This window comes from Gammaproteobacteria bacterium, from assembly GCA_019911805.1.
Lineage (GTDB): Bacteria > Pseudomonadota > Gammaproteobacteria > Thiohalobacterales > Thiohalobacteraceae > JAHJQQ01.
The window spans coordinates 1-55754 of the sequence record JAIOJV010000116.1; the positions used below are offsets into that span (position 1 = coordinate 1).

The following is a 55754-nucleotide window of genomic DNA, read 5'->3' on the forward strand; positions in this document are numbered from 1 at the left end:
CAGAAACTGTTCCCGCCGAGTCGGCTTGCGGTAGCGTTCAAAGTCACCGGTGGCGAAAGTCTGCTGTCTCATCGATACCTAACCGTTGTGAACCATGCGCGTATTATCGCAGATGTTGGGACTTAATCAGAGTTGCCCTAGTTTCTACCTGTCCTGCTGGAGGGGAAGCTTACGGACTCTACTGCTGACCCTAAGGCGCTATTTGGCTGAGGAGTTTTTTTCTTAGTCGAATATTTACTTTCCCCTACGAGTTTGGCTGCCTCTAATGAGGTTCCGCATTCTATACAAAAATTTCCAGCGCTTAGAATTTTTGCCCCACAATTTGGACAATACATGTTCGCCCCCCCCCTGCAATGAAACTCAGTGCTATAAACAATTCTTGAAAACTAGTATCACAAATCAGATTACTCGCGGTTAACCCACGCTTAGAATATAGGGCATAAAATCATTTCTCCTTAAACCCCGCGTGCAACGCCGACTATAGAGCCATCACTGATTCTGGGAACTCTGGCTCATTGACGATCTCATCCACAACATCGAGCAATTCATTGACCATTTCTTCAGGATTATCGGATTGTGCGACTTCCTGCGCCATATTTGTAATATTGAAGACTATATGCCCACCATCACAGCGTTCATAGAAATTCATAAACAAGGTAGTATCCTCTGCGCCAATTTTGTATCTTTTACACATACTAGTTACATAATCCGCCACATCACCACCATCAAGCAAAGCAATAGCAAGGCCGTAAATAGTCGCCATCTTAATGAGTTTCTTTTTTTCGCTATCTAGAGCCCTAACTCGCTTGCTTAATGATTTCATAGTCAAATGCACAATCTCGTCAAGCTCATTGGTAGAGCTTGAGTCAGTAGAGGCTGGCTCGACGTCATTGTCTTTACTCAACGACTTATTGATGTGGTCATGCAATTCAGTAAGACTTAGCCCATATATCCCTCTATGCGTCACATCGGAAGTGTCAATACCAATACACACTAACCGCCACAATATGTATCCAGGGATCGATACTAGTGAAAAAGGGAAGGCTGTGTGTAGTAAGCCAATAACTAATGCAGCAGGGAATGCCCAGAGCAAATGGAATGCGGGAAATTCCATTTGTGGCAAGAGAACCAAAGATACAACGAATAGTAGTGTAGTGTTAACTGTTCCAGCAGCAACTCCCTCGCGTGTCCTTGTATTAGTTCTTATGCCATACAACCAAATCACTGTTATAAGTATGCCTAGTACATATATTGCTGGCTCAATAGAATCCATGCATCATCCCCTTAGTGTTCTAGATGCGTTCGTTTTCAGACTGCTGTACATGCCGTTTGGTCAGAAGCAAGAGAACACCGGCACCAATGTCGATGAATGCCCAAAACTCTTTTGGCAGGTGAATTATGAGTATCGGGTTAAAAAGAAGCGCGAGCACCCCGAATACCCACGGAAGAGATTGGTTTTTACGTTCGTAACTTATGAGTGCAGCCCACGCGAACACGCCTGTTGCCACGAAGCGTAGTAGCATGTAGTAGCCATATGGCATAGGCGCAGCCCCAATGAATAGCATTGTGACCGCGATGTAGATTACTGCTGCTGGCATTGGCTATGACCTGTTCGATAATTTTTCCAGAACTCCCGCGCCCATTGCTATGACTACGATAACCGCAAATGGGCCGAAGAAAAGACTGCCCGCCTGTAGCCAGGACCAGTGCCAAGCTGTCACAGCACCGAACATACCGATGACAGTGCCTACAAGCGGCATATACGCAATAAAGAAAGCCAATGGGGCTGCAATTATCCAGTGAAGGCCGATCCAATCTTCAAGGCCAGTCATGACAGCAGCGAACTGGAAAAGACCAAGAATCATGTATGCGATGAAGACGATCACTTGCATTGCGTTATCCTTTGATGAACACCTAACATCCTGAGTTAACACGGCGTGCCGAAGGACCGTCTGATCATATATAAAAGGGGACAGATTTATTTTCACCGTTGATCCTTCCGTCGCGGTCGTCCCGGCCCCCTAGGCTCGATCCGTTGCCCAATATCGTTGTTCCACCTCACGTCGAAAATATTCGCTACCCGTCAACTACCCGCGCTGTACCGCCTCACGAGTCAGTCGCCATTCATCTTTGAGAGAGACAAAAGGGGACAGATTTATTTTCATCGTTGATCCTTCCGTCGCGGTCGTCCCGGACCCCTAGGCTCGATCCGTGGCCCAATATCGTTGTCCACCTCACGTCGAAAACATTCGCTACCCGTCAACTACCCGCGCTGTACCGCCTCACGAGTCAGTTGCCACTCATCTTCGGGCACACCCGAACCACCCACAGTCTCGATAGCGGTCTGTATACTTACTCACCGTCTCTCCCAGGGCCGTGTAACACAGATCCTGTTCCAGCCACCCCAATGCATCGTCCCCATCTTACGTCGATAGCGGGGCCATGGACATTCTTCCGGCTCGGCCGCTATTCACGCACGTACCGGATTAAGTTCCACGTAGCGGCAACACACTAAATAAGTAGGCCTCCGTCTAGATCGGGCTGGACTTGTAGCGACTTTCTCACAAGCTCCCTGTACGTCCCTCTAGTCGATTCACCCAGCACGCCTCCCGACCCGCCGGCCACTTCATCAAGCATCCCAGATTACCTGAATCACTACCCGGATCGATCGCCAGGTGCTTATGGTTCATCATTAAACAGTAGACATAAACCCGACAGCCCAGTGTGGTCTTCCAGTCCGTCAACGTATCCAGGTAATGCTGATAATCTTTTGGTTAAAAAATAAATCTGTCCCCTTTTTGGGTCCCCTTTTTGGTCCCTGGTCCCCTTTTTGGTCCCTGTCGCGCCATGCTGTCAACGCTTATCGCTTCACCATTGACAGGCTCACTCTTCCACACAGGTTGCGACAACGGAGAATCATAAAATATAAAATGTTTATCGTTATCGGTGTAATCAGATGGGCAACTACTTAGCGTGGCCATACGAAGCTGACTTAGGTCGGCCGGAGAATAAAGTTTGGATTTGTCAAAAAGAAAAGGGCAGGCGTAATAGACGAACGCGCCACTATTATTCTTTGAAAGATGATATAAAAGTTCGTGCTGCGATCTGTCATTTGAAGACTTGCGGGCAGTGTACAGCGGCACACGAAAATATGGGGATGATGCGATAGGCGGAGGGTTCTTTCTAGAGCGCCTATCCATACGCTGTACGACTTTGAACTGCAAGAATATGCCGACAACGGTCGGGGTTACCGCATAGTTGGAGTTTTGAGCGGCTCCCTTTAGCAGCTTGAACAAGTCTCTATCGGAAAGCTGCGACATCACGAATGCCTGATCAAAGCCTACAAATTTCTCAAGTTGTGTCGAGTACTTGTAGAAATTGAACTGCGTTCCCGGGCCTAGGCCAAGCTTGTCCTTCACGAGGTTCATCAGCGCTCCGTGAAAGTGCATTTCGAGTACGGTCTCGTTTATTGTCACCAACTATCCTCGTTTGGCGCCTAACGCGCCGGTAAGCGGAACGCCGCTTTTGCGCGTCCGCTTGACCGGTCAGTTAGAACTCATCTTTTCACTTTGTATATCGATACCGCCTGAAAAGGCTCCCAAAGCAAATAAGCCGCTCACGCCCAGAGGTATGTAGAAGTAACCACCGCTGTAGGCGAGCAGGAAGATCCCAAAGACTGCGATAACATACGAAAGCTGGCGGTGTCTTGCTGGAAAACGAGCATCCGAATATCGGTCAAGACGAATGCCTCTATCTATCCATGCCAACATGGCCACAACCACACTTGCCGCCCAGAGAAACCACCCATACCACTGTGTTCCATTTGTATAAACAGATATTCCAGATCGTTCCCACGTTCCAGGTAATGACCAGATTCCTGTAATCACTCCCCACGCTGCATAAGACGCAACCAAGGCATGAACAATTGCTATGCTTTCTACCCTTACGTTCCGAATGGGACTGGTGGCCGCAAGCAAGGGCCAAAGCAATATTGCCCATTTCATGGTCACCGATATCTCCGGCGAGTTCTAACGATTAAGCTGTGCGGCGCGACGTAAGGAGCGTCCGAACGAGCGCCTTGTTATGCGTTTTTTACCATCCATGTGATTCCATATAGCGCCGAACTTCATCTGTTTCTCTACCTTCTAGAGCCCATAGGTTGTCAACCGCTCTACCAATAATTTCATCTGCTGCTTCACGTGGCACAGTCATTGACTCGCCATCAGTCGAATGTTTAAGGCCATTCCTAAAATAAGTTTGCATCTCGATGAAATTCTTCTTAGGCCATTCTTCATTAAAGGCATGCTTGCCTACTTTTACACAAAATTCTGCAAACTCCCCTAATGAATGTTGCCGCCCTGTAGTTTCTAGAAGCTTACCTAGTATTTCTTCAGCAGCTCCAGCCAAAGTAATTGCAGAAATAATATCCCCATTCAAATAGTGTCGTATTGCAGCATCTAATTGATGAACTGCAATTTCCAATTTTGTAAGTGTTATTGAGTCATTTTCCATATCTGATTAACTACGCATAACTACAATTGGGGATCCTAAAAGCTCCGTTGCATACGGAGTATTTGGGCTCCATAACCATTCTACCCTGCCTGAAACTAAGGGCTTAGATTCCTGATAGGGCGCCTAAATGGAAATTCAAATGGAGCATGGAGGCTCATACACGCACTCCTTCCTCATACCTTTTTTATTCAACCGTCACACTCTTCGCCAAATTCCGCGGCTGATCCACGTCCGTGCCCTTGAGCATCGCGACGTGATAGGCGAGGAGTTGCAGCGGTACGGTGAAGACGATCGGGGCGATACAGTCGTCGGTGGGGGCCACCGGCAGGACAGTGATGCCGGGGCCGGCGGCGAGGCCGGCGCCCTCGTCGGCGAACACAAACAGTTCACCGCCGCGGGCGCTGACTTCCTGCAGGTTGGACTTGAGTTTTTCCAACAGCTCGTTGTTGGGCGCAACCGCGATCACCGGCATGTCGGCATCGACCAGGGCGAGTGGGCCGTGCTTCAGTTCACCGGCGGGATAGGCCTCGGCGTGGATGTAGGAGATCTCTTTCAACTTGAGTGCACCCTCCATCGCCACGGGGTACTGCGCGCCGCGACCTAGAAACAAGGCGTGGCGCTTGTCGGCGAAGCGCTCGGCGAGTTCCTCGATCTGCGGGTTCAGCTGCAGTGCATGTTCGATCATGCCGGGCAGCGAGATGAGCTGCTGGACGATCTTCGCCTCCTGTTCGGCGGTGAGGCCGTGTCGCCGGCCGAGTACGACGACCAGCAGCATCAGGGCGGCCAGTTGCGTGGTGAAGGCCTTGGTCGAGGCCACGCCGATCTCGGGGCCGGCACGGGTCATCAGCACCAGCTCGGATTCGCGCACCAGCGAGCTTTCCGGCACGTTGCAGATCGCCAGCGAATGGCCGAAGCCGAGGCGTCGGGCCTCCAGCAGACCGGCCAGCGTATCGGCGGTCTCGCCGGATTGTGAGAGCGTGACGATCAGGGAGTTCTTGCGCACCACCGGGCGGCGGTAACGGAACTCACTGGCAACCTCGACGCTGCAGGGGATACCGGCGATGGATTCCAGCCAGTGGCGGCCGATCATGCCGGCGTGATAACTGGTGCCACAGGCGATGATGTGCACGCCTTGCACCTGATCGAAGATGCGCGCCGCCTCCGGGCCGAAGCTCTGTTCCAGTACCCGGCCATCGGCAATGCGGCCCTCGAGACAATTGGCAACCGCACGCGACTGTTCGAAGATCTCCTTGAGCATGTAATGCCGGTATTCACCGCGCTCGATGGCGTCGGCGGTGAGCTCGGACATGCGCACCGTGCGCTGTGCGGGTGCGCCGTCACGGTCAAAGATCTGAATGTCGTCGCTGGTGAGTACGGCGACATCGCCATCTTCCAGAAACATGAAGCGCTGTGTGACCGGCAACAGTGCGGCGACGTCGGAGGCGATGAAGTTCTCGCCGATCCCGAGGCCGATCACCAGCGGGCTGCCGCGGCGCGCGACCACCAGCCGGTCCGGCTCGGCCTTCGAGACGACGCCCAACGCATAGGCGCCGCGCAGCTCGGTGATGGCCGTTTGAACGGCAGTAAGCAGGTCCTGCCCCTGCTCGAGATGCGCATAGATCTGGTGGACGATCACCTCGGTGTCCGTTTCCGAGGTGAATTCGAAACCGAGGGCGCGCTGCTGGTCTCGCAGCACCTCGTAGTTTTCGATGATGCCGTTGTGCACGACGGCGACGGTGTCGCGGCAGATGTGCGGGTGCGCGTTGGCGACGGTGGGCTTGCCATGTGTTGCCCAGCGAGTGTGTGCCACACCCAGGTTGCCGGGCAGCGGCGTCTGCTGCAGCAGTTCGGCCAGCTGGTTTACTTTGCCGGTCGCACGGACGCGCGCGAGGGCATTGTCAGGACCGACCACGACCATACCCGCGGAATCGTAGCCACGGTATTCCAGCCGCCGCAGCCCTTCGAGCAGGATGGGCGCCACATCACGCTGCGCGATTGCACCGACGATACCGCACATATCCGTTTACCTTCTGTTGTCTGCCATGAACCGCCAAGACGCGGAGAGTGCCAAGAAAACCCGTTTTGAACCGCCAAGACGCCAAGAACGCCAAGAAAATCCATGTCTATGTAAAAGACAACGGGCCAAGGCTTGCGCTTATTCCTGCGCTTTCACGGGTATTCATTTCAAAAATTGTTTTCTTGGCGCTCTTAGCGCCTTGGCGGTTCACAGACCTTTCTTGGCGCCCTTGGCGTCTTGGCGGTTCAAACACCTTGGCGCCCTCCGTGTCTTGGCGGTTCATAAAATTCATCTCTTCTTCACCGGCCGCTGCCAGCCCGGCCGGGTTTCCTGTCTGGCGCGGCTGTAGGTGAGCTCGCCGGGTGGCGCGTCGCGGGTGAGGGTCGTGCCTGCACCCAGGGTCGCGCCGGCGCCGACTTTCACCGGGGCGATCAGCTGCGTGTCCGAGCCGATGAAGGCGTCATCCTCGATAACGGTGCGGTGCTTGTTGGCGCCGTCGTAATTGCAGGTGATGGTGCCGGCGCCGACATTGACGCGCCGGCCGATGGTCGTGTCACCGATGTAGCTCAGGTGATTCACCTTGGAGCCAGTGTCGATAGTCGATTTCTTGATCTCGACGAAATTGCCGATGTGCACGTCGTCGGCCAGGCGTGTCTCGGGACGGATGCGCGCGAACGGGCCAATGCGCGCGTTGCGACCAATGATGGCATCCTCGATGACACAATGTGCCTGCACCACGGTATCGGCGCCGATCTCGCTATTGCGGATCAGGCAACCGGGACCGATGTGCACCCGGTCGCCGAGCTTCACCCTGCCCTCGAAGATCACGTTCACGTCGACGGTCACGTCCTGACCGTGCTCCAGGCTGCCGCGCAGATCGAAGCGTGCCGGGTCGTACAGGGTGACGCCCGCGTGCAGCAGCCGCTGTGCCTGTCGGTATTGATATTCGCGCTCAAGCCCGACGAGCTGGGCGCGGTCGTTGACCCCGAGGATCTCCGTCGGTGTGTACGGGGCGATGGTCTCGATGGCCATCCCCTCGGCGGCGGCCTGGGCGATGACGTCGGTGAGGTAATACTCGCCCTGGCTATTGCCGTTGCCCAGCCGCGCGACCCAGCGCTTGAGCGGGGCGGCGTCGACGGCGAGGAAGCCGGTATTGATCTCGTGGATACACAGCTGTTCGGGCGTCGCGTCCTTTTGCTCGACGATGCCGGTGACCCGGCCCCCTGCAGCGGCGGGGGCGTCGCGCAGGATGCGGCCGTAGCCGCTCGGGTCGGCGAGCTCGGCGGTCAACAGACCGAAACGTCCGCCGTCGGCGGCGGCCAGCAGGCGACCCAGGGTGTCGGTACCGATCAACGGCACGTCGCCATAGAGCACCAGCACGCGATCGCCGTCGGGGACGGCCGGCAAGGCCTGGGCGACGGCGTGGCCGGTGCCGAGCTGCTCGGTCTGCTCGACCCATGTCAGCCGGCGCGCGGCCAGGCGCTCGCGCACCTGCTCACCACCGTGACCGTAGACGATGTGGATGGAGTCGGCACCCAGGGCCTCGGCGGCGTCGATGACATGTTCCAGCAATGGTCGGCCGGCCAGAGGGTGCAGGACCTTGGGCAAGGTGGAGCGCATGCGCGTGCCCCGGCCCGCGGCGAGGATGATGATACTCAACGGCATGGTAGTCGCCTGTCTCCCATCGGCTGGGGTGGTTCCCTGCGGGGCAGTGTACGGTGCCGATCTGGCTGGTCGCGGCGCGGCGATTCCAGGTGACCCCGGGTGACCTCGCGGGTGTGTCGGCTCGGGGGGGATCATACCACGGCTGGTTTCGACGACCGCAGGGCCGTCAGGCGCAAACGCCTGTAAGCGGGGGCCGACCGGTTCAGCGCCCCGGGCCGGTGACCTGGCGAAGCTCGTCGGCGGCCGCGGCGCGCACGGTCTGGACCCGCACCTCGAAGTACAGGGTCTTGCCAGCGCAGGGAGGGTTGCAGTCGACGGTACGCGTGACGAGCTTGGTGCGGGCGCTGCGTCGGTCGGTCATGTTGGTTTGGGAGTGAGGCGTGAGGCGTAAATTCTGCCCCTCCTAACTCCTAACTCCTAACTCCTCACGCCTCACCCCTCACTCGACTCAGCCCCGTCCCTTGCGCAACTTATGGATGGTGCGCAGCTGGGCGACGGCCTCGGCCAGTTCGGCCTGTGCCTTGGCGTGGTCGATGCCGGCCTTGGTGTCTATCAGCAGCTTCTCGGCGTGTTCCTTCGCCGCCAGGGCCGCGGCCTCGTCGAGATCCCTGGCGCGCAGGGCGGTGTCCGACAATATGGTCACCACATGCGGCTGCACCTCCAGCATACCGCCGGAGACGTAGAAGGTCTGCTCCTTGCCGTCATCGGTCTGCACGCGTACCTCACCAGGTTTGAGGGAGGTAAGCATGGGTGCGTGACGTGGCGCGATGCCGACCTCGCCCATCTCGGCGGGTGCGAACACCATGGTCGCCGACCCGGAGAAGATCGCGGCTTCCGCACTTACGATGTCGACGTGAATGGTCATGGCCATAAATTCAGATCCAAGTTGCAAGATACAAGATGCAAGTAAAAACTCCCGTGCACAACTTCACGGCACGATACATATTGATGCAAGTCGCTCAAGCTCGGAGGCGCCCACCACACTTCAAACAATGCTTCCGGTTTTCACTTGTCTCTCGCAACTTGCCTCTCCTATATCAGATACAAGATGCAAGTAAAAATCGCGCCTTACTTCACCGCGTGATGTCCATTAAAGCAAGTTGCGCAAGTTTCCGACTATCCCGACAATGTCGTGGTACATTCGGTTTTCACTTGTATCTTGCAACTTGCCTCTTGCAACTCGTCTTTTGCAGCTTGCCTCTTGCATCTCCTTAAAGCGTCTTCGCCTTCTCGACGGCCTCTTCGATGGTGCCGACCATGTAGAAGGCCTGTTCCGGCAGGTGGTCGTACTCACCATTGACGATGCCCTGGAAGGCGCGGATGGTGTCTTTCAGCGAGCAGTATTTGCCGGGTGCGCCGGTGAAGGCCTCGGCGACGAAGAATGGCTGCGACAGGAAGCGCTGGATCTTGCGGGCGCGGCCGACGGCACGCTTGTCGTCCTCGGACAGTTCGTCCATACCCAGAATCGCGATGATGTCCTTCAGTTCCTTGTAGCGCTGCAAGGTGCCCTGCACGGCGCGGGCGGTATCGTAGTGTTCGTTGCCGACGATCAGCGGATCGAGGATTCGCGAGGTGGAATCGAGCGGATCGACGGCGGGATAGATACCCAGCTCGGCGATGTTGCGCGACAGCACCAGGGTCGCATCCAAGTGCGCGAAGGTCGTCGCCGGTGACGGGTCGGTCAAGTCGTCGGCGGGCACGTACACGGCCTGAATCGAGGTGATGGAGCCCGTCTTGGTGGAGGTGATGCGCTCCTGCAGGACACCCATCTCCTCGGCCAGGGTCGGCTGATAACCCACTGCCGATGGCATGCGCCCGAGCAGTGCGGACACCTCGGTACCGGCCAGGGTGTAGCGGTAGATGTTGTCGACGAAGAACAACACGTCACGGCCTTCGTCACGGAAGAACTCGGCCATGGTCAGGCCGGTGAGTGCCACGCGCAGGCGGTTGCCCGGCGGCTCGTTCATCTGACCATACACCAGCGCCACCTTGTCGATGACGCCGCCCTCGGTCATTTCATGATAGAAGTCGTTGCCTTCGCGGGTCCGCTCGCCGACACCGGCGAACACCGAGTAGCCGGAGTGCTCGACGGCAATGTTGCGGATCAGCTCCATCAGGGTCACGGTCTTGCCTACGCCGGCGCCACCGAACAGGCCCACCTTGCCGCCCTTGGCGAACGGGCAGATCAGGTCGATGACCTTGATGCCGGTTTCCAGGATCTCGACCGCCGCGGCCTGTTCGGCAAAGGTCGGCGGCTTGCGGTGAATGGCGGCGGTGGTCTCGGCACCGATCGGCCCGGCATCGTCCACCGGCTCGCCGAGCACATTCATGATGCGACCCAGCGTCTTGGTGCCGACCGGCACCGAGATCGGGGCACCGGTGTTGGTTACGTTCAGCCCGCGCTTCAGGCCATCGGTGGAGCCCATGGCAATGGTGCGTACGACGCCATCACCGAGCTGCTGCTGCACTTCCAGGGTCAGATCGGCGTCACCGACAGTGAGTGCGCTATAAATATTCGGTACCGCGTCGCGGGGAAATTCCACGTCGACCACGGCGCCGATGATTTCAATGATGTTGCCCGAACTCATGGTGCGGCCCTCTTAATTTCGAGATCCAAGATACGAGATACAAGATGCAAGTACACGTGCTGCGCCTGCTGCCGTGACCTGTTGGTATCTTGTATCTGGTATCTTGCCTCTTGTATCTGAATATTAAACCGCCGCGGCACCGCCGACGATTTCGGAAATCTCCCGGGTGATCGCTGCCTGACGGGCCTTGTTGTAGACCAGCTCCAGTTCATCGATCAGATCGCCGGCATTGTCAGTGGCGGACTTCATGGCGACCATCCGCGCGGCCTGCTCCGAGGCGATGTTTTCCACCACGCTCTGATACACCAGCGACTCGATGTAGCGGGTCAGCAGCATGTTCATCACCGGCTTGGCATCGGGCTCGTAGAGATAATCCCAGTAGTGCTTGAGGCGCTCGTCCTCGGCAGGCACGATCGGCAGCACCTGGTCGACGCGCGGTGTCTGCGCCATGGTATTCACGAATTTGGTATAGCCCAGATACAGGTGATCTATGCGGCCGGCATCGTAACTGTCCAGCATGACCTTCACACAGCCGATCAGTCCCTGGATCGCCGGTGCGTCGCCGAGGTGCGTGGCCTGCGCCACGACGTTGCCGCCGATGCGCTTGAAGAACTGACTGGCCTTGGTGCCGAAGGCGACGATATCGACCTCGTAACCCGCCTCGTTCCATTTCTTCATGTGCGCGATGACGGTCTTGAACATGTTCACGTTCAGACCGCCGCAGAGGCCGCGATCGGTCGACACCACAATCAGGCCGATGCGCCGGGGTTCGCGCGCCACCAGATAGGGGTGCTTGTATTCCGGGTGGCCCGTGGCCATGTGGGCCACCACGCTGCGCACCTTCTCGGCGTAGGGCCGCGATGCCAGCATACGATCCTGAGCCCGACGCATCTTGCTCGCCGCGACCATCTCCATGGCCTTGGTGATCTTCTGCGTGTTCTTGATGCTCTTGATCTTGGTGCGTATCTCTTTTGCGCCGGCCATATCAGTGTCCAGGATTCGGGGATTGGGAGTCGGGATTCGGGGAAAACCTGCTGAATCCCGAATCCCGAATGCCGAATCCCAAGATGGTTACCAAGCCCCGTTGGCTTTGAAATCCTCGATGGCCTTGGTGAGGCCGGCGACGATCTCGTCGTTGTAGTCCGTGGTCGTATTGATCTTCTCGATCAAGGCCGCGTGGTTGGACTTGGCGTAGGCGTGCAGCGCGGCCTCGAAGTCGACGACCTTCTTGATTTCGATGTCGTCGAGGTAGCCTTCGTTGGCCGCGAACAAGGACAACGCCATCTCGGCCACCGTCAGGGGTGCGTACTGCTTCTGCTTCATCAATTCGGTGACGCGCTGGCCGCGTTCCAACTGCTTGCGGGTGGTCTCGTCGAGGTCGGAGGCGAACTGGGCAAAGGCCGCGAGTTCACGATATTGCGCCAGGGCCATACGTACGCCACCACCAAGCTTCTTGATGATCTTGGTCTGCGCCGCACCGCCCACGCGCGACACCGACAGGCCGGCGTTGATGGCGGGACGGATACCGGCATTGAACAGATCACTTTCCAGGAAGATCTGGCCGTCGGTAATGGAGATCACGTTGGTGGGCACGAAGGCCGACACGTCGCCCGCCTGCGTCTCGATGATCGGCAAGGCGGTCAGCGACCCGGTCCGGCCCTTGACGCGACCCTCGGTGAGTTTCTCGACCTCGTCGGCGTTGATGCGCGCGGCGCGCTCCAGCAGGCGCGAATGCAGATAGAACACGTCACCCGGGTAGGCCTCGCGACCCGGCGGACGGCGCAGCAGCAGGCTGACCTGGCGGTAGGCCCAGGCCTGCTTGGTCAGATCGTCGTACACGATCAGCGCGTCCTCGCCGTTGTCGCGGAAATACTCGCCCATCGCGCAGCCCGCGTAGGGGGCGATGAACTGCATGGCGGCGGAGTCGGCCGCGGTGGCGGCGACGATGATGGTGTGCGCCAGCGCATCATGTTCTTCGAGCTTGCGCACCACCGCGGCGACCGAAGAGTTCTTCTGGCCGACCGCGACATAAATGCACTTAACGCCGGTGCCCTTCTGATTGATGATGGCGTCGATCGCGACCGCAGTCTTGCCGGTCTGACGGTCACCGATGATCAGTTCGCGCTGGCCGCGGCCGATCGGCACCATCGCGTCGATGGCCTTGATACCGGTCTGCACCGGCTGATCGACCGACTTGCGGGCGATGACGCCGGGGGCGATCTTCTCGATGGGTGAGGTCCGGACGGCATCGATCGGGCCCTTGCCGTCGATCGGGCTGCCGAGCGCGTCGACGACGCGGCCGAGCAGGCCCTCGCCGACCGGGACCTCCAGGATCTTGCCGGTGCACTTCACCGCGGCGCCCTCGGAGATGTGCTTGTACTCGCCGAGAATCACCGCACCGACGGAATCGCGCTCCAGGTTCAGCGCCATACCGTAGACGTCACCGGGAAACTCGATCATCTCACCGGCCATCACGTCGGCCAGGCCGTGGATGCGGGCGATGCCATCGCTCAGGCTGACCACGGTACCTTCGGTACGCGCCTCGGCGGCAGTCTGGAACGTCTCGATGCGGCTTTTGATCAGCTCGCTGATTTCAGTGGGATTGAGTTGCATAACTATTCCTTATCAGTGGCTCAGGGCCGTACCCAGGCGGGTCAGCTTGCCCCGGACCGAACCGTCTATGACCAGGTCACCGGCACGCACCACCGCACCGCCCATCAGGGCCGGATCGGTGATGAACTCGAGCTGCACCTCGCGACCGAAGCGCTGCTTCAGCGCGGCCGCGACGGTCTGCTTCTGGGCGTCCGTGGCCGGGAACGCGGAGATCAGCTGCGCCTTGATGGCCCCCTCGGCGTCGTGCTTGAGCTGTTGGAACAGGCCGAAGATCTCCGGCAGGACCACCAGCCGGCGCCGTTGTGCCAGCAACTGGATCAGGTTGCGGCCGTCGTCGTCGAGGCGCTCGCTCCCCATGTCGGTCAGGATGTCGACGAACAGCCCGGCCAGCTGGGCCGGTGTGATGCGTGGATCGTCGAGCAGCCTGCGCATCTCCGGGTCGGCCGCCACCCGGGCCGCCAGCTCGAGCAGTTCCGCCCAGGCCGCCAGGGCCTGCCGCTCGCGTGCCAGATCGAACACTGCGTGGGCGTAGGGTCGTGCGATTGTGGTGGATTCCGCCATGCGTGTGCGCCTAGATCTGTGCGGCCAGCTGGTTCAGCAGGTCGTCGTGGGTGTTGGCGTCGATTTCCCGCTCCAGGACCTTGCCGGCGCCGGCGATGGCAATCGATACCACCTGGGCACGCAGGCCTTCCTTCGCGCGGTTGACCTCCTGGCCGATCTCGGCGCGGGCCGCGGTCAGGATGCGCTCGCCTTCGGTCTTGGCGTCGGCCTTGGCCTCTTCGACGACCTCCGCGGCGCGCTTTTCCGCCTTGGTGATGATCTCCTGGGCCTGTTGCTTGGCCTGCAGCAGTACCTCGGCAGCACGCTTCTGCGCCAGTTCCTGCTCGTGCTTGCCGCGCTCGCCCGCGGCCAGGCCATCGGCGATCCGGGTCCGGCGGGTATCCAGCGCGCCCATGATGGGCGGCCACACGAACCGCATGCAGAACCACACGAACACGCCAAACACGATCATTTGTGCAATGAGTGTGAGATTGATATTCATGCCGTTACCTCAAAATCGTAGGGAGGCGTTGACCGCCGAGTGCTCCGACTTCAGCCGACGACGGCAAACAGCACGTACAGGGAGATACCGACCGCGATCATGGGCACGGCGTCGACCAGACCCATGACGATGAAGAATTGGACACGCAGCATGGGGATCAGCTCGGGCTGACGTGCGGCACCTTCCAGGAAACGGCCGCCGAGAATACCGATGCCGACCGCGGCGCCGAGCGCGCCCAGGCCCATCATCAGGGCGCCGGCGATGTACAGCAGAGCAGTTGCCATTTCCATGAGTGTCTCCTAACTAAACGGTTAAAAAGTTGAGTTTATAAGTGCAGTCGAAATCTAATGATGCTGCTGGTGCGCCATGTCCAGGTACACGACGGTCAGCGTCATGAAAATGAATGCCTGCAGCGTGATGATCAGGATATGGAAGATCGCCCAGCCGAGCTGCAGGAAGCCGCCGAAGATGCCGAGCGCCCAACCGGCGCTGTACATGATCGCGATCAGGATGAAGATGGTCTCGCCGGCATACATGTTGCCGAACAGTCGCAGTGACAGTGACACCGGCTTGGAAATCAGCGATACGCCTTCGAGGATCAGGTTGATCGGCGCGCCGAGCTTGCCGAAGGGCTGGAACGCCAGTTCGCCGAGGAAGCCACCGGTACCCTTGATCTTGAAGGAGTAGTAGAGCATCAGCAGGAAGACGTACAACGCCATGCCGAAGGTCACGTTCGGGTCGGTGCTCGGCACGATCTTGAAATAGACGTGGTGCGGATCGGCACCGAAGACGGAGGCCCCGATCACCTGCGCCGCCCGCGGCAGCAGGTCGACCGGCAGGAGGTCCATCAGATTCATCAGGAACACCCAACAGAAGATGGTCAATGCCAGCGGGGCGACCATGTCGTTCCGGCCGCTGAACGAACCGCGCACACTGGTGTCGATGAACTCCACAATCCACTCGGCGAAATTCTGGGCACCGGCGGGAACGCCGGCCGTCACGTGCTTGGCGACCTTGCGGAAGAAATACAACAGCACGACGCCCAGAAGGATCGACCACAGCATGCTGTCGACATGGATCGCCCAGAAACCCATCGCCTTGGCATCTTCCGGGGTGTGTGCGAAGGACCAGCCGAGATCGGGGTGCAGACCGTAGGTCCAGTTCTGCAGGTGATGTTTGATGTACTCGCCGGAGGTAAGGGTGTCACCAGCCATTACAGTTTGCGTCCGTGGTCGATCCAAGAAAACATCCAGGCCATCTGCCCGGCTACGAAGGCCATCATGAGCGGCAGCGGCGTGAGCCGCAGCGCACCGATACCGATCGCGAGCAGGCCACCAACGACGAGCAGGCGCTCGATGCTGGACACATAAAACGACCACAGATGCCGCTGCGCATCGGCGTGTACCTGTCGCTTGCCCCGGTGCAGGCGCCAGGCCAGCAGCGCTGTGTTGGACAGTGCCGTAGCGGCCCCGAACAGCGCGGCCACGGCCGCGGGCGGCCCACCGTAAAGGTATCCCGCCACCGCCGCCGCCGCAGTCAGGCAGGCCTGGATACTCAGAATCGTACGCATGCCGCGACGGTCCTGGCGCGGGGGCGGCGCGCACCCCGGTGTCCCAGCCAGCCGCCCGGTGATGCGCGGTGGAAGGATTCGGTCGTCATGTGCAGTAGCAGTGACCGGCCCATGCGTGCCGGCGCGCATTATAGGGACTTCCGGGTCAGGGGGTCAATGATGGGGGAATAAAGAGAGGTTATAACCCTGAGGGGGAGTGAGGAGTGAGGCGTGAGGCAAAATCGTGTTGGCCACGGAAGCACACGGAAAGAATTCATCGCAAAAATCCCGGCGGAATTTGTCTAGGGGCACACAACCGGAGAGCAAGGGGCAGGGGTCATACAGGCGCATAAGCCGATCCTGGTTTTCAATAATGACATTATTCCGTGTCTTTCCGTGTGCTTCCGTGGCTCAAAGGGGTTACGCCTCACGCCTCACGCCTCACGCCTCACGCCTCACTCCTCACGCCTCACGCCTCACGCCTCACTCCTCACTCCCCGACCGGATCTTCTCCAGAATCCCATCCAGCTCGTCGAGGCTGTTGTAGCTGATGACGAGCCGGCCCGTGCCGCCGCGACCCTGGGCCAGAGAGACCTTCGCACCCAGGCGCTCACCGAGCTCTGCCTCCAGGCGCCGGATGTCGGGATCGACACGCCGGGGGGGCGCCGGTGGCGTGGCCGCGCCGGCCAACAGGCGCTTGACCAGCCGCTCGGTCTCACGCACCGACAGGCCGCGCGCGACCACCTGGCGGGCGCCGTCGACCTGGTCGTTGCCAGCAAGCGCCAGCAGCGCCCGGGCGTGACCCATCTCCAGCCGGCCGGCCCCGAGCAGGGCCTTGACCTCATCGGCCAGCTCCAGCAGCCGCAACAGATTGCTCACGGCGGCGCGCGAGCGTCCGACCGCATCGGCGGCCTGCTGGTGGGTCAGCTCGAACTCCTGGATGAGGCGCTGCAAGGCGCGCGATTCCTCCAGCGGATTGAGGTCCTCCCGCTGAATGTTCTCGATCAGCGCCATGGCGATGGCGGCGCGGTCCTCGACGTCGCGCACCACAGCCGGGATGTCCTGCAGGCCGGCGAGCTGAGCGGCGCGCCAGCGGCGTTCGCCGGCGATGATCTCGTAGCGGCGCTGATTTCCGGGCCCGCGGCCGATCGGCCGCACCACGATGGGCTGCACCACGCCCTGGGCCTTGATGGAGTCAGCCAGGTCCTGCAGCGTCTCCTGATGCATATCCTGGCGCGGCTGGTACTTACCGCGCTGGATCAGGTCCAACGGCAGGGTACGCAGCGTGCCGTCGACCGGCTCGGCCGCGCCCGTCCCGGACGGAACGCCCGCCACAGCCGCCGCGGGTGTCGCCTTCGCCGCCCCGCCCAGCAGCGCATCCAGCCCGCGCCCCAATCCTCGTTTCTTCGTCGCCATGGTTGCTAAGGATACCTGCCTGTGTGCATGGATTGCCAAGGGAAATCGTTTTGAACCGCCAAGACGCCAAGAATTCTTGGTTTGAACCACCAAGGCGCCAAGCAGGATTGGTGAACCGCCAAGGCGCCAAGACGCCAAGAAAACATTTTTTGAGATGAACACCCATGGCAGCGCGGGTACAAGCTTTGGCCCGTTGTGTTTTACATGAACATGGCTTTTCTTTGCGTCTTGGCGCCTTGGCGGTTCCATTCCAGAATTCTTGGCGTCTTGGCGGTTCAACAAGGCAACAGCAATCGCGCTCAGGTCACCGCCTCCGCCGCCTGCACGCGGTCCTGCTCGCGGCGTACCAGTTCGCCGGCCAGTGCCAGGTAGGCGATGGCGCCGCGTGAGGTCTTGTCGTATTTGAGCACCGGCAGGCCGTGGCTGGGGGCCTCGGCGAGGCGCACGTTGCGGGGGATGATGGTGCGGTAGACCTGGTCACCGAAGTGTTCGATCAGTTGCTCCGAGACCTGCATGGCGAGGTTATTGCGCGCATCGAACATGGTGCGCAGCAGGCCTTCGATCACCAGCCCGGGATTCACCGACTGCTGGATCTGGCTGATGGTGTCGACCAGTGCCGACAGGCCCTCCAGGGCGTAGTACTCGCACTGCATGGGGATGAGCACGCCGTGGGCCGCGGTCAAGGCGTTGATGGTCAACATGTTCAGCGAGGGCGGGCAGTCGATCAGGATGTGATCGTAGCGGTCGACGATGCGGGTGAGCGCCGCGCGCAGCCGCTGGCCGCCGTCCGGCGTCTTCAGCAATTCCACCTCGGCTGCGGTGAGGTCGCTGTTGCCGGGCAACACATCGTAGCCGGCCGCCGTACTGGTGATGATCGCCTGTTCGATGTCGATCTCGTCGAGCAGCACATCGCAGCTGGAATACTCGACCGCGTGCTTGTCGACGCCGCTGCCCATGGTGGCGTTGCCCTGCGGATCGAGATCGATGAGCAGCACGCGGCGGCGCGCCATGGCGAGCGCCGCGGCAAGGTTGATGCAGGAGGTCGTCTTGCCGACGCCGCCCTTCTGATTCGTGACTGCGATGATGCGTGCCATGGTCCCGGGTCGGATGGTGATAGTGAAGTAGTCGTGAGCCGTTTACCCTGCGGCGCGCGGCCGCAGTTCGATGAGATGACGTTGCGCGTCCATGCCCGGCACCGTCACCCGGTGCGCGGCCGTCATCTGTGCCGGATCGGACAGTGTCTCGACCTCAGCCAGCGGATAGCTGCCCTTCATGGCCAGGATACGGCCAGCAGGCGCGCACAGCGGCGCGCAGTGTTTGTACAGCTCGTCCAGTGACGAGAAGGCGCGGCTGATGATGGAATCGAACAACTGCTGCGGCCGGTAATCCTCGATACGGACGTTCTCGACCGCGACGTTGCCCAGGCCCAGATCGGCCACCGCCTGGCGCACGAAGCGCAGCTTCTTGCTGCTGGAATCGAGCAGTACCAGCTGCCAGTCGGGCCGGGCGATGGCGAGCACGATCCCCGGCAGGCCGGCGCCCGTGCCCACGTCCAACACCCGTGGGCCCTGCAGGAAGGGCAGCACCACCAGGCTGTCGAGGATGTGCCGGGTGAGCATGTCCTGCGGCTTGCGCACGGAGGTGAGATTGTAGACGCGGTTCCACTTCACCAGCAGGTCGATGTAGTCGAGCAGCAGGCCGCGCGCGTGCGCGTCCAGCTTCAGGTCCGTCTGCGCCAGACCGGCGGCCAGGGCGGTGTCGAGTTCCATGTTGCTCCAGAGGGCGCATACGGTGCGCCCGACGGCGACGCTCACGCGCTCAAACGCGCGAGACCGCCCTTCTTGATATGTACCAGCAGCAGCGAGATCGCCGCCGGTGTGACGCCGGGGATGCGCGCCGCCTGGCCCAGGGTCTGCGGTCGCTGTTGCCGCAGCTTCTGGCGCACCTCGGCGGACAAACCCTGTACGCGATCATAGTCCAGATCCAGCGGCAGCGGTTGCTCCTCGTGGCGGCGCTGGCGCTCGATCTCGGTCCGCTGCCGCTCGATATAACCCGAATACTTGGCCTGCACCTCGACCTGCTCGGCGACGCGCCGCGCAGCCGTGCCGGTGGCGTCGCCCGCGTCGAGGACCGAGCCTATGCCGGGCGCGGCCGTCAGCACGGCATAGGTGATCTGTGGACGGCGCAGCAGTTCGAGTGCGCGCTGTTCGCGTACCAGCGGCATCTCCAGGTGTGCGTTCAAGGCTGCGGCGGCGGTACTGCGCGGCCCTACCCACAGGTCCTGCAGACGTTGCTGCTCACGTTCGATGGCCTCGCGGTGCGTGTCGAATGCGCGCCAGCGTCGGTCGTCGACCAGCCCCAGCTCGCGACCGATCGACGTCAGGCGCAGATCGGCATTGTCCTCGCGCAGCAGCAGCCGGTACTCGGCGCGACTGGTGAACATGCGATAGGGCTCGGGGGTGCCACGGGTGATGAGGTCGTCGATCAGCACCCCGATATAGGCCTCGTCGCGCTTGGGCCACCAGGGCGCGTGACCCTGCGCCGTGCGCGCGGCGTTGAGGCCGGCGATCAGACCCTGCGCGGCGGCCTCCTCGTAGCCGGTGGTGCCGTTGATCTGGCCGGCGAAGAACAGGCCCTCGATGACCTTGGTCTCCAGGGAATACTGCAGATCGCGGGGATCGAAATAATCGTACTCGATCGCATAGCCCGGGCGCGTGATGTGCGCGTTCTCGAAGCCACGGATGGAGCGCGCCAGCGCCAGCTGCACATCGAAGGGCAGGCTGGTGGAGATGCCGTTCGGATAGACCTCATGGGTGTCGAGGCCCTCGGGTTCGACGAATACCTGGTGGGCGTCCTTGTCGGCGAAGCGGTGGATCTTGTCCTCGATGGACGGACAATAGCGCGGACCGATGCCCTCGATCACACCGGTGTACATGGGCGAGCGGTCCAGGCCAGCGCGGATGATGTCGTGGGTGCGTGCGTTGGTGTGGGTGATGTGGCAGGGCAGCTGGCGTGGGTGCTCGGCGGCCGCGCCGAGATAGGAGAACACCGGTACCGGGTCGTCACCATGCTGCACCTGCATCACGCTGTAATCCAGGCTGCGGCCGTCGATGCGCGGCGGCGTGCCGGTCTTGAGGCGGTCGACCCGCAGCGGCAGTTCGCGCAGGCGCGCCGCCAGGGCGTTGGCGGGCGCGTCGCCGGTGCGCCCGCCAGGGTAGCTCGACAGGCCGATATGGATGCGGCCACCGAGAAAGGTGCCGACCGTCAACACCACGCTGGGGGCGACGAAGCGCAGGCCCATCTGGGTGACCACCCCGCCGACCCGTCCGCCTTCCACCAGCAGATCGCTGACCGGTTGCTGGAAGATGCGCAGGTTCGGCTGGTTCTCCAGGGCGACGCGCACCGCGCGCCGATAGAGGGCGCGGTCGGCCTGGGCGCGGGTGGCGCGCACCGCCGGGCCCTTGCTGGCGTTGAGGATGCGGAACTGGATGCCGGCACGGTCGGTGGCGTGCGCCATGAAACCGCCCAGGGCGTCGATCTCCTTGACCAGGTGACCCTTGCCGATGCCGCCGATGGCCGGGTTGCAGCTCATCTGGCCCAGGGTCTCGACGTTGTCGGTCAGCAGCAGGGTGCGCGCGCCCAGGCGCGCCGCGGCCAGGGCGGCCTCGGTGCCGGCGTGGCCGCCACCGACCACGATCACGTCGAACTGCTCCGGAAACTGCATGTGCTGTCCACCCGCGGGGTGATGAGGGTGCAATGGGACGGGGAACTATACGCCAGCGCAGCCGCGGTTGACCAGAAAAGGGCGGGGCCGCGCACCCGTCGGGACAGCCCCGGCGGGTGGATCTGCGCCCGTTTCCGGGTAAGTGCCGGCAGCGACCGCGGCGTACAGTTGGCTTGGATACGGCCACGTGATCGGCAGCAAGGCACGCAAACAACCGCCCTCTGGCAATACTACAAGCTACGTAACATAAAGTATTGCATATAAATAAATCACATTATCTGGCTGTTATAAATATTATAGTTAACAGCATATATAGCGTTTAGCTATTAACAAGTGCGCTCAACAATATAACTGCTGCCTGGAAACTCGCCGCATCCCCTCCCGCGAATCACTTTCCAATGCAGAAGCTCGAAAAGATCCGGCCCAGCAGGTCGTCGCTGGAGAACTCCCCGGTGATCTCGTTCAAGGCCTGCTGGGCGAGATGCAGCTCCTCGGCGAGCAGCTCGCCGGCGCCCCGCTCCTCCAGCTGGGTGCGGCCGAAACGGACGTGCTTCCAGGCGCGCTCCAGGGCATCGAGATGGCGGCGGCGGGCGGTGAAGCCATGCTCGGTCTCGCCGGCGTACCCCATGCAGTGCTTGAGGTGGGCGCGCAGGGCCTCGAGGCCCTGGCCCTCGCGGGCGGACAGGTAGAGGCGGTCGGTGTCGGCCGCGCCGCTGGCGCTCGGCGCGTCGCCGCTCAGATCGATCTTGTTGTAGACGAGGGTGTGCGGCAGCCGCTGCGGCAGGCGCTCGAGGATGCGCTGGTCGGCTGGCCCGAAGCCCTGCTGGGCGTCGATCAGCAGCAGCAGCCGGTCGGCGGCTTCGATGGCGCGCCAGGCGCGCTTCATGCCTTCTTGTTCGACGCTGTCGGCGCTGTCACGCAGGCCGGCGGTATCGATCACGTGCAGGGGCATGCCGTCGATCTGGATATGCTCGCGCAACAGGTCGCGGGTGGTCCCGGCGATGGGTGTGACGATGGCGGCCTCGTGGCCGGCGAGCGCATTCAGCAGGCTGGACTTGCCGACGTTGGGCTGGCCGGCGATGACGACGGTCATACCCTCGCGCAGGACCCGGCCGTGCTGGACACTCGCGCGCAGCTCGGTGAACTGCCGTTCCAGCGTCTGCAGCTGGGTGCGGATCGCGGCGTCGCCGAGGAAGTCGACCTCCTCTTCCGGGAAATCGATCGCCGCCTCGACATACATACGCAGCCGGATGAGCGCCTCGACCAGGGTGTGTATGCGCTGGGAGAATTCGCCGGCGAGTGACCGCATGGCGGCACGCGCGGCCTGGGCGGTGCCCGCGTCGATGAGATCGGCGATGGCCTCGGCCTGGGCGAGGTCGAGCTTGTCATTGAGGAAGGCGCGCTGGGAGAACTCGCCGGGACGGGCCAGGCGCGCGCCGAGTTCCAGCACGCGTGCCAGCAGCAGATCCATCACCACCGGACCGCCGTGCCCCTGCAGTTCCAGCACCGGCTCGCCGGTGAAGGAGTGCGGTGCCGGGAAATACAAGGCCAGGCCGTGATCGATCTGCGCGCCGCGCGCATCGGCAAAGGTGTGCAGCTCTGCGCGGCGCGGCGCCGGCAGGCGGCCGAGCAGCACCTGTGCAAGCGACGGCACGTCCGGCCCCGAGACGCGCACGATACCGATGCCACCGCGCCCGGGTGGCGTGGCGATGGCGGCGATGGTGTCGGTCATGAGATGTTGGCCACGAAGTACACGAAACCCCAAACCCTAAACCCAATTTTTACCGCGAAGGACGCAAAGGAACGCAAAGAAAATTTTGCTAAAAAACCCAAAAACCACGTTTGCCACGGAAGGACACGGAATGCAAAACCCGCCGCGCCTCACTATCCGGGTAGTTCCGCGGCTGAAATGAGCTCCTTTCGCTCATTGATGATTTACCTTTGCGCGCCTTCGCGTCCTTCGCGGTAAAAATTGGGTTTAGGGTTTTGGGTTTTGGTTTTTGGGGTTCGTGGCGCGTCACTTCCCGCCCCGCTCGACGCGCCGGGTGATGACCCACTGCTGGGCGATCGACAGCACGTTGTTGGTCACCCAGTAGAGCACCAGGCCCGAGGGGAAGAAGGCAAAGAACACCGTGAAGATGAATGGCAGCGCCATCATCACCTTCGCCTGCACCGGATCCACCGGTGCGGGATTGAGCTTCTGCTGCAGGAACATGGTCACGCCCATGATCAGCGGCAGCACGAAATACGGGTCCTTCGCCGACAGGTCGGTGAGCCACAGGATGAACGGCGCCTGGCGCATCTCGACGCTTTCCAGCAGCACCCAGTAGAGCGCGATGAACACCGGGATCTGGATGACGATGGGCAGGCAGCCGCCGAGCGGATTGATCTTCTCGGTGCGGTACATGTCCATCATCGCCTGATTGAGCTTCTGGCGGTCGTCGCCGTAGCGCTCCTTCAGCGCCTGCAGCCGCGGTGCGAGCTTGCGCATATGTGCCATGGAGCGGTAGCTGGTCTCGGACAGCTTGTAGAAGGCCAGCTTGATCAGCACCGTGAGGAGGATGATCGACCAGCCCCAGTTGCCGACCAGGGCATGGATCTTCTCGAGCAACCAGAAGATCGGCTTGGCGATGACGGTGAGCAGGCCGTAGTCGACGGTCAGCTCCAGGCCGGGGGCGACCTCGGCGAGCCGATCCTGCAGTTTCGGGCCGACGAATACGCGGGTGCTGAACACCTGGCTGGCGCCGTCCGCCACGGTCCGGGTCGGACCGACCAGGCCGAGCACATAGCGCTTACCGTCGAGCACGCGGCTGTAATAGTGATCCGTCTCGTCCGCCTCCGGGATCAGGGCGGCGAGGAAATGGTGCTGAATCATGGCCGCCCAGCCGCCCTTGATGTCACGGGCCAGGGGCGAGTCCGCCATCTTGTCGAACTTCACCTTTTCGTATTTTTCCTCCGGGCTGTAGATCACACCGCCCAGATAGGTGTAGATGAAACGGTTACCGCCGGTGGCAGTCGGTTCGGCGCGCTGCAACTGGCGGTACGGGCGCCCGCTCCAATCGCTGCCGGAGTGGTTCGTGACCTCCTGCTCGAGCGTAAGCACGTACGCATCGCGCTCGACGCGGTAGCGCTTGGTGACGGTGACGCCCTCGGGACTGGTCCAGGTGAGCGGGATCTCCAGGGCCGTCTGTCCCGGCTGCAGCCGGTATTCGGTCTGCGGCGCGCTGAATACGACGTGATGCGTGGGCTCGGTGCCGGTGGTGCTGCGCAAGCCCGACTGGATGATGAAGAAGTCCGAGGCGGCATCGTTGAGCAGCCGTACCGGGACGTCCGGCCGGGTCGATTCCTGCGGATAGGCGAGCAGATCGGCACGCACCAGATCGCCGCCGCGGGTATCGATGTCGAGATCCAGGACGTCGGTGACGACACGCACGCGCGCGGTGCGCGCTGCGGTCTCGGCGAGGGGTTCCGCCACGGCGGTCTCCGGCGCAGGCGTGGCGGCCGGCAAGTCGGCGGGCGGCGCGGCGGCCGCGGGTGCGGTGGTCTGTTCAGTGGTGGCGACCGCCGGCGGGGGGGCGTTGTAGTCGCGCTGCCACGCCTCCCATAACATCAGGGCCACGAACGACAGGGCGACGAACAGAAAGAGACGCTGGTTATCCATGATGATGTGGGTTGCCGGGGTGGCTGCAAGGGGTTGGAGGCGGTACGACCGATCTCTCGGGCACCGGGTCGATGCCGCCGGGATGCCAGGGGTGGCAGCGGCCGATACGGCGCACTGCCAGCCACAGGCCGTGCCCGGCACCGAAGCGTTCGATGGCGGTCAGGGCATAGCTGGAACAGCTCGGGTAGAAACGGCAATGCTGTCCCACCCACGGGCTGAGGAGGAAACGGTAGCTGCGGATCAACAGGGTCAGGACGGTACGCATGGGCGTCGCCTCAGTCGGGTCCAGTGTTGTTCCAGTTCGGCACGCAGGTCGCGGTTGGATGCGGCGGCGGCGGCCGGGCGCGCCTGGATGACGATGTCCCAGCCACCGAGTTCGGACCGGTGACGCCGGAAACTCTCTCGGATGGTGCGCTTGAGCCGGTTGCGGGTCACCGCGTGCGGTGCGATCTTACGGGAGATCGCCAGTCCGAGGCGCGCGCTGTCGGTATCGTTCGGGTAGACCAGTACCGTCAGACAACGGCTGGTGGCGCGCGTCGCGCCGGCGAACAGCCGCCGATACTCGGCGGGCCGGGTCAGGCGCGCAGTGCGCGGAAAGCTGGCCGGACCCCGCGCCAAGACGAGGAAAAACTAGACGGCCAGGCGTGCACGACCCTTGGCGCGGCGCGCCTTGAGGACCCGGCGGCCACCCTTGGTGCTCATGCGCGCGCGGAAGCCATGGGTACGCTTGCGCTTGAGGTTGCTGGGCTGAAAGGTTCTTTTCATGACCGTTTAACTCTTCGTCGGATAGACCCGTTGCACCCGAAAACCGGGCGGCGGAAAACGCGCAATGGTACTGGTTGGGCGTCGCGGGTGTCAATCGTCCCGACGGTGGTGGGATGTGGATAACCCCGGGCATCGGGTATAGACTGCGGCCTTCCTTTCCCCGCCATTAAAGACCGTTCTGGAGGTTGCGAGCGTTGGATGCGCCGTTGTGGACGAAATGCCTGGACCGCCTGGAAAGTGAGCTGCCTGAACAGCAGTTCAACACCTGGATCCGGCCCTTGCATGCGGTGGCGGAGGACAACCGATTGCGACTGCTCGCCCCGAACCGGTTCGTGCTCGACTGGGTGCGCGAGCACTTCATCGAGCAGATCCGCCAGGCGGTAGTCGATTTTGCGGTGGCGCCCGCGCCCCAGATCGCCCTCGAGGTCGGCACCCGTCGCAGCACGCAGACGGCCCCGAAGGCCGCGAGCGGGCCGACGCGTTTCGTCCGCGAGCGTGACCAGCCCGCCGCGGGGCGCGTGGTGCCGAACCACACCCTGAATCCGGATTTCACCTTCGAGAATTTCGTCGAGGGAAAATCCAACCAGCTGGCGCGCGCCGCCTCGACGCAGATCGGGGAGAACCCCGGCGAGGCCTACAATCCGCTGTTTATTTACGGCGGCGTCGGTCTGGGCAAAACGCACCTGATGCACGCGGTCGGCAATCTCATCCTGGCCGGCAAGCCGGATGCGCGGGTGGTCTATCTGCACTCCGAGCGCTTCGTCGGCGACATGGTCAAGGCGCTGCAACACAACGCCATCAACGAATTCAAGCGCTACTACCGCTCGGTGGACGCGCTGCTCATCGACGATATCCAGTTCTTTGCCGGCAAGGAGCGTTCGCAGGAGGAATTCTTCCACACCTTCAACGCGCTGCTCGAGGGACAACAACAGATCGTGCTGACCTGCGACCGCTATCCCAAGGAGGTCGACGGGCTGGAGGAACGCCTCAAGTCGCGCTTCGGCTGGGGGCTCACCGTGGCCATCGAGCCGCCGGAGCTGGAGACGCGCGTGGCGATTCTGATGTCCAAGGCCGTGCAGACCCAGGTCGAGCTGCCCAATGAGGTGGCCTTCTTCATTGCGAAGCGCTTACAGTCTAATATCCGCGAACTGGAAGGTGCGTTGCGCCGCGTGGCGGCGAGCTCACGCTTCACCGGCCGGCCGATTACACTGGAGTTCGCCAAGGAGGCGTTGCGCGACCTGCTCGCCCTGCAGGACAAACTGGTCTCCATCGAGAATATCCAGAAGACGGTGGCGGACTATTACAAACTCCGCATCGCGGACCTGTTGTCGGCACGGCGCAGCCGCTCGATCGCCCGCCCCCGCCAGGTCGCCATGGCGCTGGCGAAGGAGCTGACCAGCCACAGCCTGCCGGAAATCGGCAACGCCTTCGGTGGTCGCGACCACACGACGGTGCTGCATGCGTGCCGCAAAGTGGCGGAGTTGCGGGAGAGCGACGGGCGCATCAAAGAGGATTATTACAACCTGTTGAGAACCCTGAGCACATGATGTGGATAAGCTGGGGAGCAAACGCACAGCGCCGGATCGGGCTGATTTATCCACAGGCTACGCACAGGCAGAGGGTATTCTGCCCATAGGGTTGTCGCTGTTATAACTTATTGAAATATATTAGATAAAACGGGTTATCCACGACTCTTGCCGGGACTAATAACAAGTTCAATCAAGAGTTATTCAAGAAATAATTAAAGACCAGGATCGAGATAGCGCATGAAATTCAAGATTCAGCGGGAAGCCTTTCTCAAGCCCCTTCAGCAGATCATCGGCGTGGTGGAACGACGCCAGACCTTGCCGGTTCTGGGCAATATCCTGGTCCAGGCCGATGGTCAGGGCCTGACGCTGACGGCAACCGACCTGGAGGTGGAGTTGGTGGCCCGGGTGGCCCTGGAGACCGAAGGTGGCGGCGATACCACACTGCCCGCGCGCAAGCTGCTGGACATCTGCCGGACCCTGCCGGATGGTGCCTGGCTGGAGGTGCAGGTCGACCAGTCACGCGCGACGGTCCGCAGTGGTAGAAGCCGCTTCACCCTGGCCACCCTTCCGGCGGCGGACTTCCCGGTGATCGACGAGCTGAAGGGCGTACAGGTCTTCCAACTGGGCCAGAAGGATCTGAAGGAGCTGATCGATCGGACCCATTTCTCCATGGCCCAGCAGGACGTGCGCTATTACCTGAACGGCCTGATGCTGGAGCTGGATCGCACCGCCATCCGTAGCGTGGCGACGGATGGACACCGGCTGGCCATGTGCGAGGTGGCGACCCAGACGAACATTGCCGAGACCCAGCAGGTCATCGTCCCGCGCAAGGGCGTGCAGGAACTGTTGCGGCTGCTGGAGGGCGGAGACAGCGCGGTGGAGATCCAGTTGGGCAGCAATCACATCCGGGTGATGACGCCCGAGATCCGCTTCACCTCCAAGCTCATCGATGGCCGTTTTCCGGACTACAAGCGGGTCATGCCCCAAGGCGGCGACAAGCAGATCCAGGCCGATCGCGGGTTGCTGCGCCAGGCACTGACGCGCACCTCCATCCTGTCGAATGAGAAATACCGGGGGATTCGCCTCTCGCTGGACGAAAATGTGCTGCGTATCCAAGCACATAATCCGGAACAGGAGGAGGCGGAGGAAGAACTCGAGGTGCAGTACGCCGCCGAGCCCCTGGAAATCGGCTTCAACGTCACCTACCTGTTGGATGCCCTGGGCGCGCTGCCGGGCGATGATGTGCGCATCTTGCTGTCCGACGCCAACAGCAGCTGTCTGATCGAGGACGGCGCTGCCGGCCACTGCAAGTACGTGGTCATGCCCATGCGGCTCTAGGAGCCCGCCGGACTTGGCTCTGATCTACTGCGCCGGTGGAATAGCGGCCCATTGTTCCGATCCTGCTCGTCATATCGCTACGGCTAGTCTCCCCGAAGGATCGAAAAAATGACCCCACTCTCCCGCCCGGCTCGCTACGATCGCCCACGTCCGGCAGGCTCCTAGAGAGTCCGGGCGCCCACATGGCGTTACTCACCGTCGCCGTCCGCGATTTCCGCAACATCGCATCGGCAGATCTGGCATTTTCCCCCCAGCTCAACCTCATTACCGGCGCCAACGGGGCCGGCAAGACCAGCCTGCTGGAGGCGCTCTACTTTTTAGGGCGTGGGCAGTCCTTTCGTGCCAATCAACCCGCGACTCTGATCCGTGAAGGGGCCGAGACCCTGCTGGTGCGGGGCACGGTCAGCGATACCCAGGGCGGTACGGTCGCCGTCGGCCTGCAACGCGATCGGCGCGGTTTGCGGGTACGCATGGGCGGACAGCCACTGCGGCAGCTTACCCAGCTGGTAGCGCTGTGCCCGTTTCAGATCCTCAGCCCGGATAGCCATCTGCTGCTGGAGGGCGGGCCGCGGCATCGCCGGCGCTTTCTGGATTGGGGTGTGTTTCACGTGGAACCCGGTTTCTATCCGGCATGGCAACGCTACACGCGCGCCCTCCGGCAGCGCAATGCGGCATTGCGGGCGCGGTTAGCCGCGACCGAGGTACGTTTGTGGGATACCGAGCTGGTGCAGGCGGCGGAGACCATGGACCGGCAGCGGCGCACCTATTTGGACGCCTTATTGCCGGTTCTGGATAGTTACATCCGTACGCTGGTCGATCTGCCCGGGCTGAGCTGGGACTACCGCCCCGGCTGGTCACGCAAGCAGGCCTTTGCCGAGGCGCTCGCGGAGGGTCTCGAGGCGGATCGGCGCCAAGGCTTTACGCGGCTGGGTCCCCACCGGGCCGATCTGGTCCTGACGGTGGACGGCGTCGCCGCTCAGGAACGGGTCTCGCGGGGACAGCAGAAACAGCTGGTCGCAGCGCTGATGCTGGCCCAGGCCGAGGTGTATCGGCTGTGCCGGGGGCGGTCGAGTATTTTCCTGGTGGATGACCTCGCCTCGGAACTGGATGCCGAACACCGGCAACGGGTGCTGGCGGCGCTCCGCGCACTCGAGGTCCAGGTGTTCATCACCGCCATCGAAGGGACGGCGTTGGAGGCGTCCGATTGGGCTGTCCGGCGGTGGTTCCACGTGGAACACGGCCAAATCCAGGAGGTGGTATAATGGGCGGCGCCTTTGCGCTGGGGGTTATTCGATGAGTGACAAGCCGACGTACGATTCATCCAACATCAAGGTGTTGCGCGGCCTGGACGCCGTCCGTAAGCGCCCCGGCATGTACATCGGTGATACCGACGACGGCACCGGGCTGCACCACATGGTCTTCGAGGTGGTGGACAATGCCATCGACGAGGCGCTGGCGGGTCATTGCCAGACCGTTACCGTCACCATCCACGGTGACGAGTCGATCACCGTGACCGACGACGGCCGTGGTATCCCCGTCGATATCCACCCAGAGGAACAGCGCTCCGCCGCCGAGGTGATCCTTACCGTGCTGCATGCAGGCGGTAAGTTTGATGACAACTCCTATAAGGTATCGGGAGGCTTGCACGGTGTGGGTGTATCCGTGGTCAATGCCCTGTCGGAGCAGTTGAAACTGACCATCCGCCGCGATGGTCAGGTCTGGCAACAGGAATACCGCATGGGCGAGCCACTCGCCCCGCTTACCCCGGTCGGCGTCAGCGATGCCACGGGCACCGAGATCCGCTTCAAGCCGAGCTCGACGATCTTTACCAACATCGAATTCCATTACGACCTGCTGGCCAAACGCCTGCGCGAGTTGTCTTTCCTGAATTCCGGCGTGCGTATCCTTCTGAAGGACGAGCGTAACGATAAATCCGATCTATTCGAATATCAGGGTGGTATCCGCGCCTTTGTCGAGCACCTGAACCGCAACAAGACCCCGTTGCACCCGACGGTCTGTTATTTCGACACAAAACGCGATGATATGGGTGTCGAGGTGGCGTTCCAGTGGAATGATTCCTATCAGGAAAATATCTTCTGTTTCACCAATAACATTCCCCAGCGCGACGGCGGCACCCACCTGGCCGGCTTCCGCGCCGCGCTGACACGGACCCTCAACCAGTACATGGAAAAAGAGGGCATCACCAAGAAGGCGAAGGTCGTGCCTACGGGCGATGATGCCCGCGAGGGCCTGATGGCGGTGCTGTCGGTCAAGGTCCCCGACCCCAAGTTTTCGTCTCAGACCAAGGACAAGCTGGTCTCCTCTGAAGTGAAGGCCGTGGTGGAATCGGTCGTGTCCGAGAAGCTGCAGGATTACTTGCTGGAACACCCGAACGAGGCCAAGGCCATCACCGGCAAGATCGTCGAGGCCTCCCGGGCCCGGGAGGCCGCCCGTAAGGCGCGCGAGATGACCCGCCGCAAGGGGGCCCTGGATATCGCCGGCCTGCCCGGAAAACTGGCCGATTGCCAGGAGCGTGACCCGGCGCTGTCTGAGCTGTTCCTGGTCGAGGGCGACTCCGCCGGCGGCTCGGCCAAGCAGGGCCGGGATCGCCGCACCCAGGCCATCCTGCCGCTCAAGGGTAAGATCTTGAACGTGGAAAAAGCCAGATTCGACAAGATGTTGTCGTCGGTGGAGGTGGGTACGCTGATCACCGCCCTGGGTTGCGGTATCGGTCGTGAGGAATTCAACCCCGATAAGCTGCGGTACCACCGCATCATCATCATGACCGACGCAGACGTCGACGGCTCGCACATCCGCACCCTGCTGTTGACCTTCTTCTATCGCCAGATGCCCGCACTGATCGAGCGCGGACACATCTACATCGCCCAGCCGCCGCTCTATAAAGTGAAAAAAGGTAAGCAAGAACAATACGTTAAGGATGATGCGGCGCTGACAGACTACCTTCTGAGCGTCGCCCTCGATGACGCCCGGCTGCACGTCGATCCCACCGCGCCGCCCATCACCGGCACGGCGCTCGAGGCCCTGGCCGACCGCTATACAGCCGTCATGACGTCCATCCGCCGGCTGGCGCGCCGGTACGACCCGCTGCTGCTGGAGAAGATGATCTACATGCCGCCGCTGGACGCGTCCGCCCTGCGCGACGCGGCGCGCATCGCCGACTGGTTTACCGAACTGGAGCAGCGCGCCAACGCCGTCCTGCCGCCGGGGCAGAAGTTCGAGATCCTGGTGGGGCTGCAGTCCGAGCAGGAGGGTTTCAGCGCCAGTCTGATCAAGCGCACCCACGGCATCATCGCCCAGGAACAGCGGCTGTCCAGTGACTTCTTCGCGACCGCTGAGTACCAGCGCATGGCCGAACTCGGTGAGCAGCTGGAAGGCCTGATCGGCCCGGGCGCCTACATCATGCGCGGTGAGCGCAAGCAGGAGGTGTCCAGCTTCAAGCAGGTCATGGAGTGGCTGCTCGACCAGGCGCGCCGCGGTCAGCACATCCAGCGCTATAAGGGGCTGGGCGAGATGAACCCCGAGCAGCTCTGGGAGACCACGATGAACCCGGAGACCCGCCGCCTGCTGCAGGTGCAGATCGAGGACGCTGTCGCCGCGGACCAGATCTTCACCACCCTGATGGGGGACCAAGTCGAACCACGCCGCGACTTCATCGAGACCAATGCACTGGCGGTCGCGAATCTGGACATCTGAGGCCGGTGTCCGCGGTCATTTAAAATGCGGTTGTGCCACTCACACGAGTGACCGCAGAGCGGGTGGCCATTGCGAAGTTATTCAACTTCCGCTTCCGATCGAAAGCGGACCTGGAGCGAAATCCGGTACTGGAATTTAATACTAGCCGAGAACAGCCAGAAGCAGCCATTACTCAGGAGTCAGGATTTATCGCTACCATCGTGCGATGTCATGCCCGCAAAAGCGGGATGACGAGTTGCACGCTATGCAGCCAATACTACTGGCCACTGTGTAAGATCTCGGGGTGGTGCCGCTTTCGTAGGAGTGCCATTCTTGGCGCGATGACTCGGGTTCGCCGTGCGTATGAATCGCGGCAGGAATGCCGCTCCTACAGGGTGGGCGTCTGATTTGCCATACGCATTTTTCCGTATTGTTCCGTGGATTCCGTGGCCAAAGGGGGTTTTTCTCCTCTTACACAATGTGTAGCCAATAATACTGACCACTGTGTAACGTCACCCATGAGCCGCGCTGATTTCTAGCGTCGGCTCGATGGGTTTGTTATGCGATGAATGCTAGTGATTCCCACGAAGCAACCCGGAAACACTCAGATCTTCGTCAAGTTCCGGCCAATGGATTCCCTCGCCATCGCCCAATAGCTCGTAGTTCTCTAATTGCGTTTTTGTAGCTCCCACTAAGCGCGGAAACCATACCAATGGGACTGTAACCTTCCGCCCATCTACTAATGACACAATTAGATCGTCATCCGTAAACTCGACATTCTGGGCCAGGGGATGTGTTTCAATTGCTAATGTGCTCATTCCACGCCTCCAAGAATATTTCCCTGTTTTCATCAACATGCTTTTGGATCGTTCGCAATTCATGAGAAGCAAACCGTTTAGAACCTGCCAAAGCAACAGGATTTAGCCAAAATTTAGCAAGAAACCGTTCCCGCTGCACATGAATATGGGACGGCTCCCCTCTTTCGTTGCTATAGAAAAAGAACCGGTAGGGCCCAATCTTGAGTATTGTTGGCATCTTACGTAGTCACCTCTTCATCCCTGATCGCATAACGTTTGAAGTAAGCAGCTTGCCGTAGGCAAGTCCGCTTGACCGAATGGTTAGGGGGCAGCGTCACAGTGCACCCTCGATCCACCAAGACGCGGGAACTGAACGAGGAATCTCTGAAGCAAGGATATCAATGCTCATTGCGAGATCAATGGCCATCTGTCTTAGCCACTCGATGTGAAAGTGAATGAGCCTTTCAGTCTTCGGTGTTTCGGGCTTGAGTAGACGATTGACGTAGCTCACCGCTTGGCCGATATACTGCGTCATTGCCCAAGAGTCAGCTCTACTGCCAGGCCGGTACTCATGTGCATACGAAGACCGTATTTCCTCGTACAGAAGGCATGCATACGAGTGACCACGAATGGTCTTGAGGTCGAGCGACGGACAAAGTGTTAGTACGTCTGACTCTGCCCTATCTACCTCGGGGCCTGCAACTATTCGCGTTGAACTGAACGAGAGTAGCGCCTTCGTGAGCACAGCTGAGTTGGCGTGGTCACCGATGGCACTCAGGTGCTGAATGAGAAGAGGTACGCTGATGCTGGTTCGCACAGCTGTCGAAGAGCCAATACGAACAAGAAGCTCAACAAAGCGCCTTCGGTCGATCCCACGGCCGGGCCAGACCTCCGCTGAGAGAGCGCTCAGTGCGGCGCACACGAGAATTGTCGACTCGCTGTAAGTGCCACCAGCCTCTCCCGCGATAGAGCCAAGGCAATTTTGCATTTCCTGCCGACCCAGTCTGCGCGCCAACTGTTCGATGCCATCGCTTCTGCACCTTAACGTCTGAATTGTGCAGCGCCGACAGGCGTCCGCACCAATGAATAGTTAGGTGCCATTGTCGACTCCAAGTTGTGCGGCAAGTTGTTGATGCGATGCGATGAGTTGTCTTACGCAAACTTCTGAGACATACATGATCTCGGTGTGCTTCGCGATGGTCTCTGGGGAGCTCAAATCCAGAATGGAGCCGTCCTTAGTAATAAAGTGCGCTATTGCGTTGCGAAACTGCGGAGTCATGACTTTATCAAAAAAGGTCTTTATCGGAGTACCAATGTGCGTGCGATAAGGGCCGGCAATTTCCGGATCATCGGGAACTAGGTCTCGGTATCGCTGCAGTTCTATCTTCAACTTACGGGCTCGGTGATTGAGCGCCGTACGGAGTGTTCCCAGCAGTCCATCCATAATTTTGTGGTAGCAAAGGAACTTGTAGAAGTCGCTGTGTGAATTCTTCGCCTCTCGGTACATGGCGTATACGGGCGCTAGTTCCTTTGATACCTCAATGAGATGCTCGCTGATAGTAGATGCTCGATATGGAGAAACATAGTCGATCGACTGAACTTGGTTATTGAGGTCGTCGACTCGAATGGATTGAATAAAAATGGGGCAGTTGGCGACGTAAGCTTCGTAGTCAAGGAATGGGAGCGCAAACTCTAGAAACTTGCTTTTCGCATCTTGCAAGCTGGTTGCTGTGCACTCGAACTCTACCAGCGACTTTTCCCCTCTTGAGTTCTTTTTGAACTCCATCATTCCGCCGTTCAGTCGGACGCGGCCAGCAACGACCGTCGGAGGCAGGTAAAGGTACGACGCACCATCTTCAGGGCCGAAGTCCCCTTTGATGCTATCTGCGACAAGCACGGTCTTACCTAGCCTTGCGAAAACTTTGAATGGCCGCGGCACCTTGTCGTGAAGTCGATCCGCATCGCGACGCGCTTCGTGTTCCATGATCGCGACAACCACTAGCTCGCCGCGGGTGCCGGCAGGCCCAAGCTTTTCGACCGGAATCTGATTGCTTGGAGTTGAGGTGGTGTTCATGGCATCTAACGACTAAGCTCAGGGGCGCGCCGCTTACGGCGCGTCCCGTTGGAGCGCCTTGTTGGGTGCAATGTTTTCGACGAAGTGGAAGCTTGCCATTGACATGCCTTCACGCTCATAGAAACGATGTGCATCTTTTCTTTGAATGCCTGAATCGAGGTGCATTTGTACGCAACCTTCCTTGACCGCAAATTCTCTAAGCCAAGAAAGCAGGCTGGCACCGAAGCCTTTTGAGCGGTGAGAGGGCAACGTTACAAGATCGTCAACGTACAGGAAGCGACCCCATGCTAGGTTTTCTCCTACCCGGAATCCTGCAACAGCTACCACAGCACTCGATTGTTCGACAAAGGCAAGCCGATAGCCGGTTTTTTCTTGGCTTCGAACTCTGAACAGGAATTGATCTTCTGTGATGTGGGGCCGAAGCACTCGCATGACGGGATAACATGCGGCGATCTCAGAAGCAGTTGTGGCAATGCGAATGTTCATGGCTGTTCTATTTTGACGCCCAACGCTAGAGTTAAGCGGTGCGCAGCTTTTCGCGCGTCCGCTTGGACGATGTGTTAGACAGCAACACCAAGAACGTACTTGCGAAATATCGCATTTTGCCTCTCGATAGCAGCTGTGTCACAGGGGAAACCCGTCAGCAACTGCTCAACGAGCTCTGCTGGTTCGCCAGTGGTCGAAAACCCTATACCTTCCCATGCCCTCATGCTGGCAGGAGCCATCTCTTGAACTTGGCTCTCAAGAGCGGTGAGGTAAAAAAAGTAATTGCTCGTGTTGTTCGATGGCGGGACAACAACAAATGTGGCACCGCAGAATTTGCGTATAAACGCATTGCGTAACTTCTTGGAAGCAGCGGCATCCGCTGCGGACTGCGCGCATGCAGCAGCAGCCGGGTGAAGCCTTTTGCAATAGCGCCACATGCGACCAACGCAATAAGCCTGCGTAAACTTGTGGCTCCTACCTTCGCTGCCGGTGGCATGCTTGCTGAAAATTCTTGTACGGAACCCTTCGGTAGCTTTTGGTGTGCAACCAATATATCGAATTTGGCCAGAGTGATCCCATAGTGCGTACAACCCGAACTGCTCAGGCAAATCGGCCAGCGCTACTGGGGCCGACCCAGTAAGTTGATTGAAGATATGACGACTATCCAAGAACTTTCCTTTGCTGTCTAACGACCAAGCTCAGCCGACGCGAAACCGCGCAGCGGTTGCGCGGTCGGATGGAGCGCCGTGTTAGCTTGCATTTTTTGCTGCTCTCCCAAATGTTTCGCCAATTAGTTCGAAACCTGTCCACAGTAACAGTCCGGCGCCCGCCCCTACATACCAGGGCGATAAGCTAAATGCGCCGACAGCAGTAAAGAGTGTGGGGAGAATCGGCATCTTGAGAACGCCAGATGCGAGGTTAAGAAAAAACGTAAGCCCAGACAAACCTACACCAACCCAAAACAACCATTGATACTCAGAAAACCATCCAATACCGCCACACAAAGGCCCCGCAAGCGTTAAAAGGAATGCTGGATTTAAAAGAGGTGGCGCATACATTCCGGCCAAATGGTCTCTGACTATGGCAGGTCTTCTTGCCGTCGCACTCATAGCTTTGAACCAGCCAAAAAGCATCGCTGCTTCGGATGCAATTTCCGAGGAAAATGTGGACGGATTTGCCTCGCCTTTTAGCAGAACAAGAATCTGATTCTGTTGTTCAGCCGCCCACTTCTTTTCGAGGTGCTCTACAAGCTGATGAGCGTCGCGAAGAACCAAGGCGCGGCCTTCGTCAGTTGCGGCATCCTTTAAGATGTCGTCGATAGCAGCCAAAATGTAGTCACGTAGTTCCATAGTTCATGTGCAAGCTAACCACTATTGGAAAGCCTAAAAGCTCCGTTGTAAACGGAGTAATTGGGCCCCATAATCTTTTTTGGTATAGGAGGATCAATACCTTACCCACCCGCAACGGAGCCTAAAACAAAAAGACAACGGAACTCAATTCTTTATATATATCCGGTCGTAGCTAGGTCATGTCATCGAAATAATCTACATTGTTCGGCCGCGCATGAACGCCTGCTTAGGGTCGGCTGCGAACATGATCAAACTCGATTAATTTCTCAGCAGCGCAGTCTGCCTATCGCCGGCAGGCGCCCTGGTCGCCCCGTCGATTTTCACTCGGAAGGTGGCATGGCCTTTCCCCGTCTTCTACCGCCCGATATCGGTGATCACGTCCAGGATCACCCGGGTACGGTCGTCGACGAGTACGATGTCGGTGCCGATGCGCAGCCGCGAATAGCCTCTGGGCAGCGGGCTCAGTCGCATCTCGAGTTCGCGGTCCAGGCGCCGTGTCTCCAGGCCGGGCGGCAGGGTGCCTTTGCGGTGCAGTTGCTTGCGCAGGCCCGGTGGCAGCGTCTCGCGTTTGGCCAGGCCGGGTGGCAGGTTTCTGCGGTACCAGCGGTGGATCTCGTTGCGGTCGCGGTCATTGAACACCAGCGTCACGCGGCCGTGCTCGTCGCGGACAGTGACTGCGCCGCGCGTCGATGTCCCGCTGCCCGCACAGCCACCCAGCACCAGTGCGCCGGCCGTCAGCAGGCCGCCGATCATGAACCGTCTGCGTGTCAGCATATTTCCCCCTTGGTGGGCGCCTCGTGTGTGAATCGGATATGACCCAAGCCTGAGCGGCCGCCGCTGAATGGGGCCTGAACCGCGCTCACTCCGCAGGCCGCGGCGCCGAGATCCGCGCCATGGTGTCTTCGATCCACTCCTCCGCCTGCCTGAGGATCTCTGCCGCCGAACGCCCCTGGCTTTGGATCGGCGGACCGATTACCACCTGGATCTCGCCCGGGCGCATCCGAAAGCCGCGCGCGGGCCAGTATTCTCCGGCGTTGTGTGCGACCGGCACGATGGCATGTCCGGTCCGCTCCGCCAGCACGGCGCCGCCGATGCGGTAGCGCCCCCGCGTCCCGGGCGCGACGCGCGTACCTTCCGGAAACACCACCACCCAGCGGCCGCTCTCCAGGCGTTGCCGGCCCTGGGTCACCAGCTGATCGACGGCCTTGCGCCCGGCCTTGCGGTCGATCCCGATGGCGCCGACCATCGCCAGGCCCCAGCCGAAGAACGGGATCCTGAGCAGTTCGCGCTTCAGCACCCACACCTGCGGCGGAAAGATCTCCTGCAGGGCGAGCGTCTCCCAGGTCGATTGATGCTTGCTGAAGATGATCGCCGTGTCCTTGGGAATGTTCTCGCGACCGCTGACACGGTATGTTAATCCGCAGCTGTACTTCAGCCACCACAGATTCAGCCGCGCCCAGCGTGTGGCCACCGCATAGCGCACGTGGACGGGAAACGGAAAGCACAGCACGGTGGCCATGGCGAAGATCGGGATGGTGGTGAAGAACACGGCACCGAACAGTCCCGAGCGGACGACCTGCAGGGTGGACGAGGCGCTCATGCCCCGGCCTGCTCGGCGAGCAGGGCATCGACCCCCGCGGCGAGGTCGGCGAACACCGGGGTAGTGCCGAACCCCTCGGCCTGTAGGCACTGTTGCGTCTGCGCGCCCTTGCCGGTGAGCACCAGGATCGGCTGCGCACCTACGCTGCGGGCGGCCTGCAGATCGCGCAGCGAGTCGCCGATCGCGGGCACGTCTCGCAAGGAGACGTTCAGGCGCCGCGCGATGTCCTGCAGCAACCCGGCCTTGGGCTTGCGGCAGTCGCAGTCCTCATCAGGCCCGTGCGGACAGAAGAACACCGCATCGATCACGCCGCCGACGTCCGCGAGCGCGCGGTGCATCTTCTCGTGGATACGGCTGAGCATATCGGCGTCGAACAGGCCGCGTGCGAGCCCGGACTGATTGGTCGCCACCACGACCCGGTAATCGGCGCGGTTCAGCCGTGCGATCGCCTCCAGGCTGCCGGGAATGGGAATCCATTCGTCGGGTGATTTGATGTAGGCGTCGGAGTCTTCGTTGATGACGCCGTCGCGGTCGAGGATCACGAGTCGCATATGTTGAACGTCCGGGGAGCCTGTCGGACTTGAGACTGATCTACTGCGCCGGCAGGAGAGTAGCCCATTTTTTCGATCCTTTTATTCCGGGCATCCTGCCCTCCACCCTGCGGGCCGGCCTGGTGGCCGTTCCCCTTCGCTCCCGGCGAAGGGGTCGTCGAATAGCTACGGCTATTCTCCTCAAACGATCGAGAAAATGACCTTGCTCTCCCACCTTGCTCGCTACGATCGCTCAAGTCCGACAGGCTCCTAGCCACGGGAAACACGGGCAGGATCGACGCTGAATGCCTGGCCCGGCCGGTGCCTCTGGCACAAACGGCCATGGAATCTACCAGGGCACACGGTTTTGCTTCCGTGCCGTCTGTGTTTTCCGTGGCCAATGTTTTCAATCCATGTCGCGGAATTCGGAGACGCGGATACGCCCGTCGACCATGCGCGACTCGCGCTTCATCAGCGTCTCCATCTTGTCCCAGAAGGCCTGTTTGAGATCGAAGTCCTGGGCGATGGCGGTACCGATCAGCAGGATGAACAGATCGGCGCACTCCTCGGCGAGCAGGGCCTTGCTTTTACCCTTGGTGACACAGGCTGAGATCTCGCCGAGTTCTTCGGTCATCAGCGCCACGCGGTAGGTCAGGTCCTCGCCGCCCGCATTTTTGAAATCGTGCTTGTCGTGGAAGGCCTGCACCGCCTTCAACATCGCCTGGTAGGAATCATGTTCATTCATCGCAGCACTCCGGTGTGGGAGGCCCCGGCTCAGCCGGCCGGGTGGCCTCGCGGCGGTGCGGCACCACCTATGATGTTCTCAGCAACTCTACCTGGTGAGTGGTCGCTGCCATCCCCCGCATCGATCGCTACTGCAGCCGCGACAGGTCCGCCGCCCGCAGGAACAGCGACTGCAGCTGCTGCAGCAGTGCGAGCCGGTTGGCGCGCAGCGCGGCGTCCTCGGCCATCACCATGACGTGGTCGAAGAAACGGTCGATCGGTTCGCGCAGCGTCGCCAGGCGGCGCAGCCCCGCCGTGTAGTCGCCGCGATCGAACGCCGCCTCGACCTCGCCGCGCAGTGCATCGAGCCCCGTGGCAAGATCGTGTTCCGCTGCCTCGACGAGCCGTTCGGGCGCGACCGTTGCCGGGATCTTCTCCTCCGTCTTGCGCAGGATGTTGCCGATGCGCTTGTTGGCTGCGGCCAGGCTTTCCGCCTCGGGTAGTGCGCGGAATTCGGTGACCGCATGCAGGCGCGCGTGGAAATCCAGTGGCCGGGTCGGGCCCTGCGCGCGCACGGCATCGAACACGTCGGGTGCGATGCCGGCGTCGAGGTAATAGGCGTGCAGGCGATCCATCATGAAGTCAAACACGCCATCGACCGCTGCAGCGGCCTTCAGTTCCGCGGGGAAACCGGCCGCGGCGTCCCGCAGCAGTTCGGCGAGATCGAGATCGCGCCCGCCCTCGATGAGGATACGCAACACACCGAGCGCGGCGCGGCGCAGGGCAAAGGGATCCTTGTCGCCCGTCGGCGGCTGGCCGATGGCGAAGATGCCGACCAGCGTATCGAGGCGATCGGCGATCGCCAGCGCCTGGCCGGTCGGGGCCTCGGGCAGCGCGTCGCCGGCGAAGCGCGGGCGGTATTGTTCGTCGATGGCCTGCGCGACCGCCTCGGGCTCACCGTCGTGCTGCGCGTAGTAGCGGCCCATCACGCCTTGCAGTTCGGGGAACTCGAACACCATTAGGGTGAGCAGATCGCACTTGGCGAGCATGGCGGCACGCTCCGCCAGCTGCGCATCGGCACCGAGCGCGGTCGCGATGTGCGCGGCGAGTCGCGCGACGCGCTTCTGTTTGTCGAGCAGGGTGCCGAGCCGGCTCTGGAACACCATGGTGCCGAGCCGGTCGATGCGTGCGTCCAGGCGCTGCTTGCGATCCTGATTCCAGAAGAAGGCCGCATCGGTCAGACGCGGGCGCACCACGCGTTCGTTGCCGGCCTTCACCTGTGCGGGGTCGCGGCTGACGATGTTGGCCACCGTGATGAAATGCGGCAGCAGCCGGCCGTGCGCGTCGACGACGGGGAAGTATTTCTGGTTGTCCTGCATGGTCGAGACCAGCGCCTCCGCGGGTACCTCGAGGAAGCGTGTCTCGAAGTCGCCGATCACCGCGACCGGCCACTCGACCAGCGCCGTGACCTCGTCGAGCAGCGCCGCGTCGATCAGGGCGCGCCCGCCGGCGGCGACGCCGGCCGCGGTCACCTGCTCGCGGATCGCCGCGCGGCGTGCGGCGAAGTCGGCCAGTACCCGGCCCTCGGTCTGCAGCAGCGGCGCATAGGCGGCCGGTTCACCAATATAGATCGGTGCGGGGTGATGGAAACGGTGTCCCCGCGTCTCGCGGCCGCTCTTCACGCCGAGGATCTCGGCATCGATGACCGCGTCGCCGAACAGCAGCACGACCCAGTGTACCGGCCGGACGAATTCCGCCGTACCGCTGCCCCAGCGCATGCGCTTCGGGATCGGCAGCTGGGCGAGTGCCTGCGTGACGATCGTCGGAATGAGGTCGGCGGTGTTGTGCCCGCGTTCGATACCGCGATGGACCAGCCAGGCGCCCTTGTCCGTCTCCAGCTTCTCCAGTTGCTCGACGCCGACGCCGCAGGAGCGCGCGAAGCCCTGCGCACCCGGCGTGGGATTGCCCGCGGCGTCGAAGGCGGCCGCCAGCGCCGGCCCCCGGCGCAGCTGCTCGCGGTCGGCCTGGGTCGTCGCGACGGCCTCGATCCAGACCGCCAGCCGTCGCGGCGCGGCATAGCTGTGCACGTCGCCGAAGGCGAGTTTGGCCTGTTCGAGGCCCGTGCATACGCCACCGGTGAAGGCCTGGCTCAGGCGTGCGAGCGCCTTGGGCGGCAGTTCCTCGGTGCCGATCTCGATCAGCAGGTCGCGGGTCATGCCGCGCCCTCCCGCGGGCACAGCGGGAAGCCGAGTGCCTCGCGGGCATCGTAATAGGCCTGGGCGCAGGCGCGCGCGAGGGTGCGCACGCGCAGCAGGTAGCGCTGGCGTTCGGTCACCGAGATCGCGCTGCGTGCATCCAGCAGATTGAAGCTGTGCGAGGCCTTCAGCACCATCTCATAGGCGGGCAGCGGCAGGCCGATCTCGATGAGCTTCTGGCTCTGCGCCTCGCACACGTCGAACCAGCGGGACAGTTCCTCGACCGGCGCGTGCTCGAAGTTGTAGGCTGACATCTCGACCTCGTTCTGGTGGAAGACATCGCCATAGGTGACGTCCCCCTGCGGGCCGCGCGTCCACACCAGGTCGAAGACGCTCTCCACGCCCTGCAGGTACATGGCGATGCGCTCCAGGCCGTAGGTGATCTCACCCGTCACGGGCCGGCAGTCGAGCCCGCCGACCTGCTGGAAATAGGTGAACTGGGTGACCTCCATGCCGTTCAGCCACACCTCCCAGCCCAGGCCCCAGGCGCCGAGTGTCGGCGATTCCCAGTTGTCCTCGACGAAGCGGATGTCGTGCACCAGCGGGTCGATGCCCAGGCCGCGGAGCGAGTCGAGATACAGCTCCTGGATCTCCAGCGGTGAGGGCTTGAGGATCACCTGGAATTGATAGTAGTGCTGCAGCCGGTTCGGGTTCTCACCGTAGCGCCCGTCGGTGGGGCGGCGCGAGGGCTGCACATAGGCCGTGCGCCAGGGCTCGGGCCCGATGGCACGCAGGAAGGTCGCGGGGTGAAAGGTCCCGGCGCCGACTTCCAAATCAAGTGGTTGCAGGATGACGCAGCCGTGCGCGGCCCAGTACTCCTGGAGCGCCAGGATGAGGCCCTGGAAGGTACTCGTATCGCGCCCGGCGGCGACGCCCTGGGTGTCCGCAGACATCGACATGAATCAACTGCTTAAGCTCGAGAAGCCGGCAGTATAGCCGGTCGGGTGACGGGAGGTAAGCGGGTAGGGAGGAAGGGAGACAGATTTAGAATCTGTCTCCCGGACCGGAACCACAGAGGGTCAGAACTGCAGGCCCACACCCACCGAAATCAGGCTGCTCTCGATCCTGGTATCGAAGACCTCATACTCGATGCGTGCGTGAAACTGATCCATGAAGCGGACGCGCGCGCCGATGCCGTACATCAGATCCTCGCCGTCGTAGCTGACGGTGTTGATGTCCTGATCCCAGAAGAACACGCCGGCCTTGGCATAGAGGTTGAGGCTGTTACCTACCGGCAGGGCCGCGATGCCGGCGACCATAAAGCCCTCGGTCTCCAGGTCGACGCCGCCGTGGTTCATGTCGCCCAGATCGACCCAGCCGGCCTCGAAGCCGAAGTTCCTGGTCAGCATCATGCCGCCGTAGACCTTCCAGCCGAGGGCGGTATCGTCCATGGCCACGCGGGTGCCCGCGATGGTGGTGGAATCGTCTATGTCCGTCGAGCCGATGCCCACGCCGATGAAGCGATCCGCTGCCGGTGCAGCCGAGGACAGCAACAGTGCCGCCACGGCGACACCCCACGAAACTTTTTTCATGACTCACTCCTCCATAGTTTTAGTATTTTCGGGTCTCATTGCGGCCCCTCCGCTCGCCGTTCTCATGTAACGGACAGGTCGGAAATGCAAGCCCCGATGGATGTTAGGCCGTGGCCCCGGGTCTGACAACCGGGCAGGTGATGCTGGTGCGTCGCGCACCGGCGGTTGGGGCACCGGCGGTGGTGGTGTGGAATGTGCATGCAAGAATGTGCAGTGGAATCGCCTGCCGGTCCGGTTGCACGACCGGACATCAAGCGGCCGCGGCGCAAGGCCGCTAAGCCTGCATCCACAGGAGGTTTGTATGCGTCAGTTGATCCTGGAGCCCACATCCACCGCCCAGTGGCACGCCCTGGTCAGTGAGGCCGAGTCGGCCGCGAACCTGCAGCTCGACGAGACCCTGGAGAGCTACCTCGTCTTCCTGCTCATGCGCTTCATCGCCCGTCCCGACATCGCCGGTCGCGCCATGGCCATCGAGTATCTGCACGGGCTCAGCGAAAGCGGCCAGCTCCAGGAGGCCCAGCTGCGCGACGTCGGCGACCAGTGTCTGTTGTACTCGGGCCTGTATCCGCGACATGCCGAGCGCCGCCTGGTGCGGGTGTCCTATTACGTCGACCTCGGCCGCGGTGCCTATGGGACGCTGGCCGAGCGCCTGCGCCACGCCGGCGCGGAGGTCTATCAGCAGCTCTGCGAGGGCTTCGTGGCGCTGATGGATGTGCTGCAGGCAATGCGGCCACTGGACGGACCGCCGCCGCTGGCGCCGTTGCAGAGCCTCGAACTGTGGGCCGACACGGGTAGTCCGGGCGCCCTGCGCGGGCTCCGCAGGGTCACCGACGCAACCCCGGTGAACACTCCGATCGATCCCGAAAAACCCCACTAGATCAGCCGCTTCTGGTCGAGCACCTGGAGCGGCGGCGCCTGCCCTCGACGGCCGCTTTGGGCTACACTAGGGCCCTGTTTTTCCCAGGTGAGCGGCATGACCGACAAACGCAAGGCAGTGGCGCTGATCTCCGGCGGCCTCGATTCCATGCTCGCGGCCAAGGTGATGCTGGAGCAGGGCATCCACGTCGAGGGTATCAATTTCTTCACCGGCTTCTGTGTCGAGGGGCATACCCATGCCATCCGCCGTCAGGACGCCGCCAAACCCAAGCGCAACAATGCCCTGTGGGTCGCCGAGCAGCTGGGTATCAAGCTGCACATCGTCGATGTCATCGAGGAGTACAAGGATGTCGTGCTCAATCCCAGGCACGGCTACGGTGCCCACCTCAATCCCTGCCTGGACTGCAAGATCTTCATGGTGGGCAAGGCGCTCGAATGGATCGATGCACACGGCTTCGATTTCATCATCACCGGCGAGGTGATCGGCCAGCGCCCCATGTCGCAGCGCAAGGACACCATGCCCGTGGTGGCGCGCGAGTCCGGCGCCGAGGATCGTCTGCTGCGGCCGCTGTGCGCACAGAATCTGCCGCCGACGCTGCCGGAGCGCGAGGGCTGGATCGACCGTGGGCAGCTGTACGGGTTCAGCGGCCGCTCGCGCAAGCCGCAGATGGCGCTGGCCGCGCAGTTCGGCTTCACCGAGTATGCACAGCCGGCCGGGGGTTGCTGCTTTCTCACCGACGAGCAGTATGCAGTGAAGCTCACCGATCTGTGGGCCGCCCGCGGCGAACGCCGCTACGAGCTGGACGACATCATGCTGCTGAAGGTCGGCCGTCATCTGCGGCCACGCCCCAACTTCAAACTCATCATCGGGCGTGAAGAGGGCGAAAATCATTTCCTCGAAGGCTATCGCAAGCAGTTCGTACACCTGCACACCGTGGACTTCGAAGGCCCGCTGGCGCTGGTCGACGGCCAGGCGGACGCCGCCGATCTGGAGCTCGCCGCGCGGCTGGTGTGTCGCTACGGCAAGGGCCGCGATGCCGAGCAGGTGCGGGTACGTATCACCGATCTGCAGGGCGACAGCCGCATCGTCGCGGTCACGCCGCTGTCACCCGCCGACGTGCCGCAGGCCTGGTACGTATGAGCGAGCACGAACTCGACGCTCGCAATCTGTTGTGCCCGCTGCCGGTCATCCGTACCCAGGATGCCATCCGCCAACTCCAGCCCGGGGATCGCCTGCGCGTACACTGCACCGATCCCGGTGCCCTGCACGACATCCCGACCTGGTGCCGCATCCACGGCCATGGTGTAGGCGACATCGTGCAGCAGGGACGGGACATCACCATCACCGTTGAAGTCGCGGCCGGGGAGTCCTGAGGCGTGGCCGCGGAAGCCCGGGTCGGGTCCACCCACAACGACGGGGCGGGCCACCAGCGTTACCGGGAGATCCGCCGCGTCACCATCGTGGGTGCCTGGATCAATGCCGCGCTGGCGACCCTTAAACTGGCGTTTGGCTATCTCGCCCATTCACAGGCGTTGATCGCCGACGGTCTGCATTCACTCTCCGATCTGGCCAGCGACTTCCTGCTGCTGTTCGCCGCCAAGCATGCGAGCCGCGACGCCGACGAAGACCACCCTTACGGACACGGGCGCATCGAGACCGTCTTCGGCATCGTCCAGGGGGCGATCCTCGGCGCGTTCGCCATCGGTATCGCCTACGATGCCGCCCAGCGCCTGCTCGAGCCGGCGCGACTGCTGCACCCCACCGTCGCGGCCCTCGCGGTCGCGGCGGTGTCGATCCTCGTCAAGGAGTTGCTGTACCGCTATACCATCAAGGCCGCACGTAAACTGCGCTCCAACATGTTGCGCGGCAATGCCTGGGATCACCGCAGTGACGCCATCTCCTCGGTCATCGTGCTGATCGGCGTGGCCGGTACGTTGCTGGGTGTGCCCTATCTCGATGCCCTGGCCGCGGTCGGCGTGGCGCTGATGATCATCAAGATCAGCTGGACGCTGATCTGGCAGAGCCTGCGCGAGCTGATCGACACGGCGCTGGATGCCGAGGTCGTCGAGCAGATCCACAATGAGATCCTGCAGGTCAACGGCGTGCGCCGGGCGCACACCCTGCGGACGCGCAAGAGCGGTGGCGACGCGCTGGTCGACGTGCATATCCAGGTGGCCCCGACGCTGAGCGTGTCCGAGGGGCACCGCATCGGCGAGAAGGCGCGCGAAGCGCTGATCGCGCATATCGAGGGGGTCGCCGACGTCACGGTGCATATCGATCCGGAGGACGACGAGACCAGCTCGCCCAGCGATCATCTGCCCCTGCGCGACGAGATCCTCCAGCGGCTGCGCGGGTGTTGGCAGGCGCTCCCCGAGGCGGCCGCCATCGAGGACGTCACCCTGCATTATCTCGATGGCCGGATTCACGTCGACATCACCCTGCCCTTAGAATGTGTCGCCGACCGTGCGGCGGCGCGAGCCCTGACGGAGGCGTTCCGGCGTGCCACCGGGTCGCTGGCCGAGATCGGTGCGGTGAAGTTGCTCTTCCAGTGACCGCACCAACCCGATGCAATTGTTGGCCACCGCGCACTATTTTGGTGCGTCAGCCGCGCACGACTGTGAGGCATCTTTGACAAGTCACTGAATTATAATCATTTATTTCCGTGGCATGCTTCCTGCCTTCACCCACGCAACGTTGGGCCGGCTGTTTGCACTGCCCCGGGCGTCCCGAAAAACACACCGTACATACAGCGATTGAATCATTACCGCGTTGGAGAAAAACCCCATGACCGCAGCCAAGGTACAGAAACTCATCAAGGACAATGGCGCCAAGTTCGTTGACCTGCGCTTCACCGATACCAAGGGCAAAGAGCAGCACGTGACCGTGCCGTCGGGCACCGTGGACGCCGGCTTCTTCAAGGACGGCAAGATGTTCGATGGCTCCAGTATCGCCGGCTGGAAAGGGATCAACGAATCCGACATGGTGCTCATGCCGGACCCCGCCACCGGTGTCATGGACCCGTTCTCCGATGAGTCCACCCTGATTATTCGCTGCGACATCCTCGAACCCAATACCATGAAGGGTTACGAGCGCGATCCGCGTTCGCTCGCGCGGCGCGCCGAGGCCTATCTGAAATCGACCGGTATTGCCGATGTCGCCTACTTCGGTCCGGAGAACGAATTCTTCATCTTCGACGACGTGCGCTGGGGTTCGAGCATCAGCGGATCGTTCTGCAAGGTCGATTCCAGCGAGGCCTCGTGGAACACCGAGCGCGTCTACGAAGACGGCAACATGGGTCACCGCCCGACCGTCAAGGGGGGGTATTTTCCGGTCCCGCCGGTCGATTCGCTGCACGACCTGCGCGGTGCCATGTGCCTGGCCCTGGAAGAGATGGGGGTGGGCGTCGAGGTGCATCACCATGAGGTCGCGACCGCGGGCCAGTGCGAGATCGGCGTGACGTTCGGCACCCTGGTGAAGAAGGCCGATGAGGTACAGATCCTGAAATACGTGATCCAGAATGTCGCCCATGCCTACGGCAAGACCGCGACCTTCATGCCCAAACCCCTGGTCGGCGACAATGGCAGCGGGATGCACGTGCATCTGTCGCTCGCCAAGGCCGGCAAGAACCTGTTCGCCGGCAACAAGTACGGCGGCCTGTCCGAATTGGCGCTGTATTACATCGGCGGCATCATCAAGCACGCCCGCGCCTTGAACGCCTTCACCAACCCGTCGACCAACTCCTACAAGCGCCTGGTCCCCGGTTTCGAGGCGCCGGTGATGCTGGCCTATTCCGCCCGCAACCGCTCTGCATCGATCCGCATCCCGTTCGTGTCCAATCCGAAGGGGCGGCGTGTCGAGGTGCGTTTCCCGGATTCGACCGCCAACCCATACCTGGCCTTCACGGCCATGATGATGGCCGGTCTGGACGGTATCCAGAACAAGCTCCACCCCGGCGACGCCATGGACAAGGACCTCTACGACCTGCCGCCGGAAGAGGAAAAGAAGATCCCGCAGGTCTGTCATGCTCTGGATCAGGCGCTGGATGCCCTGGACGCCGACCGTGCGTTCCTCAAGGCCGGTGGCGTGTTCACGGATGACGTGATCGACAGCTATATCGCCTTGAAGATGCACGAGGTTACGCGTATCCGCATGACCACCCATCCGATCGAGTTCGACATGTATTACAGCCTGTGATGCCAGGGCGCGGGGCCGGGGGCGTTTTCTCCGGCCCTGCGGCCTGCCCCTTTCGCCCGGATTGGTATTGCATCCGCGTACGTCCGGATTTATGTTGACGGTATGCGCAAATCACTCGTCTTCCTGCTGTTGTCCGGTCTTCCCCTGCTGGCGTCGGCCGCGATCTACAAATGGATGGACGCCGACGGTACGGTACATTTCAGTGATACGCCGAAAGACGGGGCCGAAGAGGTGCATGTCGCGCCCCCGCAGACTTATTCCGCGCCCGAGGTCGCACCGATCACCCCGCGGCCCGTCGAGCCGCAGGCGCCGGCCGCCTACGAACGCTTCGAACTGCTGGCGCCGACCGACGACGCGACGCTGCGCGAGAACAGCGGCGCCATTACCCTGAGCTTCGCCGTCGAGCCCCCGCTCAAGACCCGTGCAGGCCACCGCTTGGTGGTGCTCCTCGACGGCAAGGCCGTGTCCGAGGGCAAGTCCGCGACCCTGACGCTGGAGAATGTCGATCGCGGCAGCCACAGCCTGCAAGGCGAGATCGTCGATAGCCGCGGCACGGTCCTGACCCGCAGCCCGTCCATCACGGTGCATCTGCTCCGTCATTCCATCCTCTCCCCGCCCTCTTCCGCCGCACCCTGAGTTGCGCGTTCGTCCGGCAACGGCCGCACCGTCGTGCACTATAATGGTGCGTGGCCGTCGTACGCGGACGCGCACGGCCCCCGCTTGTTGTCAGATCCGTCCACGGAGCTACACGTAAAGGACGGACCATGGCTAGGCGGTATACCGGCGCTCATCATCCGCCAGCGGCCCCGTAGCCGCTTGAGCAAACTATTGGATTTCAGCGAGTTTCGTATGTTTTTACGGTTGAGTCGATTTTTATGTTCACGCATAACATCCTGTTTTGAGTGACTTCGCGACGAGCACGATGCCCAGGCCGGCCGGCACCCCGGCCGTTGGTTTGCTTCTTGCTATGGACCCGGTATGAACGCTCGCCCCCAGAGTCCGCGCCACCAGGGACACCGCATCCTCGAGGGTCTCAGTACGGCGGTGCTGGTGTTCGGCGGGGCACTGCGGCTGGAGTACCTCAACCCGGCGGCGGAGATGTTGCTCGCCGTGAGCGCGCGTCAGGCCGCCGGTCGGCGGCTGGGCGAGGTCGTCCCGGGCGCCGACGAACTCGCCCGGAGGATCGAGCAGACCCTGCAGGGCGAACGAACCTGCACCGAGCGCGAGCTGCACCTGCATACACCGTCTGGCCAGGACATCATTGTTGACTGTACGGTGACCCCGCTGGTCGACCCGCAGGGTGGTTCACAGGCGCTGGTCGAGCTGGTGCAGATCGATCGTCACCTGCGTATCGCCCGGGAAGAAAGTCTGCTGGAGCAGCATCAGGCGGCGCGCCAGCTGGTGCGCGGCCTCGCCCACGAGATCAAGAACCCCCTCGGCGGCCTGCGCGGTGCGGCGCAGTTGCTGGAGCGCGAGCTCGACCGGGAAGAGCTCAAGGAATACACCCGGATCATCATGGCCGAGGCCGACCGCCTGCGCGCCCTGGTCAATCGTATGCTGGGCCCCAACCACGTGCCGCAGCGCCGTCGCTGCAACATCCACCAGGTCCTCGAGCACGTGCGCACGCTGGTCGACGTCGAGGGCAACCCCGGGCTGGACCTGGCGCGCGATTACGACCCCAGCATCCCCGACTTTCCGGCCGACCGCGAACAGCTGATCCAGGCGGTGCTCAACATCGTCCGCAATGCCGTGCAGGCACTGGCCGGCAGCGGCCGGATCCTCATCCGCACGCGGGCGCAGCGCCAGATCACCATCGGCGCTCACCGCCACAAGCTGGTGGCGCGTGTCGATGTGATCGACGACGGACCGGGTGTACCACCCGAATTGCAGGAAACCCTGTTCTATCCGCTGGTGACCGGCCATGCCGAAGGCGTCGGCCTCGGTCTGTCGATCGCGCAGGCACTGGTCAACCGGCACGGCGGCATCATCGAGTGCGCCAGCCGGCCGGGCCATACCGAATTCACCATCCTGCTGCCCCTGGAGCCCATGGATGACGAAGGCCGCTAAGATCTGGGTCATCGACGATGACCGGTCCATACGCTGGGTGCTGGAGAAGGCGCTGCAGCAGGCCGGGATGGAGGTCGTCAGCTTCTCCGGCGCCACCGGTGTGCTCGATGCCCTGGCGCGCGGTCGCCCCGACGCACTGCTCACCGACATCCGCATGCCCGGCGTCGACGGCCTCGAACTGCTCCGCGAGATCCAGGGGCAGTACCCGGATCTGCCGGTCATCATCATGACGGCGCATTCCGACCTGGACAGTGCCGTCGCGGCCTACGCAGGCGGCGCGTTCGAATACCTGCCCAAACCCTTCGATATCGACGACGCCGTCGCCCTGGTACGGCGCGCCGTGCAGCAGCGCCGCCGGCAACAGGCGGAGGCCAACCGCGAGGCGCTCACTCCGCCGGCGGAGATCATCGGTGAGGCGCCCGCCATGCAGGAGGTGTTCCGCGCCATCGGCCGCCTGTCGCGCTCCACCATCACGGTGCTCATCAACGGCGAATCCGGTACCGGTAAGGAACTGGTCGCACGTGCCCTGCACCGCCACAGTCCGCGCACGGAGGCGCCCTTCATCGCCCTGAACATGGCGGCCATCCCGCGCGACCTGCTGGAGTCGGAACTGTTCGGTCACGAGCGCGGCGCCTTCACCGGCGCACAGAACCGCCGCAGCGGCCGTTTCGAGCAGGCCGACGGCGGCAGCCTGTTCCTCGACGAGATCGGCGACATGCCGGCCGAATTGCAGACCCGCCTGCTGCGGGTGCTCGCCGACGGCGAGTTCTACCGCGTCGGCGGTCATACACCCGTCCGGGTCGACGTGCGCATCATCGCCGCGACCCATCAGAATCTGGAGCAGCTGGTGCAGGAGGGCCGCTTCCGCGAAGACCTCTATCACCGCCTCAACGTGATCCGTATTCATATCCCGCCGCTGCGCGAGCGGCGCGAGGATATCCCGCTGCTGCTGCGCTTCTTTCTGGAGCGGGCCGCACGGGAGTTGAATGTGGAAACCAAAATCCTGCGGACGGATGCCGCCGCGACCCTGGCGCAGCTTCCTTGGCCGGGCAATGTGCGCCAGCTCGAAAATCTCTGTCGCTGGCTGACGGTGATGGCAGCCAGCCGCGAAGTGCACCTGCAGGATCTGCCACCGGAACTCCTCGGGATCGCCGGCGCGCCCGGCACTGTGGCCGCCATCGGCGACGCAGCCTGGGAAGATGCGCTACGTACCTGGGCGGGCCAGGCCCTTGCGCGTGGTGAGCAAGGGCTGCTGGCGCACGCGAGCCCGACGTTCGAACGCATTTTGCTCGAGGTGGCCTTGGCGCATACCGGCGGTCGTCGCCACGCGGCCGCCCGTCTGCTCGGCTGGGGGCGCAATACGCTGACGCGGAAGATCAAGGAGCTCGGTCTGGACGCATCGGCCTGACGGGCCCCGCAGTCCAACGAGGTTGTGCACCTGAATCGGACGCCAGCCCCGGCGGTGAGTAGGGCGGTCGTTTGGCCAGCCGACGATGGATGGCGGGCGTGCGGTTCTCAGGAGCTCGCCGGTGTCCGGGCGGGATGGCGCTTCCTTTTTAAGTACGGGTCACAGTGGCCTTGGCTGCGCACAGTGGCGCACAAAACAGACGGCCCGCCGGAGGCGGGCCGTCATGCGTGCCGAAGCGGTGGGTGGTCGGTCAGATCATTACGCGCAACTGCACGAAGACGCCGGTCGCCGGGTAGTTTCCACCAGCACAGCCGCCAGCACAGAACACGGTGCCGGTGCCGCCGACGCCGTCGTCGAGTTCACGGTCGAGGCGCGCGGCAACATCGCCGGGAACATTTTCCAATGCAACCCAAATACCGGTCCGTGTGCCGTGCGTCCCACTGTAAGCGCCCTGCACACGACCTCCGTAGGCGTGATTGGGGTTGGCATTGGCACCCTGCTGCGTGGGGTCGCCGGAGATCAGGTTGGCATAGCGCAGCTGCTGCCAGAGCCGGCAGGACTCCTCCGCCGCCGTCGCACAGGTGTTCCCGTCGACCCGCCCATTACCATTACCACCGCGCGCCGCCGGGTTCACCTGTGTTCGGGCAGCGGCAGTTGTCATGTCGCCTGGCAAGGCCCCGAAGCGATCCTGGAAGCTGTAGATGGCCGCGGCATAGGATTGCACGTCGCTCTGCAGGTTCTTGAATTTGGCGTTCGCGATCATCTCCTGGCCCTTCAGCACGCCGCCGAGCAGCAGGCCGATGATGACCAGGACGATGGCGATCTCCACCAGGGTGAAACCGGATTGGTGCTTGTTCATGCTGTGTACTCCCTTTCCCTGAAATGACTCATGTTGGTGGGCGTGGTATTTCCGTGGCCGCGCCGCGTAGCGGGTTAGCGGCACCGCCTTAGAAATCTTTGAACCTGAGAACTGCATTTGCCACGGGAAAACATGGACAAGATCAGTTGCTTCACCCAACAGCCCTCCTCACCTGCCAGGTGCTGAGCCGTCGCCTTGCGACGCTGTTTCATCTTCGTGTCTTCCGTGTGCTTCCGTGGCTGTAGTGAGTTTTTCAGGTTGACTGAATTCAACCGGCTCAGGGCAGCGTCCCGGCTGCGACCATGCGGCTGAACAGCACACCGGGCGGGACCCAGGTCAGCAGATCGTCGAAGCCGGCGGTGCTCTGCACGTAGCCGGCGTCCGTGAAGCAGCGGTCGTTGTCGCGGTTCTCCGGTTCCAGTGTGCCGCCGTACCGGTTCTTGCCTTCGGAGACGACGATGGCCGGCAGCTGTGCACCGAATTGGCGGGTGCCGCCGCAGCCGGCGCCGTCCCAGACCTCGAGGTTGCCATTGCCACCGATGCTCGCCGGCGTGCCCAATGTGAAGGTCCCCGTGTAGGCGCCGTTGACGGCATAGATCCAGGCCCGGCCCCAGGCGTCTGTTGCGGATACACCGAGCAGCCCATACGGCAGGCCGCCGACGTTGCGCTGATTGGCGCCGCCGTTGCAGGCACCCGGGCCCGGCTGGCCGTCCCCGTTGGTGTCGTGGCAGGGCAGGCTGCCATTGACGACCGCATAGCCGATCAGCGCCTCGCGGATCGTCTCCAGCGCCGCCTGCGTTTCCTTGCGCCGGTCGTTCTCCAACTGGGTACCGAGCGGGAGCAGCAGACCGCCGAGCAGCAGCCCGATGATGACCAGCACCACGGCCATCTCGACCAGGGTGAAGCCGTCGTCGCCGTTGGCAATGGCAGGCAGCGCCGATAATCCGCGCCACCGCCTGTGCCGGTCTGTCGTGCCGCGACGTTGTTCGTGGTGCGATACCTGTCTCATGGCGGCAGCGGGTCTCCATTGATGTTTTCCAGCTGGGTCTTATAAGCGTTCAAGGAAACCCAGACGACCAGATCGTCGAATGGGCCGCCGGCCATGGCGGGATCGTCGGTCGACACCCGCTGGAGCAAGAGGGTGGTACCCGTGCGGTTGATTTCCTCGTCCCCATGACCGGGCGGTGGATTGGGCAGGGTGGCGCCATCCGCGTGGGTCGCGCCGTAGCCATTGGCACCGTGCGAGATGACTGCGGCCGGGCTGTCGCTGGTCAGATCATAGGGATTGCCGAGCTGGTCGTACCCTTGGACCCGGATGTCACCGGCCATGCCGGCGGTGATGGTGCAACTGCCGCTGCCGGCAAAATCCGGGTCGACGACGTAGCGCAGACGCCGTCCCCAGACATCCGTCACGCCAAGGTTGAGCGTCGCCCAGGGGAGAAAGCCGGCCACCGGCGCGCCGCTGCCGCAGCTAGCCTGCGCCAGTCCGTCGCCGCTGAGGTCGGGACAGGGCAGGCAGTTGCCGTTGATCAGGCTATGGCCGAGCAGCGCTGCGCGCACCGCGCCGAGGTCTTGCGCCACCGCCACGTTGTGCGACGGGCGCGAATCGTTCTTGTTGAGTTTGGTGAGCAGCAGCGTGGCCGAGCCCAGGATCAGGATCAGCAGCATGATGAGAACCACCACGCCGCTCTGCTGACGCAGGCAAGACCGGGGTGCCTGTGCCGGCAGCATGATCAGCCGTGTCCGTCCGGGGTCCCGGGGCTACCCGGGGCGGTGACGGATCCGGTGGCGGCGTCGGTGGGCGGCGGAGCCGGTGCGTCGGTCGGTGCGTTGGTCGACGTCGGGGCGGAATCCGGGTCCCGATCCGGGCCGCGATCCTGTGGCCGCGCATAGCCCTCGAAGATCTCACCGCTGGTCCGGTCGAGGACCTGTCCGGGCTTGAGCAGCCGTACACCATCGTGCCAGTCGAGTCGGACCCGGCCATCCTGTTGCAGCTGCGCAGGATCATCGGGACCGGTGCGCACCCCGTTCAGCCACACCAGGCGTTTGCCGTCGCTGCCGACGACACTGCCGTTGACCATCAGCTGGTCGCTGGCCTCGGCCCGCGCCGGGAGCTCCGCGTCGGCGACCGGTACCCTGCCCGCGCGCACGGCATCGATGCGGGCGCGCTCGGCGGGGGTGGTGAACAACCGGCCAAGATCATCGGCCACCGCCAGACTGCCGATGCCCAGACCGAGACACAGCAGCAGGACGGCGTGGCGTTGTGGATTCATTTTCAAAAACCGCAGGCGCCACGGAAGCACACGGCAACACACGGAGCAGGCCATAGGCGTCGTACCGGCACCCCCATCATCCGGAGGACGGTAAACGGCCGCCACAGAACCACCCCGTGATTCTGTGCCTGCCGCGCACTGCCGTGGCTGCCATGATGTGCCGATGGTCATTGCGCTTCCCCATACGCGACGGTCTCCGCCGCGTCCAGGCTGTACCAGCGCAGCGCACAATCGGCGCTGACATTGGCCTCCTCCAGGCTGATGTCACCGTCACGCGGACGGCGCAGGCTGCAGGCGGTAAGGTCGAACAGGCCTCCGTGGCGGGCCTCGAGCCGCGCCAGAAAGCGTGGCAGGTCACCCTCGTGACGCAGTTCCAGGACCAGCTTCATCGGGCTCACGTACAGGGTATAGGTACCCTCCGATGTGGCCCCCGATACTGCAGTGGGGGCGGCACGGCGTGGCTCCAGTTCATAGCGGATGGCAACCAGGCCGGCCTGCGCGGCGGCGGCACGCAGGTCCTCGATCCAGCGCAGTCGTGGCTCCGGGCCGACGAAGCCCTGTTCGCGCAGGCGTGTGAAGTACTGCGCGTCGGTTTGCAGGATCTGTCCGGCCTCGCGT

The 55754-nt window shown here is 62.1% G+C and carries 58 protein-coding genes (1 of these 58 running past the window's edge); 12 read left to right on the forward strand and 46 right to left on the reverse strand.

The window, feature by feature from the left end; genetic code table 11:
* Positions 1-137: 137 nt before the first annotated feature.
* The 28 genes from K8I04_14520 to rpmH all read right to left on the reverse strand — a co-directional run bounded on the left by K8I04_14520 (position 138) and on the right by rpmH (position 25552).
* Positions 138-335, reverse strand: coding sequence for a zinc-ribbon domain-containing protein (locus K8I04_14520; GenBank protein MBZ0072927.1), 198 nt, complete (start codon positions 333-335; stop codon positions 138-140).
* A gap of 143 nt (positions 336-478) precedes the next feature.
* The gene (locus K8I04_14525) at positions 479-1273 is read right to left on the reverse strand and encodes a hypothetical protein (protein ID MBZ0072928.1); all 795 of its coding nucleotides are present in this window, start codon (positions 1271-1273) and stop codon (positions 479-481) included.
* Between the two features lie 19 nt (positions 1274-1292).
* Positions 1293-1598, reverse strand: a complete 306-nt coding sequence (locus K8I04_14530) for a hypothetical protein (GenBank protein ID MBZ0072929.1) — start codon at positions 1596-1598, stop codon at positions 1293-1295.
* A gap of 3 nt (positions 1599-1601) precedes the next feature.
* The gene (locus tag K8I04_14535) at positions 1602-1892 is read right to left on the reverse strand and encodes a hypothetical protein (protein ID MBZ0072930.1); all 291 of its coding nucleotides are present in this window, start codon (positions 1890-1892) and stop codon (positions 1602-1604) included.
* A gap of 882 nt (positions 1893-2774) precedes the next feature.
* Positions 2775-3428, reverse strand: a complete 654-nt coding sequence (locus K8I04_14540) for a hypothetical protein (GenBank protein MBZ0072931.1) — start codon at positions 3426-3428, stop codon at positions 2775-2777.
* 117 nt (positions 3429-3545) lie between these two features.
* Entirely contained in the window at positions 3546-4004 is a 459-nt protein-coding gene (locus K8I04_14545; protein MBZ0072932.1) for a hypothetical protein, read from the reverse strand.
* 88 nt (positions 4005-4092) lie between these two features.
* Positions 4093-4512 carry a hypothetical protein gene (locus K8I04_14550; protein ID MBZ0072933.1) on the reverse strand — a complete coding sequence of 140 codons (420 nt, stop codon included), beginning with the start codon at positions 4510-4512 and terminating at the stop codon, positions 4093-4095.
* A 184-nt stretch (positions 4513-4696) separates the two neighbouring features.
* On the reverse strand, positions 4697-6529 hold the full coding sequence (glmS, locus tag K8I04_14555; GenBank protein MBZ0072934.1) for a glutamine--fructose-6-phosphate transaminase (isomerizing): 1833 nt from the start codon (positions 6527-6529) through the stop codon (positions 4697-4699).
* Positions 6530-6817: 288 nt separating this feature from the next.
* Positions 6818-8194, reverse strand: a complete 1377-nt coding sequence (gene glmU / locus K8I04_14560; GenBank protein MBZ0072935.1) for a bifunctional UDP-N-acetylglucosamine diphosphorylase/glucosamine-1-phosphate N-acetyltransferase GlmU — start codon at positions 8192-8194, stop codon at positions 6818-6820.
* A gap of 202 nt (positions 8195-8396) precedes the next feature.
* Positions 8397-8555 (reverse strand): hypothetical protein, encoded by a 159-nt coding sequence (locus K8I04_14565; GenBank protein ID MBZ0072936.1) that lies wholly within the window; start codon positions 8553-8555, stop codon positions 8397-8399.
* 87 nt (positions 8556-8642) lie between these two features.
* Positions 8643-9065 (reverse strand): F0F1 ATP synthase subunit epsilon, encoded by a 423-nt coding sequence (locus K8I04_14570; protein MBZ0072937.1) that lies wholly within the window; start codon positions 9063-9065, stop codon positions 8643-8645.
* 340 nt (positions 9066-9405) lie between these two features.
* On the reverse strand, positions 9406-10782 hold the full coding sequence (gene atpD, locus K8I04_14575) for a F0F1 ATP synthase subunit beta (GenBank protein MBZ0072938.1): 1377 nt from the start codon (positions 10780-10782) through the stop codon (positions 9406-9408).
* Positions 10783-10905: 123 nt separating this feature from the next.
* Positions 10906-11766: a F0F1 ATP synthase subunit gamma gene (atpG, locus tag K8I04_14580; protein MBZ0072939.1), complete on the reverse strand. Its 861-nt coding sequence runs from the start codon at positions 11764-11766 to the stop codon at positions 10906-10908.
* Positions 11767-11853: 87 nt separating this feature from the next.
* Positions 11854-13395 (reverse strand): F0F1 ATP synthase subunit alpha, encoded by a 1542-nt coding sequence (gene atpA / locus K8I04_14585; GenBank protein ID MBZ0072940.1) that lies wholly within the window; start codon positions 13393-13395, stop codon positions 11854-11856.
* A gap of 12 nt (positions 13396-13407) precedes the next feature.
* Positions 13408-13956, reverse strand: a complete 549-nt coding sequence (locus K8I04_14590; protein ID MBZ0072941.1) for a F0F1 ATP synthase subunit delta — start codon at positions 13954-13956, stop codon at positions 13408-13410.
* A gap of 10 nt (positions 13957-13966) precedes the next feature.
* Positions 13967-14437, reverse strand: coding sequence for a F0F1 ATP synthase subunit B (locus tag K8I04_14595; protein ID MBZ0072942.1), 471 nt, complete (start codon positions 14435-14437; stop codon positions 13967-13969).
* A 50-nt stretch (positions 14438-14487) separates the two neighbouring features.
* Positions 14488-14727 carry a F0F1 ATP synthase subunit C gene (gene atpE / locus K8I04_14600; GenBank protein MBZ0072943.1) on the reverse strand — a complete coding sequence of 80 codons (240 nt, stop codon included), beginning with the start codon at positions 14725-14727 and terminating at the stop codon, positions 14488-14490.
* A 54-nt stretch (positions 14728-14781) separates the two neighbouring features.
* Positions 14782-15651 carry a F0F1 ATP synthase subunit A gene (gene atpB / locus K8I04_14605; GenBank protein ID MBZ0072944.1) on the reverse strand — a complete coding sequence of 290 codons (870 nt, stop codon included), beginning with the start codon at positions 15649-15651 and terminating at the stop codon, positions 14782-14784.
* The gene (locus tag K8I04_14610) at positions 15651-16007 is read right to left on the reverse strand and encodes an ATP synthase subunit I (protein MBZ0072945.1); all 357 of its coding nucleotides are present in this window, start codon (positions 16005-16007) and stop codon (positions 15651-15653) included. The genes atpB and K8I04_14610 overlap by 1 nt, the downstream gene beginning before the upstream one ends.
* A gap of 462 nt (positions 16008-16469) precedes the next feature.
* Positions 16470-17402 (reverse strand): ParB/RepB/Spo0J family partition protein, encoded by a 933-nt coding sequence (locus K8I04_14615; protein MBZ0072946.1) that lies wholly within the window; start codon positions 17400-17402, stop codon positions 16470-16472.
* A 299-nt stretch (positions 17403-17701) separates the two neighbouring features.
* On the reverse strand, positions 17702-18496 hold the full coding sequence (locus K8I04_14620; GenBank protein ID MBZ0072947.1) for a ParA family protein: 795 nt from the start codon (positions 18494-18496) through the stop codon (positions 17702-17704).
* A gap of 42 nt (positions 18497-18538) precedes the next feature.
* Entirely contained in the window at positions 18539-19171 is a 633-nt protein-coding gene (rsmG, locus tag K8I04_14625) for a 16S rRNA (guanine(527)-N(7))-methyltransferase RsmG (protein ID MBZ0072948.1), read from the reverse strand.
* Positions 19172-19212: 41 nt separating this feature from the next.
* Complete coding sequence (gene mnmG / locus K8I04_14630) at positions 19213-21126, reverse strand: tRNA uridine-5-carboxymethylaminomethyl(34) synthesis enzyme MnmG (GenBank protein MBZ0072949.1); 1914 nt, start codon at positions 21124-21126, stop codon at positions 19213-19215.
* Positions 21127-21514: 388 nt separating this feature from the next.
* Positions 21515-22858, reverse strand: a complete 1344-nt coding sequence (mnmE, locus tag K8I04_14635) for a tRNA uridine-5-carboxymethylaminomethyl(34) synthesis GTPase MnmE (GenBank protein ID MBZ0072950.1) — start codon at positions 22856-22858, stop codon at positions 21515-21517.
* 285 nt (positions 22859-23143) lie between these two features.
* Positions 23144-24787, reverse strand: coding sequence for a membrane protein insertase YidC (yidC, locus tag K8I04_14640; GenBank protein MBZ0072951.1), 1644 nt, complete (start codon positions 24785-24787; stop codon positions 23144-23146).
* The gene (yidD, locus tag K8I04_14645; protein MBZ0072952.1) at positions 24780-25052 is read right to left on the reverse strand and encodes a membrane protein insertion efficiency factor YidD; all 273 of its coding nucleotides are present in this window, start codon (positions 25050-25052) and stop codon (positions 24780-24782) included. Before yidD ends, yidC begins: the two co-directional genes overlap by 8 nt.
* On the reverse strand, positions 25037-25405 hold the full coding sequence (gene rnpA, locus K8I04_14650; GenBank protein MBZ0072953.1) for a ribonuclease P protein component: 369 nt from the start codon (positions 25403-25405) through the stop codon (positions 25037-25039). Before rnpA ends, yidD begins: the two co-directional genes overlap by 16 nt.
* Before the next feature lie 12 nt (positions 25406-25417).
* On the reverse strand, positions 25418-25552 hold the full coding sequence (gene rpmH, locus K8I04_14655; protein MBZ0072954.1) for a 50S ribosomal protein L34: 135 nt from the start codon (positions 25550-25552) through the stop codon (positions 25418-25420).
* Positions 25553-25746: 194 nt separating this feature from the next.
* Here rpmH and dnaA point away from each other — a divergent pair, with 194 nt between their 5' ends.
* From dnaA to gyrB, 4 genes are all read left to right on the forward strand, one after another.
* Positions 25747-27099: a chromosomal replication initiator protein DnaA gene (dnaA, locus tag K8I04_14660; GenBank protein ID MBZ0072955.1), complete on the forward strand. Its 1353-nt coding sequence runs from the start codon at positions 25747-25749 to the stop codon at positions 27097-27099.
* Positions 27100-27318: 219 nt separating this feature from the next.
* Positions 27319-28419, forward strand: coding sequence for a DNA polymerase III subunit beta (gene dnaN / locus K8I04_14665; GenBank protein ID MBZ0072956.1), 1101 nt, complete (start codon positions 27319-27321; stop codon positions 28417-28419).
* 182 nt (positions 28420-28601) lie between these two features.
* On the forward strand, positions 28602-29681 hold the full coding sequence (gene recF / locus K8I04_14670) for a DNA replication/repair protein RecF (GenBank protein ID MBZ0072957.1): 1080 nt from the start codon (positions 28602-28604) through the stop codon (positions 29679-29681).
* Between the two features lie 31 nt (positions 29682-29712).
* Positions 29713-32133: a DNA topoisomerase (ATP-hydrolyzing) subunit B gene (gene gyrB, locus K8I04_14675; GenBank protein MBZ0072958.1), complete on the forward strand. Its 2421-nt coding sequence runs from the start codon at positions 29713-29715 to the stop codon at positions 32131-32133.
* A gap of 551 nt (positions 32134-32684) precedes the next feature.
* Here gyrB and K8I04_14680 read toward each other — a convergent pair.
* The 13 genes from K8I04_14680 to K8I04_14740 all read right to left on the reverse strand — a co-directional run bounded on the left by K8I04_14680 (position 32685) and on the right by K8I04_14740 (position 43458).
* Entirely contained in the window at positions 32685-32930 is a 246-nt protein-coding gene (locus tag K8I04_14680; protein MBZ0072959.1) for a DUF2442 domain-containing protein, read from the reverse strand.
* Positions 32911-33147: a DUF4160 domain-containing protein gene (locus K8I04_14685; protein MBZ0072960.1), complete on the reverse strand. Its 237-nt coding sequence runs from the start codon at positions 33145-33147 to the stop codon at positions 32911-32913. The genes K8I04_14680 and K8I04_14685 overlap by 20 nt, the downstream gene beginning before the upstream one ends.
* Positions 33148-33999: 852 nt before the next feature.
* The gene (locus tag K8I04_14690) at positions 34000-34983 is read right to left on the reverse strand and encodes a hypothetical protein (protein ID MBZ0072961.1); all 984 of its coding nucleotides are present in this window, start codon (positions 34981-34983) and stop codon (positions 34000-34002) included.
* A 33-nt stretch (positions 34984-35016) separates the two neighbouring features.
* Complete coding sequence (locus K8I04_14695; protein MBZ0072962.1) at positions 35017-35469, reverse strand: GNAT family N-acetyltransferase; 453 nt, start codon at positions 35467-35469, stop codon at positions 35017-35019.
* Between the two features lie 74 nt (positions 35470-35543).
* Positions 35544-36137 carry a hypothetical protein gene (locus K8I04_14700; GenBank protein ID MBZ0072963.1) on the reverse strand — a complete coding sequence of 198 codons (594 nt, stop codon included), beginning with the start codon at positions 36135-36137 and terminating at the stop codon, positions 35544-35546.
* Positions 36138-36218: 81 nt separating this feature from the next.
* A complete protein-coding gene (locus tag K8I04_14705) occupies positions 36219-36818 on the reverse strand; it encodes a hypothetical protein (GenBank protein ID MBZ0072964.1) in 600 nt (199 codons plus the stop codon).
* 354 nt (positions 36819-37172) lie between these two features.
* Positions 37173-37592 (reverse strand): RcnB family protein, encoded by a 420-nt coding sequence (locus K8I04_14710; protein MBZ0072965.1) that lies wholly within the window; start codon positions 37590-37592, stop codon positions 37173-37175.
* Positions 37593-37677: 85 nt separating this feature from the next.
* A complete protein-coding gene (locus tag K8I04_14715; protein ID MBZ0072966.1) occupies positions 37678-38418 on the reverse strand; it encodes a 1-acyl-sn-glycerol-3-phosphate acyltransferase in 741 nt (246 codons plus the stop codon).
* Positions 38415-38969: a D-glycero-beta-D-manno-heptose 1,7-bisphosphate 7-phosphatase gene (gene gmhB, locus K8I04_14720; protein ID MBZ0072967.1), complete on the reverse strand. Its 555-nt coding sequence runs from the start codon at positions 38967-38969 to the stop codon at positions 38415-38417. The genes K8I04_14715 and gmhB overlap by 4 nt, the downstream gene beginning before the upstream one ends.
* Positions 38970-39354: 385 nt before the next feature.
* Positions 39355-39693, reverse strand: a complete 339-nt coding sequence (locus K8I04_14725; protein ID MBZ0072968.1) for a nucleoside triphosphate pyrophosphohydrolase family protein — start codon at positions 39691-39693, stop codon at positions 39355-39357.
* A 127-nt stretch (positions 39694-39820) separates the two neighbouring features.
* Entirely contained in the window at positions 39821-41887 is a 2067-nt protein-coding gene (gene glyS, locus K8I04_14730; protein ID MBZ0072969.1) for a glycine--tRNA ligase subunit beta, read from the reverse strand.
* A complete protein-coding gene (gene glyQ / locus K8I04_14735) occupies positions 41884-42819 on the reverse strand; it encodes a glycine--tRNA ligase subunit alpha (GenBank protein MBZ0072970.1) in 936 nt (311 codons plus the stop codon). Before glyQ ends, glyS begins: the two co-directional genes overlap by 4 nt.
* A 126-nt stretch (positions 42820-42945) precedes the next feature.
* Positions 42946-43458 carry a porin family protein gene (locus tag K8I04_14740; GenBank protein ID MBZ0072971.1) on the reverse strand — a complete coding sequence of 171 codons (513 nt, stop codon included), beginning with the start codon at positions 43456-43458 and terminating at the stop codon, positions 42946-42948.
* Positions 43459-43759: 301 nt separating this feature from the next.
* Here K8I04_14740 and K8I04_14745 point away from each other — a divergent pair, with 301 nt between their 5' ends.
* From K8I04_14745 to glnG, 8 genes are all read left to right on the forward strand, one after another.
* Complete coding sequence (locus K8I04_14745; GenBank protein ID MBZ0072972.1) at positions 43760-44335, forward strand: hypothetical protein; 576 nt, start codon at positions 43760-43762, stop codon at positions 44333-44335.
* A gap of 96 nt (positions 44336-44431) precedes the next feature.
* The gene (locus K8I04_14750) at positions 44432-45475 is read left to right on the forward strand and encodes a tRNA (5-methylaminomethyl-2-thiouridylate)-methyltransferase (GenBank protein ID MBZ0072973.1); all 1044 of its coding nucleotides are present in this window, start codon (positions 44432-44434) and stop codon (positions 45473-45475) included.
* Positions 45472-45708: a sulfurtransferase TusA family protein gene (locus K8I04_14755; GenBank protein MBZ0072974.1), complete on the forward strand. Its 237-nt coding sequence runs from the start codon at positions 45472-45474 to the stop codon at positions 45706-45708. The genes K8I04_14750 and K8I04_14755 overlap by 4 nt, the downstream gene beginning before the upstream one ends.
* 3 nt (positions 45709-45711) lie before the next feature.
* Entirely contained in the window at positions 45712-46887 is a 1176-nt protein-coding gene (locus K8I04_14760) for a cation diffusion facilitator family transporter (GenBank protein MBZ0072975.1), read from the forward strand.
* A 232-nt stretch (positions 46888-47119) separates the two neighbouring features.
* Complete coding sequence (gene glnA / locus K8I04_14765) at positions 47120-48529, forward strand: glutamate--ammonia ligase (protein ID MBZ0072976.1); 1410 nt, start codon at positions 47120-47122, stop codon at positions 48527-48529.
* 102 nt (positions 48530-48631) lie between these two features.
* Complete coding sequence (locus tag K8I04_14770) at positions 48632-49165, forward strand: DUF4124 domain-containing protein (GenBank protein ID MBZ0072977.1); 534 nt, start codon at positions 48632-48634, stop codon at positions 49163-49165.
* Between the two features lie 342 nt (positions 49166-49507).
* Positions 49508-50596 (forward strand): nitrogen regulation protein NR(II), encoded by a 1089-nt coding sequence (gene glnL / locus K8I04_14775; GenBank protein ID MBZ0072978.1) that lies wholly within the window; start codon positions 49508-49510, stop codon positions 50594-50596.
* Entirely contained in the window at positions 50580-52004 is a 1425-nt protein-coding gene (gene glnG / locus K8I04_14780) for a nitrogen regulation protein NR(I) (protein ID MBZ0072979.1), read from the forward strand. The genes glnL and glnG overlap by 17 nt, the downstream gene beginning before the upstream one ends.
* Positions 52005-52254: 250 nt before the next feature.
* On the opposite strand, the gene K8I04_14785 is transcribed toward glnG, so the two are convergent.
* The 5 genes from K8I04_14785 to K8I04_14805 all read right to left on the reverse strand — a co-directional run.
* The gene (locus K8I04_14785; GenBank protein MBZ0072980.1) at positions 52255-52863 is read right to left on the reverse strand and encodes a prepilin-type N-terminal cleavage/methylation domain-containing protein; all 609 of its coding nucleotides are present in this window, start codon (positions 52861-52863) and stop codon (positions 52255-52257) included.
* Between the two features lie 277 nt (positions 52864-53140).
* On the reverse strand, positions 53141-53872 hold the full coding sequence (locus K8I04_14790) for a prepilin-type N-terminal cleavage/methylation domain-containing protein (GenBank protein MBZ0072981.1): 732 nt from the start codon (positions 53870-53872) through the stop codon (positions 53141-53143).
* Positions 53869-54594, reverse strand: coding sequence for a hypothetical protein (locus K8I04_14795; protein MBZ0072982.1), 726 nt, complete (start codon positions 54592-54594; stop codon positions 53869-53871). Before K8I04_14795 ends, K8I04_14790 begins: the two co-directional genes overlap by 4 nt.
* 2 nt (positions 54595-54596) lie before the next feature.
* Positions 54597-55136, reverse strand: coding sequence for a hypothetical protein (locus K8I04_14800; GenBank protein ID MBZ0072983.1), 540 nt, complete (start codon positions 55134-55136; stop codon positions 54597-54599).
* A 167-nt stretch (positions 55137-55303) separates the two neighbouring features.
* On the reverse strand, positions 55304-55754 hold the 3' portion of the coding sequence (locus tag K8I04_14805) for a hypothetical protein (protein MBZ0072984.1). The gene runs 179 nt beyond the window's last position; only the last 451 of its 630 coding nucleotides appear in the window; the start codon falls outside the window, past its right edge — the gene reads right to left on this strand; it ends in the stop codon at positions 55304-55306.

What these genes read in the sequence shown, in the direction of transcription:
- K8I04_14520 (MBZ0072927.1), bottom strand. Translation starts at nt 335, where the DNA reads ATGTATTGTCCAAATTGTGGGGCAAAAATTCTAAGCGCTGGAAATTTT.
- K8I04_14525 (MBZ0072928.1), bottom strand. Translation starts at nt 1,273, where the DNA reads ATGGATTCTATTGAGCCAGCAATATATGTACTAGGCATACTTATAACA.
- K8I04_14530 (MBZ0072929.1), bottom strand. Translation starts at nt 1,598, where the DNA reads ATGCCAGCAGCAGTAATCTACATCGCGGTCACAATGCTATTCATTGGG.
- K8I04_14535 (MBZ0072930.1), bottom strand. Translation starts at nt 1,892, where the DNA reads ATGCAAGTGATCGTCTTCATCGCATACATGATTCTTGGTCTTTTCCAG.
- K8I04_14540 (MBZ0072931.1), bottom strand. Translation starts at nt 3,428, where the DNA reads ATGAACCTCGTGAAGGACAAGCTTGGCCTAGGCCCGGGAACGCAGTTC.
- K8I04_14545 (MBZ0072932.1), bottom strand. Translation starts at nt 4,004, where the DNA reads ATGAAATGGGCAATATTGCTTTGGCCCTTGCTTGCGGCCACCAGTCCC.
- K8I04_14550 (MBZ0072933.1), bottom strand. Translation starts at nt 4,512, where the DNA reads ATGGAAAATGACTCAATAACACTTACAAAATTGGAAATTGCAGTTCAT.
- glmS (MBZ0072934.1), bottom strand. Translation starts at nt 6,529, where the DNA reads ATGTGCGGTATCGTCGGTGCAATCGCGCAGCGTGATGTGGCGCCCATC.
- glmU (MBZ0072935.1), bottom strand. Translation starts at nt 8,194, where the DNA reads ATGCCGTTGAGTATCATCATCCTCGCCGCGGGCCGGGGCACGCGCATG.
- K8I04_14565 (MBZ0072936.1), bottom strand. Translation starts at nt 8,555, where the DNA reads ATGACCGACCGACGCAGCGCCCGCACCAAGCTCGTCACGCGTACCGTC.
- K8I04_14570 (MBZ0072937.1), bottom strand. Translation starts at nt 9,065, where the DNA reads ATGGCCATGACCATTCACGTCGACATCGTAAGTGCGGAAGCCGCGATC.
- atpD (MBZ0072938.1), bottom strand. Translation starts at nt 10,782, where the DNA reads ATGAGTTCGGGCAACATCATTGAAATCATCGGCGCCGTGGTCGACGTG.
- atpG (MBZ0072939.1), bottom strand. Translation starts at nt 11,766, where the DNA reads ATGGCCGGCGCAAAAGAGATACGCACCAAGATCAAGAGCATCAAGAAC.
- atpA (MBZ0072940.1), bottom strand. Translation starts at nt 13,395, where the DNA reads ATGCAACTCAATCCCACTGAAATCAGCGAGCTGATCAAAAGCCGCATC.
- K8I04_14590 (MBZ0072941.1), bottom strand. Translation starts at nt 13,956, where the DNA reads ATGGCGGAATCCACCACAATCGCACGACCCTACGCCCACGCAGTGTTC.
- K8I04_14595 (MBZ0072942.1), bottom strand. Translation starts at nt 14,437, where the DNA reads ATGAATATCAATCTCACACTCATTGCACAAATGATCGTGTTTGGCGTG.
- atpE (MBZ0072943.1), bottom strand. Translation starts at nt 14,727, where the DNA reads ATGGAAATGGCAACTGCTCTGCTGTACATCGCCGGCGCCCTGATGATG.
- atpB (MBZ0072944.1), bottom strand. Translation starts at nt 15,651, where the DNA reads ATGGCTGGTGACACCCTTACCTCCGGCGAGTACATCAAACATCACCTG.
- K8I04_14610 (MBZ0072945.1), bottom strand. Translation starts at nt 16,007, where the DNA reads ATGCGTACGATTCTGAGTATCCAGGCCTGCCTGACTGCGGCGGCGGCG.
- K8I04_14615 (MBZ0072946.1), bottom strand. Translation starts at nt 17,402, where the DNA reads ATGGCGACGAAGAAACGAGGATTGGGGCGCGGGCTGGATGCGCTGCTG.
- K8I04_14620 (MBZ0072947.1), bottom strand. Translation starts at nt 18,496, where the DNA reads ATGGCACGCATCATCGCAGTCACGAATCAGAAGGGCGGCGTCGGCAAG.
- rsmG (MBZ0072948.1), bottom strand. Translation starts at nt 19,171, where the DNA reads ATGGAACTCGACACCGCCCTGGCCGCCGGTCTGGCGCAGACGGACCTG.
- mnmG (MBZ0072949.1), bottom strand. Translation starts at nt 21,126, where the DNA reads ATGCAGTTTCCGGAGCAGTTCGACGTGATCGTGGTCGGTGGCGGCCAC.
- mnmE (MBZ0072950.1), bottom strand. Translation starts at nt 22,858, where the DNA reads ATGACCGACACCATCGCCGCCATCGCCACGCCACCCGGGCGCGGTGGC.
- yidC (MBZ0072951.1), bottom strand. Translation starts at nt 24,787, where the DNA reads ATGGATAACCAGCGTCTCTTTCTGTTCGTCGCCCTGTCGTTCGTGGCC.
- yidD (MBZ0072952.1), bottom strand. Translation starts at nt 25,052, where the DNA reads ATGCGTACCGTCCTGACCCTGTTGATCCGCAGCTACCGTTTCCTCCTC.
- rpmH (MBZ0072954.1), bottom strand. Translation starts at nt 25,552, where the DNA reads ATGAAAAGAACCTTTCAGCCCAGCAACCTCAAGCGCAAGCGTACCCAT.
- dnaN (MBZ0072956.1), top strand. Translation starts at nt 27,319, where the DNA reads ATGAAATTCAAGATTCAGCGGGAAGCCTTTCTCAAGCCCCTTCAGCAG.
- recF (MBZ0072957.1), top strand. Translation starts at nt 28,602, where the DNA reads ATGGCGTTACTCACCGTCGCCGTCCGCGATTTCCGCAACATCGCATCG.
- gyrB (MBZ0072958.1), top strand. Translation starts at nt 29,713, where the DNA reads ATGAGTGACAAGCCGACGTACGATTCATCCAACATCAAGGTGTTGCGC.
- K8I04_14680 (MBZ0072959.1), bottom strand. Translation starts at nt 32,930, where the DNA reads ATGAGCACATTAGCAATTGAAACACATCCCCTGGCCCAGAATGTCGAG.
- K8I04_14685 (MBZ0072960.1), bottom strand. Translation starts at nt 33,147, where the DNA reads ATGCCAACAATACTCAAGATTGGGCCCTACCGGTTCTTTTTCTATAGC.
- K8I04_14690 (MBZ0072961.1), bottom strand. Translation starts at nt 34,983, where the DNA reads ATGAACACCACCTCAACTCCAAGCAATCAGATTCCGGTCGAAAAGCTT.
- K8I04_14695 (MBZ0072962.1), bottom strand. Translation starts at nt 35,469, where the DNA reads ATGAACATTCGCATTGCCACAACTGCTTCTGAGATCGCCGCATGTTAT.
- K8I04_14705 (MBZ0072964.1), bottom strand. Translation starts at nt 36,818, where the DNA reads ATGGAACTACGTGACTACATTTTGGCTGCTATCGACGACATCTTAAAG.
- K8I04_14710 (MBZ0072965.1), bottom strand. Translation starts at nt 37,592, where the DNA reads ATGCTGACACGCAGACGGTTCATGATCGGCGGCCTGCTGACGGCCGGC.
- K8I04_14715 (MBZ0072966.1), bottom strand. Translation starts at nt 38,418, where the DNA reads ATGAGCGCCTCGTCCACCCTGCAGGTCGTCCGCTCGGGACTGTTCGGT.
- gmhB (MBZ0072967.1), bottom strand. Translation starts at nt 38,969, where the DNA reads ATGCGACTCGTGATCCTCGACCGCGACGGCGTCATCAACGAAGACTCC.
- K8I04_14725 (MBZ0072968.1), bottom strand. Translation starts at nt 39,693, where the DNA reads ATGAATGAACATGATTCCTACCAGGCGATGTTGAAGGCGGTGCAGGCC.
- glyS (MBZ0072969.1), bottom strand. Translation starts at nt 41,887, where the DNA reads ATGACCCGCGACCTGCTGATCGAGATCGGCACCGAGGAACTGCCGCCC.
- glyQ (MBZ0072970.1), bottom strand. Translation starts at nt 42,819, where the DNA reads ATGTCTGCGGACACCCAGGGCGTCGCCGCCGGGCGCGATACGAGTACC.
- K8I04_14740 (MBZ0072971.1), bottom strand. Translation starts at nt 43,458, where the DNA reads ATGAAAAAAGTTTCGTGGGGTGTCGCCGTGGCGGCACTGTTGCTGTCC.
- K8I04_14745 (MBZ0072972.1), top strand. Translation starts at nt 43,760, where the DNA reads ATGCGTCAGTTGATCCTGGAGCCCACATCCACCGCCCAGTGGCACGCC.
- K8I04_14750 (MBZ0072973.1), top strand. Translation starts at nt 44,432, where the DNA reads ATGACCGACAAACGCAAGGCAGTGGCGCTGATCTCCGGCGGCCTCGAT.
- K8I04_14755 (MBZ0072974.1), top strand. Translation starts at nt 45,472, where the DNA reads ATGAGCGAGCACGAACTCGACGCTCGCAATCTGTTGTGCCCGCTGCCG.
- glnA (MBZ0072976.1), top strand. Translation starts at nt 47,120, where the DNA reads ATGACCGCAGCCAAGGTACAGAAACTCATCAAGGACAATGGCGCCAAG.
- K8I04_14770 (MBZ0072977.1), top strand. Translation starts at nt 48,632, where the DNA reads ATGCGCAAATCACTCGTCTTCCTGCTGTTGTCCGGTCTTCCCCTGCTG.
- glnL (MBZ0072978.1), top strand. Translation starts at nt 49,508, where the DNA reads ATGAACGCTCGCCCCCAGAGTCCGCGCCACCAGGGACACCGCATCCTC.
- glnG (MBZ0072979.1), top strand. Translation starts at nt 50,580, where the DNA reads ATGACGAAGGCCGCTAAGATCTGGGTCATCGACGATGACCGGTCCATA.
- K8I04_14785 (MBZ0072980.1), bottom strand. Translation starts at nt 52,863, where the DNA reads ATGAACAAGCACCAATCCGGTTTCACCCTGGTGGAGATCGCCATCGTC.
- K8I04_14790 (MBZ0072981.1), bottom strand. Translation starts at nt 53,872, where the DNA reads ATGAGACAGGTATCGCACCACGAACAACGTCGCGGCACGACAGACCGG.
- K8I04_14795 (MBZ0072982.1), bottom strand. Translation starts at nt 54,594, where the DNA reads ATGCTGCCGGCACAGGCACCCCGGTCTTGCCTGCGTCAGCAGAGCGGC.
- K8I04_14800 (MBZ0072983.1), bottom strand. Translation starts at nt 55,136, where the DNA reads ATGAATCCACAACGCCACGCCGTCCTGCTGCTGTGTCTCGGTCTGGGC.